Origin of the sequence: Streptomyces sp. ITFR-21 (assembly GCF_031844685.1) — a bacterium.
GTDB lineage: Bacteria > Actinomycetota > Actinomycetes > Streptomycetales > Streptomycetaceae > Actinacidiphila.
On record NZ_CP134605.1, the window covers coordinates 461,374 to 515,992 of the forward strand.

At 73.7% G+C, this 54,619-nt stretch carries 56 protein-coding genes and 2 pseudogenes (2 of these 58 running past the window's edge); 25 read left to right on the plus strand and 33 right to left on the minus strand.

Features of this window, described 5'->3' with window-relative positions:
* The 9 genes from RLT57_RS02020 to RLT57_RS02060 all read left to right on the plus strand — a co-directional run.
* On the plus strand, positions 1-263 hold the 3' portion of the coding sequence (locus RLT57_RS02020) for a MarR family winged helix-turn-helix transcriptional regulator (RefSeq protein ID WP_311295631.1). Its footprint begins 202 nt before the window's first position; only the last 263 of its 465 coding nucleotides appear in the window; the start codon falls outside the window, past its left edge; its stop codon occupies positions 261-263.
* A 516-nt stretch (positions 264-779) separates the two neighbouring features.
* Positions 780-1,541, plus strand: coding sequence for a DeoR/GlpR family DNA-binding transcription regulator (locus RLT57_RS02025; RefSeq protein ID WP_311300535.1), 762 nt, complete (start codon positions 780-782; stop codon positions 1,539-1,541).
* Positions 1,542-1,770: 229 nt separating this feature from the next.
* On the plus strand, positions 1,771-3,135 hold the full coding sequence (locus RLT57_RS02030; RefSeq protein ID WP_311295632.1) for an ABC transporter substrate-binding protein: 1,365 nt from the start codon (positions 1,771-1,773) through the stop codon (positions 3,133-3,135).
* 5 nt (positions 3,136-3,140) lie between these two features.
* A complete protein-coding gene (locus RLT57_RS02035) occupies positions 3,141-4,112 on the plus strand; it encodes a carbohydrate ABC transporter permease (protein WP_399127864.1) in 972 nt (323 codons plus the stop codon).
* Positions 4,112-4,993, plus strand: coding sequence for a carbohydrate ABC transporter permease (locus tag RLT57_RS02040; RefSeq protein WP_311295633.1), 882 nt, complete (start codon positions 4,112-4,114; stop codon positions 4,991-4,993). Before RLT57_RS02035 ends, RLT57_RS02040 begins: the two co-directional genes overlap by 1 nt.
* Positions 4,990-5,979 carry a zinc-dependent alcohol dehydrogenase family protein gene (locus tag RLT57_RS02045; RefSeq protein ID WP_311295634.1) on the plus strand — a complete coding sequence of 330 codons (990 nt, stop codon included), beginning with the start codon at positions 4,990-4,992 and terminating at the stop codon, positions 5,977-5,979. The genes RLT57_RS02040 and RLT57_RS02045 overlap by 4 nt, the downstream gene beginning before the upstream one ends.
* 187 nt (positions 5,980-6,166) lie before the next feature.
* Positions 6,167-6,910: an HAD family hydrolase gene (locus tag RLT57_RS02050; protein ID WP_311295635.1), complete on the plus strand. Its 744-nt coding sequence runs from the start codon at positions 6,167-6,169 to the stop codon at positions 6,908-6,910.
* Positions 6,907-9,267, plus strand: coding sequence for a glycoside hydrolase family 65 protein (locus tag RLT57_RS02055; RefSeq protein ID WP_311295636.1), 2,361 nt, complete (start codon positions 6,907-6,909; stop codon positions 9,265-9,267). Before RLT57_RS02050 ends, RLT57_RS02055 begins: the two co-directional genes overlap by 4 nt.
* Before the next feature lie 242 nt (positions 9,268-9,509).
* Positions 9,510-9,872, plus strand: coding sequence for a hypothetical protein (locus RLT57_RS02060; RefSeq protein WP_311295637.1), 363 nt, complete (start codon positions 9,510-9,512; stop codon positions 9,870-9,872).
* A 51-nt stretch (positions 9,873-9,923) separates the two neighbouring features.
* Here RLT57_RS02060 and corA read toward each other — a convergent pair whose 3' ends face one another.
* Positions 9,924-10,913, minus strand: a complete 990-nt coding sequence (gene corA / locus RLT57_RS02065) for a magnesium/cobalt transporter CorA (protein WP_311295638.1) — start codon at positions 10,911-10,913, stop codon at positions 9,924-9,926.
* A gap of 110 nt (positions 10,914-11,023) precedes the next feature.
* On the minus strand, positions 11,024-12,025 hold the full coding sequence (locus RLT57_RS02070; RefSeq protein WP_311295639.1) for a YihY/virulence factor BrkB family protein: 1,002 nt from the start codon (positions 12,023-12,025) through the stop codon (positions 11,024-11,026).
* 162 nt (positions 12,026-12,187) lie between these two features.
* Between RLT57_RS02070 and RLT57_RS02075 the strand changes: the two genes are divergently transcribed.
* Both RLT57_RS02075 and sthA read left to right on the plus strand, forming a co-directional pair.
* Positions 12,188-12,391: a hypothetical protein gene (locus tag RLT57_RS02075; protein ID WP_311295640.1), complete on the plus strand. Its 204-nt coding sequence runs from the start codon at positions 12,188-12,190 to the stop codon at positions 12,389-12,391.
* Between the two features lie 127 nt (positions 12,392-12,518).
* Entirely contained in the window at positions 12,519-13,922 is a 1,404-nt protein-coding gene (gene sthA / locus RLT57_RS02080; RefSeq protein WP_311295641.1) for a Si-specific NAD(P)(+) transhydrogenase, read from the plus strand.
* Positions 13,923-14,018: 96 nt separating this feature from the next.
* Here the strand turns inward: sthA and RLT57_RS02085 are convergent, their stop codons facing one another.
* Positions 14,019-14,189 (minus strand): hydrophobic protein, encoded by a 171-nt coding sequence (locus RLT57_RS02085; protein ID WP_311295642.1) that lies wholly within the window; start codon positions 14,187-14,189, stop codon positions 14,019-14,021.
* 124 nt (positions 14,190-14,313) lie between these two features.
* On the opposite strand from RLT57_RS02085, the gene RLT57_RS02090 reads away from it, so the two are divergent.
* Positions 14,314-14,493, plus strand: coding sequence for a hypothetical protein (locus tag RLT57_RS02090; RefSeq protein ID WP_311295643.1), 180 nt, complete (start codon positions 14,314-14,316; stop codon positions 14,491-14,493).
* A gap of 332 nt (positions 14,494-14,825) precedes the next feature.
* On the opposite strand, the gene RLT57_RS02095 is transcribed toward RLT57_RS02090, so the two are convergent.
* The 10 genes from RLT57_RS02095 to RLT57_RS02140 form a co-directional block, all read right to left on the minus strand.
* On the minus strand, positions 14,826-15,659 hold the full coding sequence (locus tag RLT57_RS02095; RefSeq protein WP_311295644.1) for a GH25 family lysozyme: 834 nt from the start codon (positions 15,657-15,659) through the stop codon (positions 14,826-14,828).
* Between the two features lie 46 nt (positions 15,660-15,705).
* A complete protein-coding gene (locus RLT57_RS02100; protein ID WP_311295645.1) occupies positions 15,706-16,314 on the minus strand; it encodes a DUF4232 domain-containing protein in 609 nt (202 codons plus the stop codon).
* A 324-nt stretch (positions 16,315-16,638) separates the two neighbouring features.
* On the minus strand, positions 16,639-17,310 hold the full coding sequence (locus RLT57_RS02105) for a DedA family protein (RefSeq protein WP_311295646.1): 672 nt from the start codon (positions 17,308-17,310) through the stop codon (positions 16,639-16,641).
* Positions 17,311-17,325: 15 nt separating this feature from the next.
* Positions 17,326-17,490, minus strand: coding sequence for a hypothetical protein (locus RLT57_RS02110; RefSeq protein WP_311295647.1), 165 nt, complete (start codon positions 17,488-17,490; stop codon positions 17,326-17,328).
* A 109-nt stretch (positions 17,491-17,599) separates the two neighbouring features.
* The gene (locus tag RLT57_RS02115; protein ID WP_311295648.1) at positions 17,600-17,956 is read right to left on the minus strand and encodes a PRC-barrel domain-containing protein; all 357 of its coding nucleotides are present in this window, start codon (positions 17,954-17,956) and stop codon (positions 17,600-17,602) included.
* A gap of 76 nt (positions 17,957-18,032) precedes the next feature.
* Positions 18,033-19,475, minus strand: coding sequence for an NADP-dependent phosphogluconate dehydrogenase (gene gndA, locus RLT57_RS02120; RefSeq protein ID WP_311295649.1), 1,443 nt, complete (start codon positions 19,473-19,475; stop codon positions 18,033-18,035).
* A gap of 113 nt (positions 19,476-19,588) precedes the next feature.
* Positions 19,589-19,864, minus strand: a complete 276-nt coding sequence (locus RLT57_RS02125; protein ID WP_311295650.1) for a GlsB/YeaQ/YmgE family stress response membrane protein — start codon at positions 19,862-19,864, stop codon at positions 19,589-19,591.
* A 138-nt stretch (positions 19,865-20,002) separates the two neighbouring features.
* Positions 20,003-20,866 (minus strand): DUF1206 domain-containing protein, encoded by an 864-nt coding sequence (locus tag RLT57_RS02130; RefSeq protein ID WP_311295651.1) that lies wholly within the window; start codon positions 20,864-20,866, stop codon positions 20,003-20,005.
* Between the two features lie 203 nt (positions 20,867-21,069).
* Positions 21,070-21,258 (minus strand): DUF4236 domain-containing protein, encoded by a 189-nt coding sequence (locus tag RLT57_RS02135; protein WP_311295652.1) that lies wholly within the window; start codon positions 21,256-21,258, stop codon positions 21,070-21,072.
* A gap of 193 nt (positions 21,259-21,451) precedes the next feature.
* Positions 21,452-22,423, minus strand: a complete 972-nt coding sequence (locus RLT57_RS02140) for an aldo/keto reductase (protein ID WP_311295653.1) — start codon at positions 22,421-22,423, stop codon at positions 21,452-21,454.
* A gap of 131 nt (positions 22,424-22,554) precedes the next feature.
* On the opposite strand from RLT57_RS02140, the gene RLT57_RS02145 reads away from it, so the two are divergent.
* A complete protein-coding gene (locus tag RLT57_RS02145; RefSeq protein ID WP_311295654.1) occupies positions 22,555-23,421 on the plus strand; it encodes an aldo/keto reductase in 867 nt (288 codons plus the stop codon).
* A gap of 167 nt (positions 23,422-23,588) precedes the next feature.
* On the opposite strand, the gene RLT57_RS02150 is transcribed toward RLT57_RS02145, so the two are convergent.
* The 4 genes from RLT57_RS02150 to RLT57_RS02165 all read right to left on the minus strand — a co-directional run bounded on the left by RLT57_RS02150 (position 23,589) and on the right by RLT57_RS02165 (position 25,913).
* Complete coding sequence (locus RLT57_RS02150; protein ID WP_311295655.1) at positions 23,589-23,999, minus strand: ATP-binding protein; 411 nt, start codon at positions 23,997-23,999, stop codon at positions 23,589-23,591.
* Between the two features lie 534 nt (positions 24,000-24,533).
* A complete protein-coding gene (locus RLT57_RS02155) occupies positions 24,534-24,944 on the minus strand; it encodes an ATP-binding protein (RefSeq protein ID WP_311295656.1) in 411 nt (136 codons plus the stop codon).
* 36 nt (positions 24,945-24,980) lie between these two features.
* Positions 24,981-25,139 carry a hypothetical protein gene (locus RLT57_RS02160; protein ID WP_311295657.1) on the minus strand — a complete coding sequence of 53 codons (159 nt, stop codon included), beginning with the start codon at positions 25,137-25,139 and terminating at the stop codon, positions 24,981-24,983.
* 309 nt (positions 25,140-25,448) lie between these two features.
* Complete coding sequence (locus RLT57_RS02165) at positions 25,449-25,913, minus strand: ATP-binding protein (protein ID WP_311295658.1); 465 nt, start codon at positions 25,911-25,913, stop codon at positions 25,449-25,451.
* 129 nt (positions 25,914-26,042) lie between these two features.
* On the opposite strand from RLT57_RS02165, the gene RLT57_RS02170 reads away from it, so the two are divergent.
* On the plus strand, positions 26,043-26,393 hold the full coding sequence (locus RLT57_RS02170) for an STAS domain-containing protein (RefSeq protein ID WP_311295659.1): 351 nt from the start codon (positions 26,043-26,045) through the stop codon (positions 26,391-26,393).
* Positions 26,394-26,673: 280 nt separating this feature from the next.
* A complete protein-coding gene (locus RLT57_RS02175) occupies positions 26,674-26,940 on the plus strand; it encodes a GlsB/YeaQ/YmgE family stress response membrane protein (RefSeq protein ID WP_311295660.1) in 267 nt (88 codons plus the stop codon).
* Between the two features lie 61 nt (positions 26,941-27,001).
* On the opposite strand, the gene RLT57_RS02180 is transcribed toward RLT57_RS02175, so the two are convergent.
* Positions 27,002-27,277 carry a WhiB family transcriptional regulator gene (locus RLT57_RS02180; RefSeq protein WP_311295661.1) on the minus strand — a complete coding sequence of 92 codons (276 nt, stop codon included), beginning with the start codon at positions 27,275-27,277 and terminating at the stop codon, positions 27,002-27,004.
* A gap of 134 nt (positions 27,278-27,411) precedes the next feature.
* Here RLT57_RS02180 and RLT57_RS02185 point away from each other — a divergent pair, with 134 nt between their 5' ends.
* Together RLT57_RS02185 and RLT57_RS02190 are read left to right on the plus strand one after the other, a co-directional pair.
* Entirely contained in the window at positions 27,412-27,777 is a 366-nt protein-coding gene (locus RLT57_RS02185; RefSeq protein ID WP_311295662.1) for a YkvA family protein, read from the plus strand.
* Between the two features lie 9 nt (positions 27,778-27,786).
* A pseudogene (locus RLT57_RS02190) lies at positions 27,787-28,332 on the plus strand (glycogen debranching enzyme); the annotation flags it as partial.
* A 71-nt stretch (positions 28,333-28,403) separates the two neighbouring features.
* Here RLT57_RS02190 and RLT57_RS02195 read toward each other — a convergent pair.
* From RLT57_RS02195 to RLT57_RS02205, 3 genes are all read right to left on the minus strand, one after another.
* A complete protein-coding gene (locus RLT57_RS02195; protein ID WP_311295663.1) occupies positions 28,404-28,850 on the minus strand; it encodes a response regulator in 447 nt (148 codons plus the stop codon).
* A gap of 179 nt (positions 28,851-29,029) precedes the next feature.
* Positions 29,030-29,248 carry a hypothetical protein gene (locus RLT57_RS02200; RefSeq protein ID WP_311295664.1) on the minus strand — a complete coding sequence of 73 codons (219 nt, stop codon included), beginning with the start codon at positions 29,246-29,248 and terminating at the stop codon, positions 29,030-29,032.
* A 205-nt stretch (positions 29,249-29,453) separates the two neighbouring features.
* Complete coding sequence (locus tag RLT57_RS02205) at positions 29,454-30,770, minus strand: AI-2E family transporter (protein WP_311295665.1); 1,317 nt, start codon at positions 30,768-30,770, stop codon at positions 29,454-29,456.
* Between the two features lie 307 nt (positions 30,771-31,077).
* On the opposite strand from RLT57_RS02205, the gene RLT57_RS02210 reads away from it, so the two are divergent.
* The 3 genes from RLT57_RS02210 to RLT57_RS02220 all read left to right on the plus strand — a co-directional run bounded on the left by RLT57_RS02210 (position 31,078) and on the right by RLT57_RS02220 (position 36,025).
* Positions 31,078-32,250 carry a hypothetical protein gene (locus RLT57_RS02210; protein ID WP_311295666.1) on the plus strand — a complete coding sequence of 391 codons (1,173 nt, stop codon included), beginning with the start codon at positions 31,078-31,080 and terminating at the stop codon, positions 32,248-32,250.
* Between the two features lie 109 nt (positions 32,251-32,359).
* Positions 32,360-34,642: a protein kinase domain-containing protein gene (locus RLT57_RS02215; RefSeq protein WP_311295667.1), complete on the plus strand. Its 2,283-nt coding sequence runs from the start codon at positions 32,360-32,362 to the stop codon at positions 34,640-34,642.
* A 150-nt stretch (positions 34,643-34,792) separates the two neighbouring features.
* Entirely contained in the window at positions 34,793-36,025 is a 1,233-nt protein-coding gene (locus RLT57_RS02220) for a glycosyltransferase (RefSeq protein ID WP_311295668.1), read from the plus strand.
* A gap of 206 nt (positions 36,026-36,231) precedes the next feature.
* Here the strand turns inward: RLT57_RS02220 and RLT57_RS02225 are convergent, their stop codons facing one another.
* The 4 genes from RLT57_RS02225 to RLT57_RS02240 form a co-directional block, all read right to left on the minus strand.
* Positions 36,232-37,335 (minus strand): P1 family peptidase, encoded by a 1,104-nt coding sequence (locus tag RLT57_RS02225; protein WP_311295669.1) that lies wholly within the window; start codon positions 37,333-37,335, stop codon positions 36,232-36,234.
* Between the two features lie 135 nt (positions 37,336-37,470).
* Positions 37,471-37,638 (minus strand): hypothetical protein, encoded by a 168-nt coding sequence (locus RLT57_RS02230; RefSeq protein WP_311295670.1) that lies wholly within the window; start codon positions 37,636-37,638, stop codon positions 37,471-37,473.
* A gap of 425 nt (positions 37,639-38,063) precedes the next feature.
* Positions 38,064-39,698, minus strand: a complete 1,635-nt coding sequence (locus RLT57_RS02235) for a CocE/NonD family hydrolase (RefSeq protein WP_311295671.1) — start codon at positions 39,696-39,698, stop codon at positions 38,064-38,066.
* 87 nt (positions 39,699-39,785) lie between these two features.
* Entirely contained in the window at positions 39,786-40,625 is an 840-nt protein-coding gene (locus RLT57_RS02240) for a hypothetical protein (protein WP_311295672.1), read from the minus strand.
* A gap of 838 nt (positions 40,626-41,463) precedes the next feature.
* On the opposite strand from RLT57_RS02240, the gene RLT57_RS02245 reads away from it, so the two are divergent.
* On the plus strand, positions 41,464-42,480 hold the full coding sequence (locus tag RLT57_RS02245; RefSeq protein ID WP_311295673.1) for a LacI family DNA-binding transcriptional regulator: 1,017 nt from the start codon (positions 41,464-41,466) through the stop codon (positions 42,478-42,480).
* Positions 42,481-42,518: 38 nt separating this feature from the next.
* On the opposite strand, the gene RLT57_RS02250 is transcribed toward RLT57_RS02245, so the two are convergent.
* The 5 genes from RLT57_RS02250 to RLT57_RS02270 all read right to left on the minus strand — a co-directional run bounded on the left by RLT57_RS02250 (position 42,519) and on the right by RLT57_RS02270 (position 47,035).
* A complete protein-coding gene (locus RLT57_RS02250) occupies positions 42,519-43,085 on the minus strand; it encodes a sugar O-acetyltransferase (protein WP_311295674.1) in 567 nt (188 codons plus the stop codon).
* A 27-nt stretch (positions 43,086-43,112) separates the two neighbouring features.
* A complete protein-coding gene (locus tag RLT57_RS02255) occupies positions 43,113-43,490 on the minus strand; it encodes a DUF427 domain-containing protein (protein WP_311295675.1) in 378 nt (125 codons plus the stop codon).
* Between the two features lie 115 nt (positions 43,491-43,605).
* On the minus strand, positions 43,606-44,364 hold the full coding sequence (locus tag RLT57_RS02260) for a succinate dehydrogenase/fumarate reductase iron-sulfur subunit (RefSeq protein ID WP_311295676.1): 759 nt from the start codon (positions 44,362-44,364) through the stop codon (positions 43,606-43,608).
* Entirely contained in the window at positions 44,361-46,310 is a 1,950-nt protein-coding gene (locus RLT57_RS02265; protein WP_311300537.1) for a fumarate reductase/succinate dehydrogenase flavoprotein subunit, read from the minus strand. Before RLT57_RS02265 ends, RLT57_RS02260 begins: the two co-directional genes overlap by 4 nt.
* Positions 46,311-46,330: 20 nt before the next feature.
* A complete protein-coding gene (locus tag RLT57_RS02270; RefSeq protein WP_311295677.1) occupies positions 46,331-47,035 on the minus strand; it encodes a succinate dehydrogenase cytochrome b subunit in 705 nt (234 codons plus the stop codon).
* A 256-nt stretch (positions 47,036-47,291) separates the two neighbouring features.
* Between RLT57_RS02270 and RLT57_RS02275 the strand changes: the two genes are divergently transcribed.
* Positions 47,292-48,218, plus strand: a complete 927-nt coding sequence (locus tag RLT57_RS02275) for a LysR family transcriptional regulator (RefSeq protein ID WP_311295678.1) — start codon at positions 47,292-47,294, stop codon at positions 48,216-48,218.
* Here the strand turns inward: RLT57_RS02275 and RLT57_RS02280 are convergent.
* A pseudogene (locus RLT57_RS02280) lies at positions 48,198-48,954 on the minus strand (alkaline phosphatase family protein); the annotation flags it as partial. The gene RLT57_RS02275 and the pseudogene RLT57_RS02280 overlap by 21 nt on opposite strands.
* A 177-nt stretch (positions 48,955-49,131) precedes the next feature.
* On the opposite strand from RLT57_RS02280, the gene RLT57_RS02285 reads away from it, so the two are divergent.
* Positions 49,132-49,692: a hypothetical protein gene (locus RLT57_RS02285; protein ID WP_311300923.1), complete on the plus strand. Its 561-nt coding sequence runs from the start codon at positions 49,132-49,134 to the stop codon at positions 49,690-49,692.
* 99 nt (positions 49,693-49,791) lie between these two features.
* Here the strand turns inward: RLT57_RS02285 and RLT57_RS02290 are convergent, their stop codons facing one another.
* Together RLT57_RS02290 and RLT57_RS02295 are read right to left on the minus strand one after the other, a co-directional pair.
* Entirely contained in the window at positions 49,792-51,072 is a 1,281-nt protein-coding gene (locus RLT57_RS02290) for a cation:proton antiporter (protein ID WP_311295679.1), read from the minus strand.
* 504 nt (positions 51,073-51,576) lie between these two features.
* Positions 51,577-52,299, minus strand: coding sequence for a class I SAM-dependent methyltransferase (locus tag RLT57_RS02295; RefSeq protein WP_311295680.1), 723 nt, complete (start codon positions 52,297-52,299; stop codon positions 51,577-51,579).
* 285 nt (positions 52,300-52,584) lie between these two features.
* Between RLT57_RS02295 and RLT57_RS02300 the strand changes: the two genes are divergently transcribed.
* Together RLT57_RS02300 and RLT57_RS02305 are read left to right on the plus strand one after the other, a co-directional pair.
* Entirely contained in the window at positions 52,585-54,060 is a 1,476-nt protein-coding gene (locus tag RLT57_RS02300; RefSeq protein WP_311295681.1) for an MFS transporter, read from the plus strand.
* A gap of 54 nt (positions 54,061-54,114) precedes the next feature.
* Positions 54,115-54,619, plus strand: partial view of a TetR/AcrR family transcriptional regulator gene (locus RLT57_RS02305; protein WP_311295682.1) — the 5' portion only. The gene runs 140 nt beyond the window's last position; the window shows 505 of its 645 coding nt (coding positions 1-505); its start codon is at positions 54,115-54,117; the stop codon falls past the right edge of the window.

Here is a 54,619-nt window from a genome sequence, read left to right on the forward strand (position 1 = left end):
ACGCGGTGGTGCTCAGCCAGTCCGCCACCACCCGGTTGGTCACCCGGCTGGAGGAGCGCGCGCTGCTGTCGCGCTACCTGTGCCCCACCGACCGCCGCGGCATCTACACCGACGTGACCCCGGCCGGTCTGGAGCTGCTGGAGGCGGCCCGGCCCACCAACAGCGCGGCACTGCGTGAGGCACTGGACCAGGCGGCCCTCGACGCGCAGTTGGCACCGCTGGTCGCGGCCGTCGAGGAGATCCGCAGCCCGGCCGCACTGTGACCGGCCCCCGGCCAGCGGGTCCCACCGCCAGGTAGGGGTTGCCGCCAGGGGAGGACTGCCCGCGGGGGAGGGCCACCGGGAAGCGGCCCCGAGCCGGCGCCGGGTGCCGCCTTCGCCCGGACTCTGCCGGATAGGCGGCTCTGAGCCCGCGCCACCTCATCCACCGCCTTCGCCCGCCGGCGAAGGCGGTGTTCTGCCTGCCGCGCCGGAGCGCGGACCGCGCCGCGGCCGGTCCCGTGCTCCCCCGCCGCCTCAGCGGGCCGGGCGGGCGCCCGGAACCGGGCAGGGTCCGAACCGGGCGATCCCAACGCACCACTGGGTGACCGGTGTCACGCGCTCCCCGCACCATGCCCGTCCAGCTGCGGCCGTCCACTTCCGGTCCGGGCCGAACCGGGCCGTTTGTCATCCGTTACGGACCGCGGACAGGCCCTGGCCCGTTGGTATAAATCTTCTGCGGGCAATACCGGGCAGGAACTGCCCGGATCGGCGGACGAGCGGGAGAGCGAGGTGGCGGTCATGCGGGCCCAGGAGCGCCAGCACCGCATCCTCGCGCTGGCCCGCCATCGGGGCGAGGTCGAGGTCACCGCGATGGCCGCCGAGCTCGCGGTGGCGCCCGAGACCGTCCGGCGCGATCTCGGCGTGCTGGAGCGCAGGGGGCTGGTCCGCCGTACCTACGGCGGGGCCTACCCGGTCGAGGGAGCGGGTTTCGAGACCGACCTGGCCCAGCGGGTCACCCTGCACGTCGCCGACAAGCGCCGGATCGCCGCCGAGGCGGTCAAGCTGCTCGGCGAGGCGGAGACGGTGTTCGTCGACGAGGGCTACACCCCGCAGATCCTCGCCGCGCTGCTGCCGGGCGACCGGCCGCTGACCGTGGTCACCGCCTCGCTGTCGACGGCGGCGGCGATCGCCGACTCCCCCAACACCACGGTGCTGCTGCTCGGCGGCCGGGTCCGGGCCCGGACCCTGGCCACCGTCGGCTCCTGGGCCTGCGCGATGCTGTCCGGTTTCGTGATCGATCTGGCCTTCATGGGGTCCAACGGCATCTCCCGGGAACTGGGCCTGACCACACCCGATCCGGTCGTCGCCGACGTCAAGGCCAAAGCACTGGCGGTCTCGCGCCGGCGGGTGTTCATGGGCCACCACAGCAAGTTCGGCGCGAGCAGTTTCTGCCGCTTCGCCGAAGTGGCCGACTTCGAGGCCATCGTCACCGACAGCGGCCTGTCCGGCGCCGAGGCGCACCGCTACGCCCTGCTCGGCCCGCGCGTCTTCAGGGTCTGACCCGCGGGCCCGCCCCGCCCCCGACACACCGGGCCGCCGCCGAGCCCGGATCCCGACTCCCCCTACCGCTCCCGCACGCCCTTCCGGGCCACCCCCATGCCCGGCCGGCCCCGCCCTCCCCCGTCCCCACCCGTCCACCTCCGTCCCCATTCATCCCCATTCATCCGCCTCCCCCTTCGCACCGCGCCTCTCCCCCCACTCCCTCGCCCTGTCATGAAAGGGACGCGTCATGACACACACCACGGGAACCACCCGCCGGTTACTCCCCCCGCTCGCCCTGGCCGTCTGCGGCACCCTGCTGGCCGCGGCCTGTTCCGGGGCGGGCGGCTCCGGCGGCTCCGGCTCGCACTCCATCAACGTACTGATGGTGAACAACCCCCAGATGGTGGACCTGCAGAAGCTCACCGCCGCCGACTTCACCAAGACCACCGGGATCAGGGTGAACTTCACCGTGCTGCCCGAGGACGACGCCCGCGACAAGTTCACCCAGGACTTCTCCAGCCAGGCCGGGCAGTACGACATCGCCACCATCAGCAACTACGAGACGCCGTTCTACGCCAAGAACGGCTGGCTGTCGCCGCTCACCGACCGGGCCGGGGCCGACGCCTCCTTCGACCAGGGCGACATCCTGCCCGCCATGCAGGAGTCGCTGTCCGTCGGCGGCCGGATCTACGCCGAGCCGTTCTACGGCGAGTCGTCGTTCCTCATGTACCGCAAGGACGTGTTCGCGGCGAAGGGCCTGACCATGCCCGCCGCCCCGACCTGGACCCAGGTCGCCGACCTCGCCGCGAAGGCCGACGGCGCCGAGCCCGGTATGAAGGGCATCTGCCTGCGCGGCCAGCCCGGCTGGGGCGAGATGCTCGCGCCGCTGACCACGGTGGTGAACACCATGGGCGGCACCTGGTTCGACAAGGACTGGCAGGCCCGACTGGACAGCCCGGAGTTCACCAGGGCCACGCGGTTCTACGTGGACCTGGTCCGCCGGCACGGCGAGGCCGGGGCGCCGCAGTCCGGCTTCACCGAGTGCCTCAACGACCTGGAGCAGAGCAAGGTCGCCATGTGGTATGACGCCACCTCCGCGGCCGGCGCGCTGGAGGCGTCCGACTCCCCGGTCGCGGGAAAGCTCGGCTACGCGCCGGCGCCCGTCGAGCAGACCAAGAGCTCGGGCTGGCTCTACACCTGGGCCTGGGGCGTGCAGAAGGCGAGCAAGCACCAGGACGACGACTGGAAGTTCATCTCCTGGGCATCCGGCAAAGGTTACGAGCAGCTGGTCGGCGAGCGGCTCGGCTGGTCGCGGGTACCGGCCGGCAAGCGCACCTCCACCTACGCCGATCCGCGCTACGTCGCCGCCTCGGCCGCCTTCGCCGAGCCCACCCTGGCCGCGCTGGAGGCCGCCGACCCGGACGACCCGGGCGTGCAGCCGCGCCCCGCGCCCGGCATCCAGTTCGTCGGCATACCGGAGTTCACCGACCTGGGCACCCAGGTCTCCCAGCAGCTCAGCTCGGCGATCGCCGGCCGTACCAGCGTGCCGGACGCGCTGAAGGCGAGTCAGTCGCTGGCCGAGAAGGTGGCCGACAAGTACGCGGGGAAGTGACGGCCGTGAGCAGCCCTCAAGCCGTCCGGCGCCTGCCCGCGCCGCGGACCGCGACCGGGCGGGCGGCCACCTCCCCGCCGGCCGCCCGGCCGCGCGGCGGCTGGGCGCGGCGCGCCCCGCTGCTGCCGGCGCTGGTGTTCATGGTCGTGGTGACCCAGCTGCCGTTCGTCGGCACCCTGGTGATCTCCTTCATGCGCTGGAACTCCCTGGACCCCGGTGACCGGGGCTTCGCCGGGGTGCGCAACTACCGGGCGGAGTTCACCGATCCGCGGCTGCGCTCGGCACTGACCACCACCGTGGTGCTGACCGTGACCGTGGTGGCGGTCAGCCTGCTGCTCGGCCTCGGCCTGGCACTGCTGCTGGACCGGCGGTTCGCCGGCCGCGGCGTGGTGCGCACCCTGCTGATCACCCCGTTCCTGGTGGTGCCGGTGGCGTCCGCGCTGCTGTGGAAGCACGCGCTCTACAACGCCACCTACGGCCTGTTCAACGGGACGCTGACCTGGGTGTGGAGCCTGTTCGGCAGCGACTCGGCGCCGCAGCCGGACTGGCTGTCGGTGATGCCGCTGCTGTCGGTGGAGGCGTCGCTGGTGTGGCAGTGGACGCCGTTCATGATGCTGATCCTGCTGGCCGGGCTGCAGAGCCGCCCCGCCGACGTCACCGAGGCGGCCCGGGTGGACGGCGCCGGAACCTGGCACGTCTTCCGCTATCTGACCTTCCCGCACCTACGGCGCTACCTGGAGCTGGCGGCGCTGCTCGGCACGGTCTACGTGGTGCAGAACTTCGACGCGGTCTTCACCCTCACCTCAGGCGGCCTGGGCACCGCGAACCTGCCGTACACCGTCTACACCACCTTCTACCAGGCCCACGACTACGGCCAGGCGTCCGCCGAAGGGGTGATCGTGGTGGTGCTGTCGATCATCGTGGCGACCTTCGCGCTGCGGACCGTCTCGTCGCTGTTCCGGGAGGAGATCGGCTGATGGCCCCGACCGTAGTCACCGCCGTTGGGGCCGCCCGGCGGTCCGGCCCGGGTCCCCGGCCCCGGCGCGGCGGCGCGCTGCTGGGCCTTCTGGCCTGGGTGTGCGGGATCGTCTTCTTCCTGCCGTTCGCCTGGATGGTGCTCACCTCGCTGCACGGCGAGCAGGACGCGGCGACCAACCCGCCGAGGCTGGGCGCGCCGCTGACGCTGCACGGCTACCGGGAGTTCTTCGGCGCCGGCACCGGCGTCAGCCCGTGGCCGCCGCTGGTCAACTCGTTCACCGCAAGCCTGGCCTCCACCGTGCTGGTGCTGCTGCTGGCCACCCCGGCGGCGTACGCGCTGTCGGTCAAGCCGGTTCGCAAGTGGACCGACGTGATGTTCTTCTTCCTGTCCACGAAGATGCTGCCGGCGGTCGCCGGGCTGCTGCCGGTGTACCTGATCGCGAAGAACACCGGGCTGCTGGACGACATCTGGCTGCTGGTCGTCCTCTACACCTCGATGAACCTGCCGATCGCGGTGTGGATGATGCGGTCGTTCCTGGCCGACGTGCCGGTGGCGGTCATCGAGGCGGCGTCGATCGACGGCGCCGGCCTGCCGACGGTACTGGTGCGGATCGTCGCGCCCATCGTCTCACCGGGCATCGCGGCCACCGCGCTGATCTCGTTCATCTTCAGCTGGAACGAACTGCTCTTCGCCCGGGTGCTGACCGGTGTGGTGGCCGGTACCGCGCCGGTGTTCCTGACCGGCTTCGTCACCAGCCAGGGCCTGTTCCTGGCGAAGGTGTGCGCCGCCGCCGTGTGCATCTCCCTGCCGGTGCTCGCCGCCGGGTTCGCCGCCCAGGACAAGCTCGTCCAGGGCCTCTCCCTTGGAGCCGTCAAGTGAAGGCAGCCGTCATCAGCGCCCCCGGCGCGGTGAGCGTCGAGACCGTCGAGGACCCGGCGCCGGGCCCGTCCGACGTCGTGGTACGGGTCGCCGCGTGCGGCCTGTGCGGGACCGATCTGCACATCCTGCGGGGGGAGTTCGCGCCGACCCTGCCGATCGTGCCCGGTCATGAGTTCGCCGGGGAGATCGTCGCCGTCGGCGGCCTGGTGACCGGGCTGGCGGTCGGCGACCAGGTGGCGGTGGACCCGTCGCTGTACTGCCACCAGTGCCACTACTGCCGGCTCGGCCGGAACAACCTGTGCGAGCGGTGGGCGGCGATCGGGGTGACGGCGCCGGGCGGCGCCGCCGAGTACGCCGTCGCGCCCGCCGCCAACTGCGTGAAGCTGCCGCCGCACGTCCGCACGCGGGACGCGGCGCTGATCGAGCCGCTGTCCTGCGCGGTCCGCGGCTACGACGTGCTGCGCAGCAGCCTGGCCAGCCATGTGCTGATCTACGGGTCCGGCACGATGGGCCTGATGATGCTGGAGCTGGCCAAGCGCACCGGCGCCGCGACGGTGGACGTCGTGGACGTCAACGAGGAGCGGCTGGGCACCGCCAGGGCCCTCGGGTGCAGCGCGGCGGCGGTGAGCGCCGACGAGATCGAGCGGGCCCGCGGCTGGGACGTGGTGATCGACGCGACCGGCAACGCCGAGGCGATCCAGGACGCGCTCGGCCGGGTCGGCAGGGGCGGCACGTATCTGCAGTTCGGGGTCGCCGACTACGCCGCGCGCGCTGTCATCGAGCCGTACCGCGTCTACAACCAGGAGATCACCATCACCGGCTCCATGGCGGTGCTGCACAGCTACGAGCGGGCCGCCGAGCTGTTCGCCGCCGGGGTGCTCGACCCGGAGGTGTTCATCAGCGACCGGCTGCCGCTGGCCGACTACGCCGGCGCCCTGGAGCGGTTCCGGGCCGGCCGGGGCCGCAAGATCCAGGTCACCCCCTGACCGGCCGCGGAACGCGTGCCGTCGCGGGGAGGCGGCCCGCGTTCCGCCCGCTCGGGCGGCCCGCGCGGCGACCGGCCGGGGGCCTGGTGGCTGCGGCCCGGTGGCGGGGAAGTAACGATTCGGCGAGTCGGGGGGTCTTCGCCGCGGGCTCGCATGCGGGCCCGGCGAACGGGGCACAAGCAGGCTCATGACGAAGATCGGCCTGCCCCGCGGCGTCCGCGTGTGCCTTTTCGACCTCGACGGTGTGCTCACACCGACCGCGCTGATCCACGCCGCGGCCTGGAAGGAGATGTTCGACGGGTTCCTCCGGCAGCGCGACGGCGGGGATTTCCGGCCCTTCGACGCGACCGCGGACTACGACACCTACGTGGACGGCCGCCCGCGCGCCGAGGGGGTGCGCAGTTTCCTGGACTCCCGCGGCATCGAGCTGCCCGAGGGCGACGACGACGACCCGCCGGACCGGGCGACCGTGCACGGCCTGGGCAACCGCAAGAACGTGCTGGTGCTCCGGAAGATCCGCGAGGTCGGCGTGCGGCCCTACCCGGGCTCGGTGCGCTATGTGGAGGCGGTACGGTCGGCGGGTCTGCGGACCGCGGTGGTCTCCTCCAGCGCCAACTGCCGGGACGTGCTGGTCTCGGCCGGAATCGAGCATCTGATGGACGTACGGGTCGACGGGAACACCGCCATCGAGCTGGGCCTGCGCGGCAAGCCCAAACCGGACACCTTCCTGGAGGCGGCCCGCCGGCTCGGCGCCGAGGCGGACGAGGCGGCGGTCTTCGAGGACGCGCTGGTCGGCATGGACGCCGGCCGCGAGGGCCGGTTCGGGTACGTGGTGGGCGTGGACCGGGTGGGCCAGGCCGAGGAGCTGCGCCGGCACGGCGCGGACACGGTGGTCACCGATCTGGCCGAGCTGCTGGGGAGGACCGTGTGATCAGCCATCCCGCGTACGACGTGGCACCGTGGGCGCTGCGCGAGAGCGAGCTGAACTTCGACGTGCTGCCGCAGAGCGAGTCGGTGTTCGCGCTGTCCAACGGGCACATCGGCTGGCGCGGCAACCTCGACGAGGGCGAGCCGAACGGGCTGCCGGGCTCGTACCTCAACGGTCTGCACGAGCTGCACCCGCTGCCGTACGCCGAGGCCGGCTACGGCTATCCGGAGTCCGGGCAGACCGTCATCAACGTCACCAACGGCAAGCTGATCCGGCTGCTGGTGGACGACGAGCCGTTCGACCTGCGGTACGGCACGATCCGCTTGCACGAGCGGGAGCTGGACCTGCGGGCCGGGGTGCTGCGCCGGGTGTGCGAGTGGGTCTCGCCGGCCGGGCGCGCGGTGCGGGTGCGGTCCACCCGGATGATCTCCTTCCAGCAGCGCGCGGTGGCGGCGATCTCCTACGAGGTGGAGCCGCTGGAGGAGCAGGTGCGGGTGGTGGTCCAGTCGGAGCTGATCGCCAACGAGGAGATCCCGCGGGTGGCGGGCGATCCCCGGGTGGCCGCGGCGCTGGAGTCGCCGCTGCGCTCGGAGGAGCACTCCGCGGCCGGCACCCGGCTGCGGCTGGTGCACTCCACCGTCCGCAGCAGGCTGCGGGTGGCGGCGGCCGCCGACCACCGGGTGACCGGGCCCGAACCCACCACCAGGATCTCCGCGGAGTCCGGTGACGACGTGAGCCGGCTGACGGTGACCGCGGTACTGGACCCGGGCCAGAAGCTGACGATGGAGAAGTTCGTCGCCTACGGCTGGTCGGCGACCCGTTCGCTGCCCGCGCTGCGCGACCAGGCGGACGCCGCGCTGGTGGGCGCGCTCGACACCGGCTGGCAGGGGCTGCTGGACCAGCAGCGCGGGTACCTCGACGACTTCTGGGAACGCGCCGACGTCGAGGTGGACGGCGACACCGAGATCCAGCAGGCGGTCCGGTTCGCGCTGTTCCACGTGCTGCAGACCGGTGCACGGGCCGAGGAGCGGGCGATCCCGGCGAAGGGGCTGACCGGCTCCGGCTACGACGGCCACACCTTCTGGGACGCTGAGACGTTCGTCCTGCCGCTGCTGACCTTCACCTCACCGCGGGCCGCCTCGGAGGTGCTGCGCTGGCGGTACAACACCCTGCCGTCGGCGCGCGAGCGGGCCGCGCAGCTGGGGCTGTCCGGGGCGACGTTCCCGTGGCGGACGATCAACGGCGACGAGGCGTCCAGCTACTGGCCGGCCGGCACCGCGGCCTTCCACGTCAACGCCGACATCGCCGACGCGGTGGTCCGGTACGTGGCGGCGACCGGCGACGACGCCTTCGAGAAGGAGACCGGTCTGGAGATCCTGGTGGAGACCGCCCGGCTGTGGCGCTCGCTGGGCCACCACGACCACGCCGGGGCGTTCCACATCGACGGGGTGACCGGCCCCGACGAGTACAGCGCGGTCGCCGACGACAACGTGTACACGAACCTGATGGCGCAGGCCAACCTGGTGGCCGCCGCCGACGCGGCCGAGCGGCACCCGCGGCACGCGGCGGAACTCGGCGTGGCCGCCGAGGAGACGGCGGCCTGGCGGGACGCGGCGGCGGCGATGACCGTGCCGTACAACGCGGACCTCGGGGTGCACGAGCAGTCGGCGGGCTTCACCCGGCACCAGGTGTGGGACTTCGCCGGCACCGACGTCGACCACTACCCGCTGCTGCTGAACTACCCGTACTTCGACCTCTACCGCAAGCAGGTGGTCAAGCAGGCCGACCTGGTGCTGGCGATGTACCTGCGGGGCGACGCCTTCACCGACGCCGAGAAGGCCCGAAACTTCGCCTACTACGAGCCGCTGACGGTGCGGGACTCCTCGCTGTCGGCGTACTGCCAGTCGGTGATCGCCGCGGAGGTCGGCCATCTCCAGCTCGCCCACGACTACCTGGGCGAGTCGGCGATGATGGACCTGGAGGACCTGGAGAACAACGCCAGGGACGGGCTGCACATCGCGGCGCTGGCCGGCACCTGGACGGCGCTGGTGGCCGGGCTCGGCGGGATGCGGCTGTTCGACGGCCACTCGATCCGGTTCGCGCCCCGGCTGCCGGACGCGCTCAGCCGGATCGCCTTCCGGCTGCTGTTCCGGGGCCGGCGGCTGCGGGTGGAGTTCACCCGCTCGTCGGCGACGTACACCCTGGCGGAGGGCGAGCCACTGGAGGTGCTGCACTACGAGCAGCCCTTCACGCTGACCGCCGAGCGGCCGGTGGTCCGTGAGGTGCCGGCCTACGCGCACCGCCCGGAGCCGTCCCAGCCGGCCGGCCGGGCGCCGCGCCGCCGCCACCACCCGGCCTGACCGTCGGCGCCACCACCGCCCCGCGGGGCCCGGGACCGGTCCCGGGCCCCGCGTACCCCTGCCGCACCAGAAAACACAGCTCTTTGCGGTCCCCGCAACGTAAATTTCTTGCTTCTGCTCGCATTATTGCGGGCGTGTGTCGTCGACCCTACGATCGGTGCGCGCGGTGACCCCGCCACCCTGCCGTACGGCTGTTGCTCCCTCTCGTCACGAACCTCCTCCTCCCGAAGGGACAACGACCGGTGAGAAAGCTCCGCCTGATCGCCGCCCCGAGCGCCGCGGCCCTGGCCGCCCTCCTGGTCCCCGGTGCGACCTCCGCCGTCGCGAGCACCACGGACCTGCCCGGCGCCTGCCAGTACTACACCGACTACGACTTCGTCTACGGCCAGCTGAACCTGTACGCGAGCAAGACCTGCAACGGGGTCAGCCAGCCCGGGTACGCGGTGATCGAGAAGGTCGGCGCCGGCGGCAACATCACCGCGGTGGCCTACGGCTTCGGCATCGTGCACTACACCTGCCAGGGCACCGCGGTGAACACCTTCCGCTTCGACGGCGAGATCAACAAGCAGGTCATCCTCGATCCGGGCGCACTCCCCTGCGGCTGACCGGCGGCCGCCGCCGCGGGCCGCTGGCGCGCGGCGGCGGGCGGCGGCCGGTCAGAGCCAGCCGCGCCGTTTGAACTGGAAGTACAGGTAGGCCACGAGCGCCACCATCAGGGCCAGCACCGCCGGATAGCCCCAGATCTGGTGCAGTTCCGGCATGTGGTCGAAGTTCATGCCGTAGATCCCGGCGATCAGCGTCGGCACCGCGATCATGGCCGCCCACGCCGAGATCTTGCGCATGTCGTCGTTCTGCCGGACGCCGACCTGGGTGAGGTGCGCGGCGAGGATGTCGGACAGCAGCCGGTCCAGGCCCTCCCCCGCCTCGTTGGCGCGGGCCAGGTGGTCGGCCACGTCCCGGAAGAACGGCCGGGTCTCCCGGGGGACGTAGGGCGCGGTGCCGGACACCAGCCGGGCCATCGGCTCGCTCAGCGGCCCGGTGGCCCGGCGGAACTCCAGCACCTGGCGCTTGAAGGAGTAGATGACGCCGGCCACCCGGGTGGCCTCGCCGCCGCCGGACGGGGCGAAGACCTGCTCCTCCAGCTCCTCCAGGTCGACCTGGAGTTCGGCGGCGATGTCCAGGTAGTCGTCCACCACCGCGTCGCAGACCGCGTAGAGCACCGCGACCGGCCCGCGCCGCAGCACGTCGGGCTCCTTCTCCAGCCGGGCGCGCACCTGGGCGCCGGTGCGTGCCTCGCCGTGCCGGACCGTCACCACGAAGGACTCGCCGATGAAGACCATCAGCTCGCTGGAGTGCACCCGGGCCTGGCCGTCGTCGTAGGCCAGCGGCCGGACGACGGTGAACAGCGCCCCCTGGTAGCCCTCCATCTTGGGTCGCTGATGCGCCTTCAGGGCGTCCTCGACGGCCAGCGGGTGCAGCCCGAACTCCGACGCCAGCAGGTCGAACTCCTCGGCGTCCGGCTCGCTCATGCCGACCCAGATGAAGGAGTCGTCGCCGGAGGTGCGGCACTCCGCCAGCGCCTCGGAGAGGTCACCCGGGGTCTCCGCGCGCCGGCCGTCCCGGTAGATGGCGCAGTCCACGATCACGTGCACATCCTTTCCGCGTCGTCGTGCGGGCCTACCAGGTCGTACCAGGTCGTACCACCGCCGACCGGAGCCGGGCCGGAACCGGGCCGGTCACCGGGAGGTGCGGCCGGTCAGCCGCCCTGGACGTCGGCGGGGGCGGGTTCGGGCGCGGGCCTGGCCCTGGCGGCCAGCGCCCGGGAGTGCTCGACGTTGAAGTGGGCGCCGACCAGCAGGGCCAGGTTGGAGAACCACAGCCAGACCAGGAACACCACCGTCCCGGCCAGCGGCCCGTAGAGCCGGTTGTACGTGCCCAGGTGCGAGGTGTACGCGGCGAAGCCCGCGGAGGTGGCCAGCCACAGCCCCACCGCGAGGGCGCCGCCCGGCGCCAGCGCCCGCAGCGACCTGCTGCCGCGCGGCCCGGACCGGAACAGCACCAGGACCAGCGCCGAGGCCACCACCAGCAGCAGCGGCCAGCGCAGGCCGCGCCAGGCGGCGAGGGTGGCCCCGTTCATGTTCAGCAGTGTGCCGGTCCTGCGGGCCAGCACCCCGGTCACCACCAGGCACAGCGCGCTGCACACCAGCAGCACCAGCAGGGTCACCGAGGTGATGACGACCCGGGGCACGGTACGCCAGGCGGGGCGGCGGTCGGTAACTCCGTGCATGATGTGCAGCCCCCGCCGGAACACGCTGGCGTAGGCGCACGCCGACCATATGGCGCCCGCCCCGCCGATCACCGACAACGACAGGCTGGCCGACCTGTCGCGCGCCATGTCCAGCAGCGCCTGGGCCACCACCGGGCGCGACTCGGCGGGCAGCAGCGTGGTGACGCCCGCGGACAGGCTGCCGTCGTCCTCCCCGCCGGTCAGTCCGAGCAGCGAGACGGTCATCAGCAGCGCGGGGAATATCGCCAGCACGGCGTAGTACGTGAGGGCCGCGGCGCGCTCGGTGGCGTCCTTGTCCCAGGCGGCGGCCAGGGTGTGGAACAGGGTGCGCAGGAAACGGAGCAGGCCGGCGGCGGCGCGCACGGCCCGGCCACGCCGGTGTTCCGGCTTCCGTGCCGGGTCGCCCTGCGGCCGGCCGTCCGGCCGGTGTCCGCGCCCGGTCCGGGACACCGAGCTCTCCCCAGTAGCCACCCCTGCACCCTCCCACTGGTACGGCCACGGTTCCATGGCCCTGTCTCTACACGTCTATGCCCCGGACCGGCGGTTCCATGGCGGTGTCCGCCGACCGCCCGGCGCGCCGGGTGGGAAGGCGGACCGGCAGGACCGATCCGCCCCGGCCCAGGAGGATGCGCGATGTCCGAGACGACCGACCCTTCCCTGCCGACGCCCGAACCCCGGTGGAACCGGGCGTCGGGCCCCGGCTGGGGCCCCACGCCGCAGCCGGTGCAGCAGCCCGCGGCCGAGCCCGGGGGCGCGCGCACGGGGGCGCTGCTGATCCTCGGCGCGGTGGTGATCATAGCCGTCGTGCTGCTGGTCCACGCGCTGACGGCGAGTTGACCTCCGGCGGGTGAGCCGAACCGCCGCGGCCGGTCGCGGGCCGGACCGCGCGGGCCGGGCACCAAGCCCGTAACGGCTTCAAGCCCGCCCTTCCGGGCGGGTTCGGCCGGGTGCCACACTCATGGATGTGCCCGACTTCGACATGCTTGTCATCGGTTCAGGTCCCGGCGGCCAGAAGGCCGCCATCGCGGCGGCGAAACTCGGGCGGCGGTCGGCGGTCGTGGATGTGCCCGACCGGCTCGGCGGCGTCTCGCTGCACACCGGGACCATCCCCTCCAAGACGCTGCGCGAGGCGGTGCTCTACCTCACCGGGCTCAACCAGCGCGATCTGTACGGCCAGAGCTACCGGCTGAAGGAGGACATCACCATCGCCGACCTGACCGCGCGCACCCAGCACGTGGTCACCCGCGAGGTCGACGTGATCCGCAGTCAGCTCGCCAGGAACCAGGTGGCGATGCTGCCCGGCGTCGGGCGGTTCGTCGACGACCACACGGTCGCGGTGCGGGACGCCGCCGGGCGCGACCGGCTGGTGACGGCCGACCACATCGTGATCGCCACCGGCACCCGCCCGGCCCGGCCGGCCAGCGTGGAGTTCGACGACGTCACGGTGATGGACTCCGACAGCGTGCTGAACCTGGAACGGGTGCCGCGGTCGATGGTGATCGTGGGCGCCGGGGTGATCGGCATGGAGTACGCGTCGATGTTCGCGGCCCTGGGCAGCAAGGTCACGGTGGTCGAACAGCGCGACGGCATGCTGGACTTCTGCGACGGGGAGGTCGTGGAGGCGCTCAAGTACCATCTGCGGGACCTGGCGGTGACCTTCCGCTTCGGCGAGACCGTCGCCGCCGTCGAGCGGCACGCCAGGGGCACCCTCACCGTGCTGGCCAGCGGCAAGAAGATCGCCGCGGACGCGGTGATGTACTCCGCCGGGCGGCAGGGGCTCACCGAGGGTCTCGGCCTGGACCGGGCCGGTCTGAGCGCGGACAAGCGCGGCCGGATAGCGGTGGACGGCGAATACCGCACCGCGGTGCCGCACATCTACGCCGTCGGTGACGTCATAGGCTTCCCCGCGCTGGCCGCCACCTCCATGGAGCAGGGCCGCTGCGCGGCCTACCACGCCTTCGGCGAGCCGGTGCACGCGCTCCAGGACGTGCAGCCGATCGGCATCTACACCATCCCCGAGATCAGCTTCATCGGCCGCACCGAGGACCAGCTGACCGACGGCCTGATCCCCTTCGAGGTCGGTGTCTCCCGCTACCGCGAACTCGCCCGCGGCCAGATCATCGGCGACGCGCACGGCATGCTCAAACTGCTGGTCTCCCCCACCGACCGCAAGCTCCTCGGCGTCCACTGCTTCGGCACCGGCGCCACCGAGCTCATCCACATCGGCCACGCGGTCATGGGCTGCGGCGGCACCGTCGACTACCTCGTCGACGCCGTCTTCAACTACCCGACGCTCGCCGAGTCGTACAAGGTCGCCGCCCTGGACGTCACCAACAAGATCCGCCAGATCGACCGGATGGACGGCTGACGGCCGGCCGCCGGGCTGTACGGCCCGGCGGACAGGCCGCGGGCCCGGCCGGATGTCCGGTCGGGCCCGCGGCGGTCAAGGATGCCCGCAGGGGGGTTACCAGCGGTACCACCGACCGCGGGAGCCACCGGTGCCGGTGCCGCGGACGACGAAGCCGAGCAGCCAGACGACGAGGACGACGACCGCCACCCACCAGAGGACATTGAGGGCGAATCCGGCGCCGAAGAGAATCAGGGCGAGCAGTAGGACGAGAAGCAGGGGACCCATGGTTGTCAACCTCCTGAGCGCCGCTTGCCCCCTGGTGAAAGCAGCATGCACACGAACACGCGGACGATTGCCGTCATCTTCGCGCCGGTCCGGATGAATCCCGGCATGGGGGTAGGCGCACACCATGACCGACTACAGAGCCCTGCACCTGATACGCGATCTGCCGCCTCTCGTCGAGGCGCCGGGCCTGCCCGGCGAGGGCGGCCCGCACCGCGAGCAGCCCTCGGCCGGCGAGGACGGCGAGAGCCGTCCGGCGGTACGGACGGGGGCGCCGCGCTCCACGACGACCGCGCCCGAGGCCTGAGGCAGGGGCCGCCGCTGCCGCCTCACGGCCGGGCGGCGCCCGGCGGGTCCGGGCCGGGGCCCTGGTCCGCTCCGGCAGCCGGTCGGCGGTCCGGGAGGTGACGATCCGCCCCACCGGAAGGCCCGCCTCCTCGGCGCGGGCGCAGCCGTGGAGCTGCCGGTCGGGCCGGCCGGAGGGGTGCGCGTCGCGGTCAGCGTTGAGGGGCGCGCCGGCGTCCCGCCGAACAGTGCGCGGCGGGTCGAGGCGTTCGGGCCGGCCGTTGACCCCCAGTCCGGCGGCGGCGGCGCGGCGGCCCGGCCGGCGCAGCCGGTGCCGTCGGCGCCCGCGTCACGTCACGTGTTGGGCACCTTCAACGCGTCCCACGTCTCCTTCCCCGGCGGCCACTCCAGCGCCGCGCCGCTCCAGCCCTTGTGGTGGTCGGTGTTGTACTTGCGCTGCCACGCCTCGTACGAGGCCACGTCCCCGGACCCGATGACGTCCTTGTTCGCGCTGCTGGTGTAGTGGTCGCAGCCGACCGCGACCAGCCGGGCGTGCATGGCGGCGACCACCGGGGAGCGGCGGCCGGCGGTGAACCAGTCGGCGCCGGGGAACGGCTCGTAGGCCGGGGCGGGGCTGCCTTTGCGGGCCCACGCCTGGAGGGCCGCCTTGCTGGTGAAGTTCGCCACGTCGTGGTCGATGCCGCCGCTGTCGCTGTACTGGTGGATGGTCCAGGCGTGTTCGACCCGCGGCTGCCCGGCCGCGCCGCCGGGGTCGGCGATCCACAGGCCGTCGCCCGCGAACGAGGTGGTGTCGCGGTGCAGCCAGAAGTCGCGGTTGCAGTAGAGCAGGACCCGGTGGCCGGGGGCGGCGGCCTGGGCCTGCTTGATCCAGGCGTCCTTGTCGGCGGCCGACACGTCGGCGTCCTCCCAGTCCAGCGCCAGGAGGTCGCCGGCCTTCGGGGCGGCGTGCTTCAGGAAGTACGCGACCTGGGCGGCGACCGGGCCGGCCTTGGCGTAGTGGTAGTGGCCCACGACCAGGCCGTGGGAGCGGCCGGTGGCGATCTGGGCGGCGTGCTTGGCGTTGACGTAACCGGCGCCCTCGGTGGCCTTCACGATCACGAAGCTCAGTCCGGCGGTGGCGTAGGTCGTGTTCTGGTAGGAGGCGACGTCGATTCCGTTGACGGTCATGGGCAGTCCTTGGGTGCGGCGGGCGCGTGGCCGACCGGTGGGTGGTTCAGTGCACGGCGCTGACGTCGAAGGTGTCACCGCAGACGAGCGGACCACTGGTGGCCAATGTCAGGGACTCGGTGGACCCGGGCGGGTACACCTTGAGGAAAGCGGGTTTGGCCCAGCAACTGTCGCCCTTTATACCCCTGTTGAGGGTGTGCAGATCGGCCTCCACGGTCTGTCCGGCCGGGACGCGGACCGGTATGGCGGCGGCGCCCGACCGGTCGGCGGGCCTGCCTATGACGCTGCCGTCGCCCCGGATCAGGGACACGCCGGGGAAGCCGTTCAAGGTGCAGGACCGCTTGGTGGTGTTGGTGAAGTCCACCGGGTAGTAGATGTTGCCGGCGCCCGGGTCGCCGCGGCCGAGCCGCATCCGCAGGCCGGCGACGGTGCACCGGCTGCCGGCCGCCGCCCGGGGACCAGCGGAGGACGGTGCGCCGCTGGTGGCGGGGGTGGTGGCGGCGGCCGGCGGCGCGGAGGTGGCGCTCGGCGCCGGGCCGGCGGCGGCCGTCGTCGGCGCGGCCGTACTGACGGGCGCGGCGGGGGTGTTGGCGGAGGTGTCGCCGGCGGCGCCGGTGCCGCAGCCGACGGCGCCGAGGGCCAGTACGGTCAGCACGCCCGCGGCGAGCGGTATGAGGTGGCGGCGGCGTACCGGACCGAGAGGTCCGGGTGCCGGGGGTGTCGTTACCTGCTCTGGCGTAGGTCCCATACTGTTCGGGTGCTCCGCGGACGGGCGCCTCGAACCTTCGCGGTCGCGATTGTTGCCGTATCGGCGCAATCCGCCATGTGGGCGATAAACCGTCGTTCACTCCGACGGGGGAGTGTCAAACGGCTGTACCCGTCCCGCGCTACCCGTCCCGCGCTACCCGTCCCGCGGGCCCCGGCGCCTCGCGGGCGGCTCCGCCCGCGACGGCCCGCACGGCCTCCGCCCGGTCCGCGTTCAGCGGCGGGCCTTCTCCTCGCGGGACGGTCCGGCCTCGCCGTCCGGTCCGGTGTGCTCCTCCCCGCCGCGCTCGCGCCGCCTGCGCCGCAGGTGCCAGACGACGGCGGCGGCGACCACGGCCACCGCGACGACCACCGCCACCGCGGTGCCCGCGGTGCGCTCGACCTTCTGGTAGGCGGCGCCGGCGAAGTAGCCGACCAGGACGAAGCCGGTGCCCCAGACGAGGCCGCCGAGCGCGTTGAAGAGCAGGAAGACCCGGTACGGCATCCGGCTGATGCCGGCCAGCGCCGGCATCAGGGCGCGGAAGAAGGCGATGAAGCGGCCGAGGAAGACCGCGGCGGGGCCGCGTCTGCGGATCAGCTCCTGGGCGCGGTCGGTCCGGTCGCGGTGGCCGCGCAGCGCCTTGGTGTCCAGGATGCGGGTGCCGAAGCGGCGGCCGACCTCGTAGCCCACCGAGTCGCCGGTCACCGCCGCCAGCACCACCAGGACCGCCATCCACACGACGGAGACCTTGTGCTGCCCGGCCACCACCCCGCCGAGGACCGCGGCGGTCTCGCCGGGCAGCACGAAACCGAAGAAGAGCGCGTCCTCGCAGAAGACGAGCGCGAAGACGACGGCGTAGACCGCGGGTCCCGAGGCCCTCGACAGCCAGTCGGTGATGGAGTGCATGGGTGCCAGCGTGCCTCAGCGCACGACGCGCGGCCTGCGGCGCAGCCGGAAGAATCCGTAGACGAGGTCGGCGGCCAGGACGACGACGCCGATGACCAGCAGGTAGCCGAGACCGCCGGCGACCGCGCCGATCAGGCCGAGCACGATCGCGGCGAGGACGAGGAACAGGAACAGACTCATGGGGTGCGGTCTCCTTCCGGGGCCCGTGGCGGCTTCGCGGACCGGCGCGGTGGGGTGGTGTGGCGGGCGACCGCCGGGCGCCGCGGGGTCTCCCCCGCGGCGCGGCGGTTCAGCGGCGGGCGAGCCGGCGTGCCCCGTCCGCCCCGGGCTTGTACGGCAGGCCGTAGTGCTGGAAGATCGCCTCCTCGTCCTCGGCCGGGAGGACGTCGTCCGTTCCGATCGAGGGGGCCGACTTCACCAGCGCCCTGCCGTACGGGACCTTCAGATAGCCCGGTCCTGCGATCACGTCGGACACCGGTACGAACACCAGCCGGTGCCGCGTGGGCAGGCCGATGCGGACCGTCGCCATCGACGGCTCGTCCGTCACGGTGTCGACGTAGACCGCCTCCAGCACACCGATCTTGTGGCTTTCCTCGTCGACCACGTCGTGGTCGCGCCACTCGCGGAGATCCGCGGGTTCGATCATTGCCGGTCCTCCTGTGGTGGCTGGGTCGGTGTCCCTTCGTCAAGGCGTCTGCCCCGCCCGGGACGTGGCACGCAGGTCAACCCGCGGCGGTCTCGCCGCGGTCACCGCCCCACCGGGTGTGGAAGGCGCCGTCCCGGTCGGTGCGCCGGTAGGTGTGGGCGCCGAAGAAGTCCCGCTGGCCCTGGGTGAGGGCGGCGGGCAGCCGCTCGGCGCGCAGCGCGTCGTAGTAGGCGAGCGCGGCCGAGAAGCCGGGGACCGGGACGCCGTGGCGGACGGCCGCGGCGACCACCTCCCGCCAGTCGTCCTGGGCGGCGCCGATCTCGTCGGCGAACCGCTCGTCGGACAGCAGGCTGGGCAGGTCCGGGCGGCCGTCGTAGGCGGCGGTGATCCGGTCCAGGAACGCGGCCCGGATGATGCAGCCGCCGCGCCAGATGGACGCGACGGCGCCGAGGTCGATGTCCCAGCCGTACTCGTCGCTGCCGGCCTGGAGCTGGTGGAAGCCCTGGGTGTAGGAGACGATCTTGGACGCGTACAGCGCCTGCTCGACCTGGTCGGCGAAGACGCCGGCCGCCTTCTCGTCGAGCGCGGTGCCGCTGGGCCCGGTCAGGTGGCGGGAGGCGGCGCGCAGGTCGGCGTGGCCGGACAGCGCACGGGCGAAGACCGCCTCGGCGATGCCGGAGACCGGGACGCCGAGGTCGAGCGCGATCTGCACGGTCCAGCGCCCGGTGCCCTTCTGCTCGGCCTGGTCGGCGACGACGTCCACGAAGGGCCTGCCGGTGGCGGCGTCGGTGTGGGCGAGCACCTCGGCGGTGATCTCGATCAGGTACGACTCCAACCGGCCCTCGTTCCAGGTGCGGAAGGTGTCGGCGATCTGCCGGGGGGTGTAGCCGGCGACGGCCCGCAGCAGGTGGTACGCCTCGGCGATCAGCTGCATGTCGGCGTACTCGATGCCGTTGTGCACCATCTTGACGAAGTGGCCGGCGCCGTCGGGGCCGATGTGGGTGGTGCAGGGTCTGCCGTCCGCGGCCTTGGCGGCGATCCGCTCCAGCATCGGGCCGAGCGAGGCGTAGGACTCGGCGGAGCCGCCGGGCATGATGGACGGGCCGTTGAGCGCGCCCTCCTCGCCGCCGGAGACACCGGTGCCGACGAAGTGGATGCCCTGCTCGCGCAGCGCCCGCTCGCGGCGCCGGGTGTCCTCGAAGTGGGCGTTGCCGCCGTCGATGATGACGTCGCCGGGCTCCAGCAGCGGGGCGAACTCGGCGATCACCGCGTCGGTGGGCTCGCCGGCCTTCACCATGACCAGCAGCCGCCGGGGCCGTTCCAGGGCCGCGACGAACTCCTCCGCGGTGGCGGTGGGGACGAAGGCGCCCTCGTCGCCGTACTGCGCCACCAGGGCGTCCGTCCTGGCCTTGGTGCGGTTGTGCAGCGCCACGGTGAACCCGTGGCGGGCGAAGTTCCGGGCGAGGTTGCCGCCCATCACGGCCAGCCCGGTGACTCCGATGTCGGCCTTCTCACTCATCAGTCGCTCCTGGTCTCCCCGCGTCGTGTCCGGTGGACAGTCTGCCGCCGCCCGCCCGGTCCGGCCGCCGAAAGGCGGCCGATCGGGGGCGGCGGGGCGCGGCGCCCACCGGGTCAGCGGCGGGCGTCGCGTGAGTTGCCGAACAGCAGGCGGTAGAGGATCAGCAGCACCAGCGCGCCGCCGATGGCGGCCAGCCAGGTGGCGCCGTCGAAGAAGTCGTGCCGCACCGGGCGGTCGAGGAACTTGGCCGACAGCCACCCGCCGACGAACGCTCCCGCGACGCCGAAGACCAGGGTGCCGAGGGTGCCGCCGGGGTCACGGCCGGGCAGCAGTATCTTCGCGATGCCTCCGGCCAGCAGGCCGAGGATGATCCAGCTCACGATTCCCATGGCGGCTGTCTGCCCCGCACCCGGCCCGCTACGCGGCGGGCGGGCTCCGGCGGCCGGACTGTTACCGGTCCAGGACCGGGCCGTCACACTTCGACGGGCCGATAACGCCGTCCGCCGCCCCCGCGTCCGCCGGCCGCCTCACACCCGGCGCCAGCGGGCCGAGGCGAAGGAGAACAGGCCGAACAGCACCAGCCCGACCGCGACGGCGACCAGCAGCCAGGGTCCGGCCGCGGTGTGCGCGAAGCTGCGCAGGGTGTCGTCCACGCCCTTGGCCTGGTGCGGGTCGTAGCGGACCGCGGCCACCAGGGCGAAGGCGCCGGCGCCGGCGAACACCGTGCCGCGGGCGACGCCGCCGCCGACGCCGGAGACGGTCACCACCCGGCGGACCCGGCGGCCCGCCGACGCGGTGTCCAGCTTCTTGAGGAACCTGCGGCGGGCCGCCCGGTAGGCGATCAGCGCGCCGGCCACCGCCAGGCCGCAGCCGGCCAGCCCCACGAGCCAGCGCCCGCCCGGCAGGTCGAGCGCCGACCGGGTCCAGTCCTTCGACTTCCGGTCGCTGCTGCCGGAGCCGCCGGAGCCGGCCGCGAAGGAGGCGGTGCCCCAGCAGACGACGGCGTAGAACACCGAGCGGCCGGCGTTCATCAGCCGCTTGCCGGTGCCGCGTCCCGAGGACCCGGCGGCGCCGGCACCGCCGGGCTCGTCGCTGCCGACGACGGCCTGGGCGGCGCGCCACAGCGTCATGCAGGCGAAGCCCGCCGCCAGGATCCACAGCAGCGCGGTACCGAAGGGCCGGCCCGCGATGGACTCCAACGCGCCCTGCCGGTCGGCCTGCTGGGCGCCGTCCCCGAAGGCGATGCGCAGCGCGAGGACGCCGACCAGGACGTAGACCACGCCGCGGGCGACGAAACCCGCGCGTCCGGCGGAGGACAGCACCTCGCGCGGCGAACGGCGGGCCGCCGCTCCGGCGACCCGCCGTCCCTTGGACTGCACCTGTGACGACATGGCGTCCGGCCTCCCCTGTTCCCCCTTGAGCGCGGCGGGCGCTGCCGGCGCCCGGGAGGGGCGTGTGCCCTGCCGCCGGCGGTTCACGCCACCGCGGGCCGGCCGTTCGGCGCGCGGCGCGGCCCGCGTCCCGGTCACCGGGCCGGTCCTGGTGCCCGCGGGGGCGCGTCGGGCGGCCGGGAGCGGGCGGCGTCCCGGTCCGGTCAGTCGCGGCGGTCGGTGTGCCGGTAGCCGAAGGGGCCCGGCAGGTCGGCGGAGGTGGTGCGGCGGCCCGTGGTGGACCAGGTGCGGTGCGCCCCCTTGCGGCCGAGGGTCAGCGACAGCGACTTGCGGTTCACGTTGAGCCGCACGCCGGGCAGGATGTGGAAGGACTTCCGGAAGGTCATGGGCATGGTGTGCTCCTCTGGTCGGCTGCCATGCCGTCTGCCCCCGCGCCACGCCTTCATACGGGTACCGCGCGCACGGGACGGGAGGTCCGGCCGCCGGCTCCCGCCCCGGCAACTCCCGTTCCCCGTACGCCTGTCACCCCGCTGGTGCGCGCGTCCCGGCGGCGGCCACCGGGAGCGGCCCGCACCGCCGCCCCGGTCAGCGGAAGCCCGCGACCGAGTGCGGCAGGTACGCCTCCTCCAGACGCTCGACCTCCTTCTCGTCGAGCTCCAGGTCGAGCGCGGCCACCGCGTCCACCAGGTGCTCCGGCTTGGTGACGCCGACGATGGGGGCGGTCACCACCGGATTGCGGCTCACCCAGGCCAGGGCGACCTGGGCGGCCGGGACACCGCGGTTCGCGGCGATCTCGGCGACCCGCTCGACGACGATCCGGTCGTTGTCCTGGTACAGCGTCGCGCCGAACTCGTCGGTCTCGGCGCGGGCGGTCACCGCGTCCCACGGACGGGTCAGCCGGCCGCGGGCCAGCGGGCTCCACGGGATGACGCCGATGCCCTGGTCGGCGCACAGCGGCAGCATCTCGCGCTCCTCCTCGCGGTAGAGGAGGTTGTAGTGGTTCTGCATGGACACGAACCGGGTCCAGCCGTGCAGGTCCGCGGTGTACAGCGCCTGGGCGAACTGCCAGGAGTGCATCGAGGAGGCGCCGATGTAGCGGGCCTTGCCGGCCTTCACCACGTCGTGCAGCGCCTCCAGGGTCTCCTCCAGCGGGGTGTCCGGGTCCCAGCGGTGGATCTGGTAGAGGTCCACGTACTCCACGCCGAGCCGCCGCAGGCTGTGGTCGATCTCGCTCAGGATCGCCCGCCGGGACAGTCCGCCGCCGTTGGGCCCCGGACGCATCCGGCCATGCACCTTGGTGGCGATGACCACCTCGTCGCGTGCGGCGAAGTCCCGCAGCGCCCGGCCGGTGATCTCCTCGCTGCTGCCGTCGGAGTAGACGTTGGCGGTGTCGAAGAAGTTCACGCCGGCCTCCAGGGCCTGACGGATGACGGTGCGGCTGCTCTCCTCGTCCAGCGACCAGCGGTGGTTGCCGCGAGCGGACTCCCCGAAACTCATGCAGCCCAGGCTGAGGGCCGAAACCTCCAGGCCGGTCGATCCCAGACGCGTGTACCGCATGCGGTGCCTCCTCGAAGTGGACCAGGATCTCACCGTACGCACCGTGATCACCGGATGGGAATACGGGGCCGGGTCCGGCCGCTTTCCCCCACCGGCTGTCGCAGCCGCACACGTGACGAGGAGCATTGATCATGACCACGCACACCCAGCCGGCCAAGTCGTCCGGCACCTTCTCCATCGGCGGCGACCTGCCGGTGACCCGGCTCGGCTTCGGCTCGATGCAGCTCACGGGTCCCGGCGTCTGGGGCGACCCCAAGGACCCGCAGGAAGCGGTACGGGTACTGCGCCGGGCGGTCGAACTCGGCGTGGACTTCATCGACACCGCCGACTCCTACGGTCCGGTCGTCGCCGAGCAGCTGATCAAGAAGGCCCTGCACCCGTACGCCGACGGCCTGGTGATCGCCACCAAGGCGGGCCTGACCCGCTCCGGCCCCGGCGACTGGCGGCCGGTCGGCCGTCCGGAGTACCTGCGGCAGCAGGCCGAGATGAGCCTGCGGAACCTGGGCCTGGAGCGGATCGACCTGTTCCAGCTGCACCGGATCGACCCCAAGGTGCCGCTGGCCGAGCAGGTCGGCGAGCTGAAGCTGCTGCAGGAGGAGGGGAAGATCCGGCACATCGGCCTCTCCGAGGTGGACGTGGACCAGCTGGAGCAGGCCCGCGCCGTCGCGGAGATCGTCTCCGTGCAGAACCTCTACAACCTCGCCAACCGGTCGGCGGAGAAGCTGCTGGAGCACAGCGAGGCGCAGGGCATCGCCTTCATCCCGTGGTTCCCGCTGGCCACCGGTGAGCTGGCCAAGCCCGGCGGCCGGCTGGACACCCTGGCCGAGCGGCACGGCGCCACACCGTCCCAGCTGGCCCTGGCCTGGCTGCTGCGCCGTTCCCCGGTGATGCTGCCGATCCCCGGCACGTCGTCGGTGGGGCACCTGGACGACAACACCGCGGCGGCGGGACTGTCGCTGTCCGACGAGGAGTTCGAGGAGCTGACGGCCGCGGTCTGACCGGCCGGCGGGCGGGTCCGCCCGCGTCAGGCGCGTGGGCGTGGCCGGCCGCCCGCGGTCGGCGCGGGGGCGGGTCCGGCTTCCCTCGGCCTCGGGCGGATCGACGGCGGCCGCCGCGGTCCGCGCGGGGACGGGTCCTGCGCCACGGCCGCCGCGGCCGGCTCCGGTCAGTCGCGGCGGCCCGGCAGCTCGAAGGAGAAGGCCGCGGTCACCGTCTTGCCGTCCGGCCGCCGGCGGGCCTCCCAGTCGTCGGCGAGCGCATCGATCAGCGCCATACCGCGCCCGGAGGGCCGCTCGGGGTCGGGGAGCAGCGCGGCCGGCATCTCGGCCGAGGAGTCGCCGACGCTGACCCGCAGGTACCGGCCGTCCCAGACCAGCACCACGTGGGCGTCGCTGTGGGCGTGCACATGGGCGTTGGTGATCAGCTCGGAGACGGCCAGCAGGACGTCGTCGGCCGTCTCCGGGGCCCGCTCGCTCCAGCCGAGCACGGCGAGGTGTTCCCGGGCCCAGTCGCGGCCCGCCTTGACGCCCTGTGCGACAGGGAACGATCGCGCCCAGCCGACGGCTTTCACTGACATCCCGCTCCTCGTTCGCGGTTCACGGTACGCGTCTTCCGCGGGTGCGGACCCCGCGGCCGGGGCCCGGTGCGACCGGGCCTGCCGGCCGCCGGGCCGGTACGGGCGGTCATGCGCCCGGCCACCGTGCTGGGGGGCGAGTCGGTGGCCGGGCGCGGCCCGGAGGCGCCGGGGGGGGTGGAGCGCCGCCGGGCAACAGGTCCGGTCGATCGGCGTGACAGCCACCGGCCGGACCGGCTCCCCCGCGAGTCCCCTGCGGGGGATGACGAGCGCCTGCCCGGCGCCCCGGGCCTCATGCACCCGCCCCGGCGAATTCTCTCCGGGAGTTCCGCGCCGGCCGGGACAGGGCCGTCGCCCGGCGCGAACGGACCCCGCGGGGGCGGAAGTTCGCGGTCCGCCCGGACCGGGAACCCCCGGCCGAGCCCGGCCGCCCCGCCGCGACGTCCGCCGACCGGCGCGTGCCGTGCGCGTCGGCGCGGACCGCGCGTTGGGACGGACCGCGCGCCGGGACGGCCGGGCCGGACGGACCCCGCGGGATCAGGCGAGCCGCATCCGTACGCTGATGCTCTTGCCGCCGCCGGGGTGCGGGGTGACCGTGACCTCGTCGGCGACCAGGCAGACCAGCGGCCACCCGTAGCCGCCCGGCCGGCCGGGCTCGGCCGGGGACCGCGTCGGGCGGGCGCTGCTGGCGTCGCTGACGACCAGGCAGACGAAGCCGTCCTCGACGGTGGCGGCGAAGCCGGTGACGCCGCCGCCGTGCCGGATGGCGTTGGTGACCAGTTCCGAGGTCACCAGCAGGACGTCGGTCACCACCCGGTCCTCCAGCGGCAACCCGCCGTCCGGCGGCGCGCGGTGACCGGCCAGCAGGCCGCGTACCCGGATGCGGGCCGCCGCGGCGCTGTCCGGTCGGGCGCTGTCGGCGTCACACGGGGGCTCCACCGTCGTCATGGCCGCTCATCGAAGCGGCGGTCCTGGTTCATCCGGTCATGCCTCCAGCGCCTGGTCGAACGTCTCCGCCGCCGTGGGCGGTGCGGCGGTGCCGGCGGCGTCGGACAGCCGGCGCGCGACGCCGCCGGCCGCCGGGGCCACGACCGGTCCGCCGCCGGCCCCGGCACGTCCGCCGCCCGGGATCGCGGTGTCCACGGCCGCCGGTCGGCGGCCGCCCGTTCACAAACGGTACGAGGCGGCGTCGGGCTGTCGCGGGAACGAGGCTACCCGGCCCGGCGGGAGACCTCCGACAGGGCGTCCTGCGCCCGGCCGGCCGACGCGCCGCCGCACCGGGTGACGCGCCGGGTGCCGCACACGGCGACGGCCCGGCCGCGCCCGCGGTCCGCGGGGATCCGCGCCGACGCCGCAACCGCCACGGCGCGGGCGGGCGCGTCCCGGGTGTCACGGCGGGAGGGAGGGCCAGGGGCCGACCGCCCGGGGAGCGGTACCGCGGCGCCCGAGCCGTCAGACGTCGAACGGTCCGATGGGGCCGAGCGCGAGGGTCACCGTGATCCGCTTGCCGACCGGTTCGCGGCGGACGTCGAAGCCGTCGGCGACCGCGAAGACGATCTCCAGTCCGTGCTGTCCGATCCGGCCCGGCTCGGCGGCCCTGGCCATCGGCAGGGCGGTGTTGGTGTCCCAGAGGGTGATCTCCAGGAGCGGGCCGCGGATCTCCAGGTCGAGCGCGCACGGGCCGGGCGCGTACTTGAAGGCGTTGGTCACCAGCTCGCTCACCACCAGCTGGGCGTCGGCGTCGGCCTGCTCGGGGACCTCGACACCGTGTTCGGTACGGGCCCGCTCCAGGAAGCCGGCCATGAAACTGCGCGCCTCGGCGATGGCCCCGGGCCGCCGGTCGTACGCCGCCCCGGCCCAGATGCCCTGCCCTGCCGGCCCCCGCCGGTTCCGGCCGGCCGCCGTCCCTGTGTCCATCTCCGCGCCCCTGTCCGGTCGCCGTGCACGACCGATCGGGCGTCTACCCGGTCGCGCGCTTCCCACACTCCCCGATCCATGATTCACCACCCGCTCCGGCCGAACCGAACACTCGTGCATACTTCCGCCATGTCCACGCATGGTGATTCCTCTCAGAGCCGCCCGGCCACCGGTTCGGTGCCGGTGGTGGCGGCGCACGGCGATCTCGACATCGAGAACCTCGCGCCGCTGCGGCAGGCGTTGGAGACCGCGGCCGAGCAGCCCGTGGTCGTGCTCGACGCCGGGGGCGTCACCTTCGCCGACTCCAGTTTCCTGTCGGTCCTGCTGGCGGTGCGGCAGCGCACCGACCTGCGGGTCGCGGCGGCCCCGGCGCAGATGCTGCGGCTGCTGGGGATCACGGGCGCGGACCGGATCATCCCGCTGTACCCGACGGTGGCCGAGGCGGCGAAGACCGAACGGGTGGACGACTGCACCGGGTGACCGGACGCCGCCGGGTGAGCCCGCCGCGCGGGATCCGGTGGGCCGAGGGCGCCGGTGTCGGGCGACCGGCGCGCAGGATCACGCCGGGCGTCGGGGAGAAGGAGTGCTTCCCGCCCGACCCGGACACCGGGCCGCCCGCGCCCCCGGCGGCGCTTGTTCACGCCCGCCGCGGGCAGATACCCGCTGAGGGATCCCGAGGCGTTCGTGCGCTCCGCCACGCCGCGCTGTCCGGGAGGCTCACGGCAAGTCCCGACCGGGGACGGAGAAGAGAGAGGACGTCATGGAGATCTCGGGAGTCATCAGCGCCATCGTCATCGGCATCGTGATCGGGGTGCTGGGACGCCTTGTGGTGCCGGGCCGTCAGCACGTCGGCGTGTTCTGGACGATCCTGGTGGGCATCGTGGCCGCGTTCATCGGCTCCGCCATAGCCGCCGGGTTCGACGTCCAGAGCACCAAGGGCGTCGACTGGATCGAGTGGCTGATCCAGATCGGCCTGGCCGCCGTCGGAATCGCCGCCCTGGACCGCCGGCGCCCGCGCCGCCGGTGACCGCGGTGCGGGCACCGTACGGCCCGGGTGCGCGACGCGGGCCGTACGGCCGGCCGCCGGGTCATCTTCCGTCGCGCCCGCCCGGCCGGCCGGCGGCGGACCGCCGGCGGCCGTCGCGGCGCCTGATGGCCCGCCGCTCGTCCTCCGTCGTACCGCCCCACACGCCGCTGGTGTCGCCCGCGGCGAGGGCGTCGTTCAGGCACGACTCCTTGACCGGGCACTGCGCGCAGACCCTCCTGGCCTGCTCTGCCTGTAGCTTGGCCGTACCCGACTGGCCGACGGGAAAGAAGAGTTCAGGGTCTTCGGTTCTGCAGGCAGCCTGTTGTTGCCAGCTCACAGGGGCACCGCCTTTCGTCGTTGGTCCCGGGGGAACACGGCGCGGTCCACAGCGCCGTACCGTGGCGCCTGCCCGCTCAGGCGCCCGGTCAACGTGAGGATTCCGGTGGGGAACGGCGAAGGATGGTGGGGACCGTGCGGAAGTCACAGGACATCAAGGTCGGCGGGGTGCCCGACCGGCTGCGGACGGGCCGCTCGGCGTGGGGCCTGTACCGCGAGACGCGGCGGCCGGGCGCGCCCGGACTGCTGCGCCGGCTGCTGGCCGCCCCGCGACTGGTCGGCTCGGTACTGCGGCGTGACTACCCGGGGCTGTCCCGCGGCAAGCTGCTGGGCTTCGCCGCGCTGGCGCTCATCTACCTAGTGTCCCCGGTGGACGCGATTCCCGACTTCATCCCGGTACTCGGCTGGACGGACGACGGAGCGGTCGCGCTGTGGTTCGTCAGCGGAGTGGTCCGCGAGTCGGGCCGGTATGTGGAATGGGAATCCGGCCTCCGCCGCTAGGGTCGCAGGATGCAGAAATGGACCGGCCATCCGTTTCCCCTCGGCGCCACCTGTGATGGGGTGGGTACGAATTTCGCGTTGTTTTCGGAGGTGGCTGAGAGGGTCGAGTTGGCTTTGGTCGATGGTGCGGGTCGTGAGGAGCGTGTCGAGTTCACCGAGGTGGACGGTTTTATCTGGCATGCGTTTTTGCCGGGGGTGGGTCCGGGGCAGCGGTACGGGTTCCGGGTGCACGGTCCGTATGATCCGGGGCGGGGGCACCGGTGCAATCCGGCGAAGTTGCTGCTGGACCCGTATGCCAAGGCGGTCGACGGTCAGACGGACGGGGATGAGTCGCTCTTCGGTTATCCGTTCGGTGATCCGCGGGGTGTCAGTACGGTGGACAATCTCGGTCACGCGATGCTCTCGGTCGTGGTGGATCAGTCTTTCGACTGGGGGGACGACCGTTCGCCCGGTCACTCGTACCATGACTCGGTCATTTATGAGGGGAGCGCTGGCAGGCCGTCGTGGACACCGCCGGCGCCCTCGGCCCGGCCGCCGCGTTCGCCGCGGGGGACACCGTCACGATGACGGCGCGGGCCGCCGCGGTGCTGATTTGGGAGGCGGCCGGCGGCTGACCCCGGCGGGGGTCAGCGACGGGGGTCGCGGGGCAGCGGCGCGGAGGTGTCGAGGAAGAAGGCGTCGATACGCTGCACGGCCCGCAGGAAGTCGTCCAGGTTGACCGGCTTGGTGACGTAGGCGTTGGCGTGCTTCTGGTACGCGTCGGTGATGTCGTCCGGCGCCGCGGACGTGGTCAGCACGACCAGCGGAATGGAGCCGAGTTCGTCGTCGTCCCGCAGCACCGCGAGCAGTTCCCGGCCGTTCATCCGCGGCATGTTGAGGTCCAGCACGATCAGGTCGGGCCGCTCCTTGGCGGTGTCCCGCAGGTGCGCGAGCGCCTCCAGTCCGTCCCCCACGTGGGTGAGGGAGCGGGCCAGGCCGCCCTCACTGAGCGCGTCCTCGACCAGGAGCGCGTCGGCGGGGTCGTCCTCCACCAGCAGGACGCTGTACGTACGGGCCTGGTTGAGGGCGTTCATCGGGTGGCTCCTGGTCTCCGGTACACAAGTCCCCGGGACGCCTTCGCCACGCGGCCCGGAGTGCGGCATGCACCGAATCCTAGGGATGCCCCCGGCCACGCGACAACAGCCGTTGTCGGCCGCGCCCGCCCGCGGACCGCACCCCTCGTACGGGGGGGCGGCGCACGCCCGGCGCGAGGTCAGAACGCGTCGATCGCCAGCAGGACGCCGCACACGGTCAGGCCGGCGCCGATGACGACGTTGAAGGCGGTCGTCATCCGGTGCGGCCCGGCGCCGCCGCCCGGGGCCTCGGTCGCCGCGAGCCGGCCACGCGGGTACTGGCCCTTGGCCACGCGTCCGCTGAACAGTACGAAGAACGCGCCCCACAACGCGAGCACCACACCCATGATCATCCGCATCGGTCCTCCTCCGGGTCAAGGCGCCCGCCCCCGCCCGGAGTAGGCCGGGTACGGGCGGGCCGCACCGGTTCGCCTTGCCCGCCGGGCCGCCGGCAAACCGGCGGTGCGCGGCCCCGGCTCCCCGCGGCTCCGGGGGCGGAAAACCCGGTGTCCCGCGGGTCGGCCACGGCGGCCGGCCGCGGCCGCCGGGTCAGGAGGCGTCGGGTCAGGAGGCGTCGGTCCGCGGGAAGACGTACTCGTCCAGGACGATGCCGAGCGCGACGGCGGCCGGGATCGCCACCAGGCCGCCGATGATGCCGAGGAGCGATCCGCCCGCCAGGACCGCGACCACCGTCACCACCGGGTGCACGTTGACCGCGAACTTCATGGCGCGCGGCATGATCAGGTAGTCCTCGGCGATCCGGAAGCCGATGTAGAACGCCGCGGTGGCGATCGCCACCGGCAGCGACGCGGCCAGCGCCACCAGGCTGACCACCACTCCCCCGACGGTCGAGCCGACCACCGGCACCATGTCCATCAGCGCCACGAAGAACCCCAGCGCGGCCGGGTAGGGCACGCCGATCACCTCGCACCACACGAAGGTGGCCACGCCCGCGATCACCGAGGTCGCGATGTTGCCGAGCATGTACCGGCCGACCCGGCTGAGGATCTCCTCGGCGATGTGCTCCACCCTGGGTCTGCGGGTGCCGGGCACGAAGCGGTAGCCGAACTGCTTGATCGCCGGCAGCGCCGCCATCACGTACAGGGTGACGGTGACGACGATGACGGTCGAGGTGACCGCGCTGATCACCAGCTGGCCGGTGGTCAGCACCCCGCCGGCCACCGCGGAGGCGCCGCTGGAGCCGAGCTGGGCCTGTGCCTTCTCGATGACGTGGTAGTGGTCCTCCAGCCGGCCGAGGGTGGAGTGGTGGTCGTGCAGCTGCTCGCGCCAGCGCGGCACCGCGTCGGTGAGCGCGCTGACGGCGGCGGTGACCGGCGGGATCACCAGTGCGAGGAACGCGGCGAGCAGCCCGGCGAAGGCGACCAGCACCACGCCGACCGACCAGGCCCGGCGCAGCCCGAGCCGGCACAGCCAGGCGACGACGGGCTCCAGGCTGACCGCGATGAAGACGGCGAGCAGCAGCAGGGTCAAAAGTTCGCTGATCTGCAGCACCGTCTGGACCAGCAGCCAGGCCAGAATCGCGCCGAGCCCGAGGCCGAAGCCGACCCGGAACCAGGAGGCGCGGCGGGACGGCAGCGCGAGCGGTCGCCGGACCGGGCGCCGTTCAGCCCGCCGCGCGGCGTCCGGGCCGGAGGCGGCCGGGTTGGCGGCCGCGTCGTCCGGCGCCTCCGCGGCCGTCGCGGGTCCGGTGGACGCAGGGCCGGCGGACGCAGCTCCGGCCGATCCGGCACCGGTGGGCGGCCGTTCGACCGGCCGCCGGGTGTCGGCGGCGGCCTCCCCGTCCGGGCCCCCGGTCCCGCCGCCGCCCGCGCTGTCGGCCGGGGCCGGCGGTGGTGCCGTGTCGGCCGGTGTCTCGGGCATGGCGGTGTCTCCCTCGTGGCAGTGGACCCCGCGGGCCGGTTCGCGATGCGGCGCCGGAAGGATCCGCGCCCGCCGGCTCGGCGTCGCATCGACGTCTACCCGCACGGGCGGTGAAGATTCGGGTCGTGTCACCGAGTACCGCCGGTCGGCCGATACCCTCTGTGTGTACCCCCGTGATCGTCGTCGGCCAGGTCCGGCAGGTCGTGTCGGGCGGCGGTTCATGTCCGGATCATCCGGATTTCTCTTTCCCGTGCACAACCTTGACGAGTGATCGGCGGTCCAACGGATGTCAGGGGGAGGGGGACCGGTGTCACCCATCGCTTCGGCCGCGGCCCGGACCGGGCCGGGCCGGCGCACGGCGGCGACCGCCGCGTCGGCGCTGCTGGTGCTGTCCGTGCTGCTCGGGGACCTGCTGAGCGCTTCGTCGGCCCGCGCCGAGCCGCTCGGACACCGCGCCTGGATCTACGAGTTCACCGACTTCACCGCGCTGCCCGCCGCGACGGACTACGACCACCGCACGGTGACGCTGACCGGTCTGCTGACGCGCCGCCACCGCCAGGACGGCCCGGCGCAGCCCGCGCCCGCGCAGACGGTGGACCTCGTCCAGTCGCCCGACGGGTCCGCGGCCGGCACCGCCGCGGACCCGTCGGGCGGCTCGGGCACCCCCGGCGGCGGCTCCGTACTGGGCAGGGTGACCACCGACACGCAGGGCCGCTTCCTGCTGGAGGACGTCGAAATCGGCCTGCGGCCAGGCGGAACCGGCGCCGCGGCACCCGGTCCGCATACGGTCGTGGTCCGCGCGGTCCACCCGGCCGTCGACACCGTCGGCGCCGACGAGGCGGCCGAGGCCCGGGTGGAGGTGACGGCCACCGCGAGCACGGCCCGGCTGGCGGTGGACTACCGCCTGGGCGCCGTCACGGCCGCCGGGCGGACGGTGACCGCCACCGGGTCGTACGCGCGGGACTCCGCGGCGGGCCCGCAGCCGCTCACGGGCGTACCGGTCCGGGTGCAGTACCGGCCCGTCGACGGAACACCGCTGGTCAGGGAGACCCTCACCGGGTACGACGGGAACTTCTCCGTGGTGTTCACGGCCACCTCCAACGGCGTGGTGAGCGCGGCCCCCGACGGCCCGCCGGACCCGTACCTGGTCCCCGCCGGGCCGGACGGGACCGAACTGCCGGTCCCGGTGCCGCCGCCGTCCGCCTCCCCGAGCCCGACCCCGGTCGCCACCGAGGTGCGCCTGGCGACGGTGCCCGCGCGGCAGATGATCACGACCACCCGGCCGACCCGGTCCCCCGCACCGCGCACCGCGTCCCCGGCGGCTGCGCCGAAGGCCGTGCAACCGGCCGACACGCCCCCTAGGCTGGCCGCGACAGGCGACGGAACACCCCGCATCGCCTTCCTGACCGGCGGCAGTACCCTGCTCGCAGCGGGGCTGCTGCTGATGGTCGTACGGCGGCGGATCAGGGCCGCGGGGTGAGATGGTCGCGGGCGCGTGACGCCGGTCCGTACGGACCGGCCGCATCCCGCTCGGCGGTCCGGCGGCAGGGGCCGCCGTCAATCGGGCGCGGGGACGGATGGGGGACGGGATGATACCGCTGGAGGCGGGCGACCCGACGTCGGTCGGGGAGGGCCGCTACCGCCTGGTCGGGCGGCTCGGCCAGGGCGGCATGGGCGTGGTGTACTTCGGTCGTTCGCGGTCGGGGCGGGCGGTCGCGGTCAAGGTGGTGCGGCCGGAACTGAGCACCGAGCCGGGCTTCCGGCGCCGTTTCGCCGACGAGGTCGCCGCCGCCCGCAGGGTCGGCGGCTTCCATACGGCGCCGGTGGTGGACGCCGACCCCGACGGGCAGCCCGCATGGCTGGTCACCGCCTTCGTACCCGGGCCGACGCTGCAGTCGGTGCTGCTCAACGTCGGAACGCTGCCGGTCGGTTCGGTCACCGTGCTGGCGGCCGGGCTCGCCGAGGCGCTGGAGGCGATCCACCGGGTCGGCGTGATGCACCGCGACCTGAAGCCCGCCAACATCATCATCGCCGAGGACGGGCCGCGGGTCATCGACTTCGGTATCGCCCGTGCCATGGACGGCACCGCGCTGACCCAGACCGGTCTGCAGATCGGCACCCCCGGGTATCTCGCGCCCGAGCAGCTCACCGGCGGCGCAGTGACGCCCGCGGTGGACATGTTCGCGCTGGGCGTGGTGCTCAGCCAGGCCCTGGGGGCCTTCCCGTTCGGGGACGGGCCGTCGGCGGCCCGGCACTACCGGGTCGTCCACCAGGCGCCCGATCTGAACGGCATCCCGCCCGAGCTGCGGCCGCTGATCGCCGCGTGCCTGTCCAAGGACCCGGCCGAGCGGCCGACCCCGGCGCAGTTCCTGAGCGGGCTGACCGTGCAGCCCCTGCCGTCCGGTGACTGGCTGCCGGCCGAGGCGACGGCCATGCTGCAGCGGATCGACACGATGCCGGCGAACACCTCCGAGGCGTACGGGGCGGCCGCCGCGGAGGCGGGGCCGTCCGCCCGGAGCGGCCGGGACGACCTGCCGCCCGCGGGCGCCCCGGGCCATCCGGACACCGTCAAGGCGGAGTCCTTCCCCGCTTCGGCGTACCCGCAGCGGCCGGAGGGCGCGCCGCCGGCCCCCGGCACGCCGCCTCCGCCGCCGGGCGCGCCGGGTGCCGGGCCGGCCGCGAACTCGTACCAGGAGACGGTCAGGGCGGTGCCGCCGGCGGGCGCGCCCGGGGGGCTCGGCGCGTTCGGACCGCCCGCGGGGCCGTACGAACCCGGCGGCGCCCCGGCGCAGCCGCCGGTGCGGCCGACCCTCGTCGAGCCGCCGCAGGCCGAGCGGCGCCGCCGCCCTGTGCTGCTCGCGATCGCCGCGCTGGTGGTCGCCGGCACGGTCGCCGGCCTGGCGGTGGCGCAGCCGTGGTCGAGCGACGGTTCGGGCCGTCACGGGACCGCGGGTGGGGCGTCCAAGGCGTCCGGCGGGGCGGGCACCTCCCCCTCCGCCGTCAGTGCTCCGGCCGGTTCCCTCCAGGCGCAGCCGCCGCTGCTGGTCCGCCAGGACACCGCGCCCGGCTGGCCGAGCCTCTGCCATGGCGTGATCGCGATCAGGGACGCGGCCAAGGACGACCCGCGCCGGCTCGTCACCGGCGGCACCTGCGACATCCTGCCCGTGTGGGCCCCGGGCCGCCTGACCTTCGCGTTCACCCGCCGCGCGCAAGCCGGTTCGGAGGTGTGGGTGGCGAACGCCGACGGCTCCGGTGCGCACAGGGTCGCGGCGATCGCCGGCGGGAAGGTGTCCTGGTCGCCGGACGGCACCCGGCTCGCGGCGACCCGCGTCAAGGACGGCGTCCAGCAGGTCTACACGGTGAACGTCGCCGACGGCACCGCGCAGCAGGTCACCACCGGCAGCAGGCAGGTCGAGGATCCGGCCTGGTCGCCGGACGGCACCCATCTCGCGGTGTGCATCCAGGAGAAGGAGAAGCTGGGCCTGTGGCAGGTCAACCTGATCGACCTCGCCGATCCCGCCGCCACGCCCCGGCAGCTCACCCACGGCTCGCAGCGGGCCCTGGACCCGGTGTGGTCGCCTGACGGCACCCATCTCGCCTACATCTACGGCAAGCCCGGCAAACCCGGCGAGCCCGCGGCCGACACCCAGGGCGACATCCACGTGGTGGGCGCCAACGGCATGGGCGACCACCCGCTGGTGGCCACCCCGGACCAGGACATGGACCCCACCTGGTCACCGGACGGCAAGTGGGTGGCGTACGTGAGCGGCCCGATCGAGACCCCGGCGGTCTGGGCGGTCCGGGCCGACGGTACCGGCATGGTACGGCTCACCACCGGGAGCCTCCCCGAGGGCCATCCGTCCTGGAGTTAAGAATACAAACGGGCGCGTAACGCTTTGCGCCTCTGCCGGAAATACGGAATTCACATGCCGTCGAGTTTCGAATGCTCCTATCGCGGCTAATCCGCTGGTCAAGGGGGAACGGAATTTCCCGCCAGCGCGGGACGGCGATTGGTGCGCTTTATGAGCGAACTGCGTGTGCTGTCGGTCTACGAAGGCTTCTTTTCCGGTGGAGCCCGCATTTTGCACAGCGATGTGATCCTCGGCCTGCACGGGGCGGCCCAGGAGCACGCGGTGCTGAGCATCCAGGGCGAAATGCACCGCGAGGCGACCCGGCAGCGATTGGAGGACGACGCCTGTTATCGCGCCCTGACCGGCGCGGGCGTCCCGGTCTCGGCACTGCGCCGCGGCGAGACCGGTCCCCCGCCGCCGGACCCGGCGGGCTTCGGCGGACCGGAACCGGAGGACTTCAGCGCCGAGGAGCTGGCGGCGGTGGCACGGGCGACGGCCGCCGCGGACGTGGTGCTGTCGCTCAAGGAGCAGCCGCTGGCGCTGCTGAACCAGGCGGGCCTGCCGCTGCGGCCGGTCGTGGTGTGCCTGCACCGGTCCGACCCGGAGAACCAGGGCGCCGCGCTGGACGCGCTGCTGGCCGCGGTCGAGGCGGGCCGGGTGCGCGCCGGGGTGTGCTGCGCGGAGTCCACCCGGGCGGCGTACGCGGCGGCCGGCGTCCCGGCCGAGCTGCTGCGGGTGATCCCCAACGGGGTGGACCTGCTGCGGTTCCGCCCGGACCCGGTCCAGCGGGCCCGTTGGCGCGCGGCGCTGGGGGTCGACGCCGGGGCGCCGGTGGTGGTCTTCGCCGCCCGGTACGCCGGGATGAAGAACGTACCGCTGTTCCTGCGGGCGGCCCGCCGGTTCCTGCGGCAGGAGCCGCGCGGGCACGTGCTGATGTGCGGTGCCGGGATGACCGCCGACAACGCGGACCTGCGCGCCGACATCGGCGCGGCGCTCGGCAGCGAGCCGTGGCTGGCCCAGCGGATGTCGCTGCTCGGGGTCCGCTGCGACATGGAGGCGGTGTACGCCGCCGCCGACGTGGTGTCGCTGACCTCCTCCTCGGGCGAGGCCGCGCCGCTGTGCCTGATCGAGGGCATGATGTGCGGCGCGGTGCCGGTGGCCACCGATGTGGGCGACTGCGCGGCGCTGGTGGCCGGGCACGGGCTGCTCGCCCCGCCGGACCCGGCGGTGGTCGCGGCGGCCTGGAGCGAGGCGGCGGCACGTGGCACGGAGTTCGCCCCGGCCCTGGAGCTGAACCGGGAGCGCTTCAGCCGTACCCGGATGATCGCCGCCTACGGCACGCTGATCGAGCAGGTGCACCACGGCCTGGTGCCCTCGCCGGCCCCGCTGCCGGAGCCGTTCTAGGGCCTGCCGTAGGGATCCGCGCGAGTGGCGGAGCGGGGGCCGGTGGGTCGCGGCCGTACGGCGCGGGAGGGAGGCGGCGTGGTGTGCCGTCGACCGGCGGGAACGCGGCGGATGGGCGTACCGGGGCCCGCGGCGCCGCGCGGGTCCGCCCGGCAGGTGCTGGGCCGCGGAGCGCCGGGAGGCGCGGGAGGGGGCGTCCGGCGGCTTCAGCCGGGCGCCTCCGGCAGGTCGTACAGCTCCCGGTAGGCGGGGAAGTCGCCGCCGGGGCCGGTGACGCCGTCGGCCGTCAGGACGGCGTGCAGCACGGCGCGGGTGAGGGTGTCGGCGCCCGCCGCCAGGACCTCGTTGAGCGCGCCCGCCTCGATGTGGACGCCGAACGCCGGGTCGCCGGCCGGGCGGCCGGCGGGCAGCAGCGGGCGGCGGCCGGTCGCCATGGAGAAGACGGTGTCGCCGTCGGAGAGCAGGTGCACCGGGCGTACCGCGCGGGCCAGGCCGTCGTGCGCGGCGCCGGCCAGCTTCTGCGCCTGGGCGCGGGTCAGTTCGGCGTCGGTGGCGACGACGGCGAGCGTGGTGTTGAACGGCGGCGGCCGCAGAGCGGCCAGCCGGTCCCGGGCGCGGGCCGCCGCGGCGGCGGGCGGCGGGGCTCCGTCGAGCCCGAACTCGGCGTTCCAGGCGGCCCTGGCGCCCCACAGGACCCCGGTGTCGGGGTCGGCGACGGAACCGGCCGCGTTGACGACCGCCAGCGCGGCCACCGTCGTCCCGGACGGCAGTACGAGGCTGGCGGTGCCCACACCGCCCTTGAGGCCGCCGGCGACCGCGCCCGTACCGGCGCCGACGCAGCCCTGCGGCACCGGGGCGCCCTCCTCGGTGGCCGCCGCGGCCTCGACGGCGGCGCGGCCGAGGCCGGGGCCCGGCCGGGCGTCCCAACTGCCGCCGCGGCCGAGGTCGAAGAGCGCGGCGGCGGGCACCACCGGGACCACCTGGCCGGGGCCGCCGACCCGGAAGCCGCGGCCGTGCCGCTCCAGCCAGCCGACCACGCCGGAGGCCGCGTCCAGGCCGAAGGCGCTGCCGCCGGTGAGGACGACCGCCTCGATCCGCTGGACGAGGTTGCGCGGGTCGAGCGCGTCGGTCTCCCGGGTGCCGGGGCCGCCGCCGCGCACGTCGACGGCGGTGACGGCGCCGCCCTCGGGGGCCAGCACCACGGTGACCCCGGTCAGCCAGCCGCCGCCGCGGCGGCCGGCGTGGCCGACCCGCAGCCCGCCGACGTCGGTGAGCGCGTTGCGCGCGCCCGGCCGTCCCGATCCGCTCATCTGCCGCCCCGTCCCGGTGCCGCCTCGGCCCGTCGCCCGTTTCCGTACCGCTGCGCGCGGCCCCGGCGGCGCCGGGGCCGGCTCCAGCTTCACACCCGCCGTGCCGGCCGGCACGGCGGGGCCGCCCCGCGGGGGTCAGGGCCGGAGCAGCGAGCGGGCGGCGTTCGCCCGGGACGTGGCCGGCCAGCCCGGCGCGCGCTGGGTGATCTTCTCCGACGGCCCGATCAACGACCTCGGCTCGGGCAATCGCCGACCGGCGCCCAGCTGATCAGTGCGCTCCAGCAGCTGGTCACGCGGGCGCACCAGGCCGGGCTGTCCTTCCTGCGCCCGACGCTCACCCCGTTCCAGGGATCGGGCGGCTGGACACAGGCGGGTGAGACCGCCCGGGGGCAGGTCAACGTTTTCGTCCGGGGCGCGGGCAGCGGCTGCGACGGCGTCGTGGGCCAGGACACCGCCACCCACGACCCGGCCAACCCGACCCGCTATCTGCAGGCGTACGACGCCGGCGACCGTCTGCACCCGGACGAGGCCGGGTCGCAGGCCATCGCCAACGCGGTGAACCTCGGTGCGTTCGGCGACCCCACCCAGCCCACGGGCGGTTTCGACGCCCTGCGCGCACACGCCGACGGCAAGTACGTGACCGCACCGAACGCGGGCGCCGCCGCGCTGATCGCCAACCGCGACGCGATCGGCCCCTGGGCGGAGTTCGACCTCGTCACGTCCCGACGTCACCCGGCGTGTCCGCCTCGCCGGTCCGTCACCGGCAGGACGAGCCGCGAGGGGCGGTCCGGATCGTGGAAGACGGTACGGACCGCCGCCGGTGAGGCGCACTCCCACCGGGGGTGGCCGGCCGCCGCGACCTGGAGCCGCACCCGGTGCCCCGGCAGGAACACGTGCGCGGTGGACCACAGGTCGACGGTCACCTCGGCGGGTCCCCCCGCGCCGGTACGGACGATGCCGTCGGTGAGGTTGACGGAGGTCCCGTCGGGGGCCACGTCGCACAGCCGGGCCACCCAGTCGGCGGGCCCGGCGCTGGCCGCCGCGACCAGCAAGACCCGGACCCGGCCGATCACCTCCAGCGGCTCGGCCAGCGGTTCGCCGGTGAACACCAGCACGTCGGGGCGGGCCTCCACCGGTCCCTGGTCCGACGGCCCGGCCGGGTACGCGGCGGTAAGCAGCAGCGCGCCGCCGCGTACCGGCGCCGGGTCCGCCGGGTCGTGGTCGAAGGTGTCGGGCGCCTCGTCCGGCTCCGGCGGCCGAGCGGACAGGACGCCGCCGGAGCGCAGGAACCAGTCGGTGTCGACCGCGTCGGGCGGCCACCGGTCCAGGCGGCGCCAGGTGTTGGCGCCCATCACGAAGACGAGCACGGTGTCGGCCGGCTCCGCGGCCCGCCCGCGTCCCAGCACCCCGTCGAGCCAGTCGAGTTCGCGGTCGAGCAGGGCGGGCCCGCCGTCGATGGCGTGCTGGCCCGCGTTCGGGCCGAAGTCGGCGGCGCCGGTCCGGCCGGTCTGGTCCTCGTGGGTCCAGGGGCCGACGATCAGCGCCGCGGGGTGGCCACCGGCCCTGGCCAGTACGTGGTGGTCGAGGCCGCCCTGGAGGAAGGCGTCGTACCAGCCGGCGATCGTCAAGGTGGGCAGGCACGGCGGTGCGGACCCGTCGAGGGCCGGGCGCGGCGCGGGGCCGCCGGAGCGGCCGGGACCGGGCAGCGTGTCCAGGATCGGCGGCGCCCAGTCCTCGGCCGTGGTGCCGCCCCGGCGGTGGAGCGCGGCGAAGGCGTCCGCCCACTCCCGCAGGGCGCGCCGGCGCTCCTGCGGGGCGTCGGCGTGGCGGCGCTTGAGGAGGTCGAAGCCGAGGCCGAGGGTCCACTGGGCCACCAGGCCGCGCTCCGGGGCCCCGCCGCGGGAGACCAGGCCGTCGGCGGGGTCGGACCAGGTGAACTCGGGCAGGACGGCGGCCAGTTCGGGCGGCCCGGCGGCGGCTGCGGCCCACTGGACGAAACCGAGGTAGCTGGGCCCGTACATCGCGACGCGCCCGTCCGCGGCCGGCAGCCGCGCCGCCCAGCGGACCGTGTCGTAGCCGTCGGCGTACTCGTTGACCAGCGGTTCCCACTCGCCGCCGGAGGTGAAGCGGCCGCGGGTGTCCTGGATGACGACGAGGTAGCCGCGGCGGGCGGCGGCAGCGGGGCCGAGCCGGGCCAGCATGCCGGGGTCGCGCTTGCCGTACGGGCAGCGGGCCAGCAGGACCGGCCACGGGCCGCGGCCGGTGGGCGGCCGGTGGATGTCGGCGCGCAGCACCGTGCCGTCGCGCATCACGGCCTCCACGTCGGACTCCACCGTCACGTCCGCCCGCACGTCCGCTTCCACCTGGGCACCTTCCCTCCGCCGGGCAAGCCCCCGCCGCGGACAAGACGGCGGGGCGGCCGATACGGCGACACGTCGACTGCCGCCCGGTCAGCCTATGGTGCGGTCGTCGACATAGCCCCGGTAACCTCCCGTTCCGCCCGGGTGGTCGTAGCCGACGAGGATGCGGGCGATCTGCTTGCCGGCGTTGTCCGCGGCGAGGGCGACGGTCACGTGGTTCCATGTGCCGAGCGTCACGTGGCCGCACCAATGGGCCGGACGGGCCTGGTCGCCGTTTCGGTCGACGGTCCCGGAGTCCCGCAGCGTGCTGTTGTCGGTGAAGATCAGGTCCACCGCGACGCACGTGCTCTCGGTGAAACCGGCCGGCACCCACGGGGTGGTGGCGGCGGACTGCGGGTAGATCCGGTAGCCCAGCGTCTGCGCGGTGTTGACGGCGAGCGGCGCGCCGCTGAGGTCGTACACCTTGAGGTATGCGTGGGCGTTGCCGCCGGCGGCGGACCCGGAGTACATCAGCGAACTGCCGCCGGTGCGGGCCGTCTCACCGGTGCGCGGACTGGCCTGCGGGCCCGGGGTGCCGGAGTTGACACCGGTGACGCCGACGTCGTTGCCGCCCCGCGGTGTCCACGGTGTCGGTCCAGGTCGGCGCCGGGTCGCCGGGCTCGAACCCGGAGGAGAAGGCACCGCCGGTGCCGTGGTGAGCGGCTGGGCGAGCCGCGTCTGCACGGTGGCGTGCGACGGCCCGGACGGGGCCGGGGTGACGGTCTCGCCGACCGACGTGGCCAGGGTGATCCTGGTGCCGGACACAGTGCCGGACACAGTGCCGGACACAGTGCCGGACACGATGCCGGACACGATGCCGTTCCGGCACAGCTGCGGGCTCCGCCCCGGCCAGGGATTGGTGAGGACCAGGCTGCCGCCCTTCTGCGCCACCGCGCGCACGTACTGCGCGGAGTTGCCCGAAATGCCGCTGGAGATCAGGAAGTCGCCCGCCGCCGTCAGGTCGCCGAACCTGGCGTTGAAGTCGGCCGACCAGTCCGCGAAGACCCTGACGTCCTTCTGGAAGGGCTGGAGCAGCGTCTCGTCCAGGCCGGAGGTGACGACGTTGCGGTTCTCGATGCCGCCGCCGTTGTGGTGGATGCCGAGGTCGTCGTGGCTGTTGCCGACCGCCTCGGTGTGCAGGCGCTGGTCGCCGCCGACCTGGCGGAGGACCTCCCGCCGGCGCTCCGGGCCGAGGCGTGATCGCCGGGCTGTTCGGCGTGGAGCCGGAGCTCGGCGCGGCGGCCGTGGCCGAGCCGGCGCGGCGCACGTCCTACGGGCGGCTCAGCGGCATCCGCGCCGCGGGCTACGGCCTGCCGCCCTCGGTCCTTCCCGGCGGGGTGAGCCCAAGGGGCGCCGGTGACCGGCCGGCGGCCTGCGGGCGAGGGGTTGCCGTGGGCCCGGAGCGGGGAGGACCGGGGCCCAGGGCCGTCGTGGGGTCAGCGGCGGAGCCGAGGGGCGGCCGGGCTCCACCGGGTGGGTGCCGCCGCGGCTGCGGCCGGGACCGCGCCGTACCCGAGCGGTCTCCTCATCGCTGTCGCCCTCCTCGGCTCGCCTGCTCTCCCGTGCGGTCCCGCTGTCATCGAAACATCCTGAAACATTTTCAGGAACCCGAGTACGAGAGCCAGGTAAGCCGCCGACCCGTCGGCGTGTCAATATCGGGGACTACTCCCGTTGTTGACGGCCGGACGCTGCCGTTAAGCTGCACACATGAAACGAAACCGTGTAACACGTGGTTAGGCAGCCGGGATCACGCGCCACGGTCCGTGCCATCGCCGCCGAGGCGGGTGTGTCGATCGCCACCGTGTCCCGGGTGATGAACGGGCACGCCCATGTCGCCCCGGAGACGCAGGAGCTGGTACGCCGGGCGGTGGCCCGGCTGGGCGCGCCGGCCCCGGCCAGACGCGGCACCGCGAACGGGGCGATCTGTCTGCGATGTCCGTACGTGCTCACCGACTACTTCGGGGTGATCGTCTCCTCGATCGCCGAGACGCTCGACCTGCACGGGCGCCGGGTGGTACTGAGCGCGGGCGACGCGGCCCGCGAGACGTCGGTGCTGCCGGGGCTGCCGAACGACCCGGGGATCGCGGGCGCGGTGCTGGTCGTACCGCCGGAGCCGGAGAAGGAGCTGGAGGCGCTGCGGGCGCAGGACTTCCCGTTCGTGGTGGTCGACCCGCGCACCCCGCTGCCCCCCGACATCGCCTCGGTGTCCGCCGCCCACCTCACCGCGGCGCGCAGCGTCAGCGCGCACCTGGTCACCCTCGGGCACCGCAGGATCGGCGTGATCGGCGGCCCCGGCGACTGGCTGGCCGGGCAGTCCCGGCTGGCGGGCCACACCTCCGCGCTGGCCGACGCCGGAGTGCTGCCCTCCCCGGAGCTGCTGCGCAGCATCGAGCCGACCTCCGAGTGGGGGTACGTCGCCGCGTGCGAGCTCCTCGACCTGCCGGACCGCCCCACCGCCCTGGTCGCCTTCAACGACAAGGCCGCGGTCGGCGCGCTGCGGTCGGCCTACGAGCGCGGGCTGCGGATCCCGGAGGACCTGTCGATCACCGGCTTCGACGACACCTATCTCAGCCGCAGCACGGTGCCCCGGCTGACGACGGTGCGGCAGCCGCTGGAGGAGATGGGACGGATGGCCGTCTCGCTGCTGATGCGGCTGCTGGACCGGCACACGGTGGACACGCTGCACGTGGAGCTGGCCACGCAGCTGGTGCTGCGGGAGTCGACCGGGCCGGCTCCGCAGCGCTGACCCGGCAGGCTCCCGCGAGGGTGAGCGCCGGACGCCGCTCAGGTGCCGCCGGGCGGCCGCAGGATCCTGATCACCCGGGCCGGGTTGCCGACGGCCAGCACCCCGGCGGGCAGGTCCTTGGTGACGACCGAGCCGGCGCCGACCACGGTGTCGGCGCCGATCGTCACGCCGGGGCAGACGATCACCCCGCCGCCGAGCCAGACGTTGTCGCCGATCGTGACCGGTTCCGCCCGCTCCCAGCCGGCGCGGCGCCGCTCAGTGTCCAACTCGTGCGTGGGTGTGAGCAGCTGTACGTTCGGCCCGATCTGCACATCGGCGCCGACCGTGATCGGCGCGGCATCGAGGAAGACCGCGCCGAAGTTCACGAAGGTGCGGGCACCCACGCTGATGTACCGGCCGTAGTCGCACTGGAACGGCGACCTGATGCGTACGCCTTCGCCGACCGAGCCCAGCAGCTCCGCCAGCAGCAGCCGCCGTTCGGCGTGGTCGACGCTGGCGTTGAAGTCGCGGCACAGTTCGGCCCGGCGCATGCTGTCGGCACCCAGTTCCCCGTCGTCGGGCAGGTACCAGTCGCCGGCCAGCATCCGTTCCTTGTTCTCACCCATCGGATCGGTGTGCCCGGGAGGCGGCCCTCAGGACTCGCCGCCCACCTTCATCTCCACGTGCTGCGGGTAGAAGGCGACGTGGCCGGCGATCTCGCCGACCGACTCGTAGGGCTTCTCGTAGGTCCACACCGCGTCGGTGATCTCGTTGTCGCCGCTGGTCAGCGAGTAGTACGACGCGTCGCCCTTGTACGGGCAGTAGCTCTCGCTGTCGGTGGAGCGCAGCGCGCCGTCAACGATGTCCTCCAGCGGGATGTACTGTACCGGCGGATACGTCGACTCACGCAGGGTGAGCGCGCGGGTGGTGTCGGCGATCACCCGGCCGCCGGCGCGGACCACGACGCGCTCCCCGGTCGGTTCGACGGTGATGGGGTGGTCGGGGCCCGGCTTCTTGACAGTGCGTTCCATGACACTCTCCGATTGAGTAGACCGGTCTGTTCGTCGACGCTTCCGACGATAGGCAGATCGCTCCCGCCGGGTCAAGCCGGGACCGGCCGGCGCGGCCCCGTACCGGCGCGGGTGTTCACCGGCCCCGGCCGCGGTCGACCGTGCGGTTGGCGCGCAGCCATTCCCTGTTCATCGCGGTGATCGAGGTGAGCGGGATGCCCTTGGGGCAGGCGGTGGCGCACTCGCCGGCCAGTGTGCAGCCGCCGAAGCCCTCGGCGTCCATTCGGGCGACCATGTCCAGCACCCGGGTCTCGCGCTCCGGGCCGCTTTGCGGGAGCGCGCCGAGGTGGTTGACCTTCGCCGCGGTGAAGAGCGTGGCCGAGCCGTTCGGGCAGGCGGCCACGCACGCCCCGCAGCCGATGCACTCGGCGTGCTCGAAGGCCCGGTCGGCGGCGGCCTTGGGCACGGGCGTGGCGTGCGCCTCGGGGGCGGAGCCGGTCGGGACGCTGACGTAGCCGCCGGCCTGGATGATCCGGTCGAAGGCACCGCGGTCCACCACCAGGTCGCGGACCACCGGGAAGGCGGCGGCACGCCAGGGCTCGACGTCGATGGTGTCGCCGTCGGCGAAGGACCGCATGTGCAGCTGGCAGCTGGTGGTGCGTTCCGGCCCGTGCGCCTGGCCGTTGATGACGAGGCCGCACGCGCCGCAGATGCCCTCGCGGCAGTCGTGGTCGAAGGCGACCGGCTGCCCGCCCTCCAGGGTGAGCCGCTCGTTGAGGGTGTCCAGCACCTCCAGGAAGGACATGTCCGGGGAGACGTCCTCGACCCGGTATTCGGTCATCGCGCCGGGGGCGTCGGCGTGCCGCTGCCGCCAGACGCGGAGGGTGAGCCTCATGCGTAGCTCCGCTCGGTGGGGTGGACGTACTCGAAAACCAGGTCCTCCTTGTGCAGGACGGGCGCCCGCCCGGTGCCGGTGAACTCCCACGCTGCGGCGTACGAGAACTCCTCGTCGCGGCGGGCGGCCTCGCCGCCGGCCGTCCGGTACTCCTCGCGGAAGTGGCCGCCGCAGGACTCGGCGCGGTGCAGCGCGTCCAGGCACATCAGCTCGGCGAGTTCGAGGTAGTCCACGACCCGGTTGGCGCGTTCCAGCGACTGGTTGAACTCGGTTTCGGTGCCGGGCACCTTGATCCGGCGCCAGAACTCCGCGCGGATCCGCGGGAGGCGCTCCAGCGCCTCGCGCAGTCCCCGTTCGGTCCGGGCCATGCCGCACAGCTCCCACATCAGCTCGCCGATCTCGCGGTGGAAGGAGCCGGCGGTGCGGTCCCCGTCGACCGCGACCAGCGCCCGCAGCCGGTCGCGGGTGGCGGCGACCGCCTCGGCGACCGCCGGGTGGGAGGGGTCGGGCGTGTCGTGCCCCGGGTGCCGGGCGAGGTGGTCGCCCACGGCGGCGGGCAGCACGAAGTAGCCGTCGGCCAGGCCCTGCATGAGCGCCGAGGCGCCGAGCCGGTTGGCGCCGTGGTCGGAGAAGTTGGCCTCGCCGATCGCGAACAGGCCCGGCACGGTGGTCTGCAGGTCGTAGTCCACCCACAGCCCGCCCATGGTGTAGTGCACGGCCGGGTAGATCCGCATCGGGACCTCGTACGGGTTCTCCGCGGTGATCCGCTCGTACATCTCGAAGAGGTTGCCGTACTTCTCGGCGACGGCCCGGCGGCCCAGCCGGGCGATGGCGTCGGCGAAGTCCAGGTAGACGCCCTGGCCGCCGGGTCCGACGCCGCGGCCCTCGTCGCAGACGTTCTTGGCGGCGCGCGAGGCGATGTCGCGCGGGACGAGGTTGCCGAAGGCCGGGTAGATCCGCTCCAGGTAGTAGTCGCGCTCGGCCTCGGGAACGGCGGCGGGCTCGCGGCGGTCGCCCGTGGCCGCGGGCACCCAGATCCGGCCGTCGTTGCGCAGCGACTCGCTCATCAGGGTGAGCTTGGACTGGTGCTCGCCGGTGCGCGGGATGCAGGTCGGGTGGATCTGGGTGAAGCAGGGGTTGGCGAAGTACGCGCCGCGCCGGTGGGCCCGCCAGATCGCGGTGGCGTTGGAGTTCATCGCGTTGGTGGACAGGTGGAAGACGTTGCCGTAGCCGCCGCTCGCCAGTACCACCGCGTCGGCGAAGTAGCCGCCGATCTCGCCGCTGACCAGGTCGCGGGCGACGATGCCGCGGGCCCGGCCGTCGATGACGATCAGGTCGAGCATCTCGGTACGCGGGTGCAACTCGACGGTGCCGGCCGCGATCTGCCGGGACAGCGCCTGGTAGGCGCCGAGCAGCAGCTGCTGGCCGGTCTGGCCACGGGCGTAGAAGGTGCGGGAGACCTGGACGCCACCGAAGGAGCGGGTGTCGAGCAGGCCGCCGTACTCGCGGGCGAAGGGCACGCCCTGGGCGACGCACTGGTCGATGATCTCCACCGAGAGCTGCGCCAGCCGGTGGACGTTGGACTCGCGGGCCCGGAAGTCGCCGCCCTTGACGGTGTCGTAGAACAGGCGGTGCACCGAGTCGCCGTCGTTGCGGTAGTTCTTGGCGGCGTTGATCCCGCCCTGGGCGGCGATGGAGTGGGCCCGGCGCGGGGAGTCCTGGTAGCAGAACTGGACGACGCGGTAGCCCTGTTCTGCCAGGGTGGCGCCCGCGGAGGCGCCGGCGAGCCCCGTGCCGACGACGATCACGGTGTGCTTGCGGCGGTTGGCGGGGTTGACCAGCCCGGCGGTGAAGCGGCGGGTGTCCCAGCGTTCGGCGATGGGCCCGCCGGGGGCGGCGGTGTCGGCGATCGGATCGCCGGTGGTGTAGTGCGCGTAGTCGCCCATGGTGGGTGTCCTCCGCCTGCTCAGTGGACGATTCCGGTCATGACCCCGACGGGCACGGCGATGAAGCCGGCCGTCAGCACCGCGGCCAGGACGTCGCCGGTGGCCTTCAGCGCCCGGTCGCGGGTGGCGCTGCCGGCGCCGAGGGTCTGCGCGGCGCTCCAGAAGCCGTGCCGGATGTGCAGGCCGAGAGCGAGCATGGCGACGATGTAGACGACGTCGCCGTACCAGGTGTGGAAGGTGGCCTCGACGTTCTGGTAGGGGTGGCCGGGCTCGGCGTTGCGGTTGACGGTGAGCGTGGTGAGGTCCAGCAGGTGCCAGACGACGAACAGCGCGAGGATCACCCCGCCCCAGCGCATGGTGCGGGTGGCGTAGCCGGTGCGGGCCCTGCGGTGGACGTAGCCGACCGGGCGGGCGGCGAGGTCGCGCCGGCTGAGCTGGTACGCGCACACGCCGTGCGCGACCACCGAGGCGGCCAGCACGACGCGGATGATCCACAGCGCCCATGCCTGGTGCAGGACGGGTTCGCCGAGGGTGCGCAGCCAGTGCGCGTAGCCGTTGAAGGTGTCGGGACCGAAGAAGATCTTCAGGTTGCCGAACATGTGGGCGTAGAGGTAGAGCAGCATGACCAGGCCGCTCACGGCCATGATCGTCTTCTTGCCGACGGTGGTGTCCCAGAGGGTCCGCGCCATCGACGGCCGCCGGTCCGGCCGCGTTGCCAGTGCCATGGCGACGACGGTAGGCCGCGGGTGAGCAGTGGTCCAAGACATGATCGGGCTCGTCTCCATAGATGGTGCCTATGAACGGGGCCAGGGTCCGCCGGGCGGATCCGCGCGGGCTGCGGAGCGGGGCCGGGTGCGTCGCGGCTGCGCGGCGCGCAAGGAAGGCAAGGCGGTGTGCCGCCGGCCGGCGGGAACGCGGCAGGAGCGCGTGCCGGGGCCGCGACGCCGCGGAGATCCCCGCGGCAGGCCCTAGCCTGGGAGTGTGCAGTTCCAGCAGCTCGCGTACTTCGTGGCCGTCGCCGACAGCCGGCACTTCACCCGTGCCGCCGAGGCGGTGCACGTCTCCCAGCCGTCGCTGTCGCAGCAGATCCTGGCCCTGGAGAAGGAACTGGGCGCGGCCCTGTTCAGCCGGGCCCGCGGCAACATCACGCTGACCGACGCGGGCCGGGCGCTGCTGCCGCTGGCCCGGCGGATCCTCGCCGACGCCGACACCGCCCGGCACGAGGTGCTGGAGCTGGCGCAGCTGCGCCGGGGGCGGGTACGGCTCGGGGCGACGCCAAGCCTTTGCACCGGTCTGCTGCCGGACGTGCTGCGCGCCTTCCACGACCGGCACCCGGGCATCCAGCTGCTGGTCCGCGAGAGCGGCTCGCACGACCTGGTAAGGGAGCTGGCGCGCGGCGCGCTGGACCTGGCACTGGTGGTGCTGCCGCTGCCCGGCCCGTCGCCCGCGCTGACCACGGTGGAGCTGTTCCAGGAGGACCTGGTGGTGGTCTCCTCCGCCGAGGCGCCGCCGCTGCGCCCGCCGGCGCGGATCACCGACCTGGAGGGGCGGCCGATGGTGATGTTCCGGCACGGCTACGACCTGCGGGACCTGACGCTGGCCGCCTGCCGGGCGGCGGGCTTCGAGCCGTACCTCGCCGTCGAGGGCGGCGAGATGGACGCGGTGCTCGGCTTCGTGCGGGCCGGTCTGGGGGTCGGCGTCGTTCCCGCCATGGCCGCCGACCGGGCCGGGCCCGGGCTGCGGGTCACCCCGCTGGCCCGACCGGGTCTGCGCCGTACCGTCGCGCTGGCGCACCGCGGCGACGTGGCCCCGCCGCGGGCCGCCCGCGCCTTCCAGGACGTCCTGCTGACCTCCGCCCGGCTGGCGATGGCCCGCGACGGGCTGCGGCCGGCGGGAGCGGCGGAGTGAGGGGGCGGGCGGCAGCGGCACGTAGCTTGTCGTGCCGGTCCTTGTCGGTGGGCCGGTAGGCGTCGGTGTCGGGCAGCCGGGCCGGCCGGTCGTTCTTGAGGCGGAAGTCGAAGGCCGAGGTGAGGTCGCCGCAGACGGCCCGGCGCCAGGGCGGGATGTCGGGCTCGCGCGCCCCGAAGCGGCGCTCCACGAAGCGCGGGCTCGAGGTGTGCTCGAAGATCTCGGAGCAGACGTAGCCGCCGGTGCTCCAGGGGGACACCACCAGCATCGGCACCCGCTGGCCCAGGCCGTACGGTCCGGCGGCGTAGGTGCCGTCGCCGGCGAAGACCTCAAGGCCGGTGTCGGCGGTGGATGCGCCGCCGGGCAGCACCGTCGGCGGCACCAGGTGGTCGAAGTGGCCGTCGTTCTCGCCGTAGGTGATGAACAGCGCGGTCCTGCTCCACACCTCGGGGTTGGAGGTGAGCGCGTCCAGTACCTGCGAGACGTACCAGGCACCGTAGTTGGCGGGCCGGTCGGGGTGCTCGGAGAACGCCTCGGGTGCGGCGATCCAGGAGATCCGCGGCAGCTTCCCGGCCTGCACGTCGGCCCGCAGCACGTCGAAGAAGCCGTCGCCGGCCGCCGCGTCGGTGCCGGTGCGGGCCTTGTCGTAGAAGGGGTCGCCGGGCTTGGCGTTCTGGTACTGGTCGACGTACAGCAGCGAGTTGTCGCCGTGGTTGCCCCGGTAGGCGTCGTTGAGTACGCGTTCACCGCCGGCTCGGTGCGGGTGATCGTGCTGCAGAACGACGACAACGCGCTGCAGGACGGTGGCGACCTCTACGTCAGCGGCTACTCCGGCGGCCGTCAGTTGGCCTTCCTGGAGCGGGAGTTGAAGGCGGCCAGGAAGGACCGCGACATCGACTGGATCGTCGTGGCCATGCGCCAAGTGATGATCAGCTCCTCCGACGCCAACGGCGCCGACCTCGGCCTGCGCGCCAAGTACGGCCCGCTGTTCGACCGTTACAGCGTGGACCTGGTGGTCTGCGGCCACGAGCACGACTACGAGCGGTCGCTGTCGGTCCGCGGCGTGGTCAGCGGCAGCGAGACGCTGACCCCGAACCCGTCCTCGACCCGTACCGACGACATCGACACCAGCCTCGGCACCGTCCACATGGTGCTCGGCGGCGGTGTCTCCGGCACCACCAACCAGTCCTTCTTCAAGGACGGCACCGCGAAGGTGATCACCGCGGTCGCCGACACCCGGCCCGCGGGCGGCAGGCGCGCGGCGACGTACGTCCGGGAGCAGGCGGTCTGGACCGGCGTGCGGGACATCGAACACCCCTACGGCTTCGCGGCGTTCACCGTCGACCCGGGCCGCTTCGCCGGTGACACCACGCAGCTGCACGTCACGTACTACAACGTGAACAAGCCGAACGGCGAGCTGTCGGTCTTCGAGAGCTTCACCCTCCACCGCAAACGGTCCGACGGCCACCGCTGACCTCGCCCCTCCCCCGGCGGGCGGGCGGCGCGGGCCCACCCGCCCCCGCCCCGCCCGCCGGACTGCGCGGGAACCGCGCCGCACCGAACCGCCGGAGTGCTACGGCTTCCCGATCTCCTCGGCCGCCGGTACCGCGCGGCGGCCCGGGGCCAGGTCGCCGGCCGTGGCCTTCACGGCGAGCCGGCGCGGATAGACGCCTTCGAGCAGCGGACTGGTTATCGCGGTGGTCACCACGGCCATCACCACCATCAGCGAGTACACCCGGGTGTCGAGGATGTGCAGTTGGAGGCCGACGTTGAGGACGATCAGCTCGGTCAGCCCCCGTGTGTTCATCAGCAGCGCCAGCGCCGCGGAGATCCGGCCGCCCAGCTTGTTGGCGCGCGCCGCCGTGTAGGCGCCGACGAACTTGCCGCCGACCGCGGCCAGCAGGATCAGCGCGAGGTCCAGCAGGTCGGACGGGCCGATGTGGGACAGGTCCACCTGGAGACCGGCGACCAGGAAGAACACCGGCAGCAGCAGGACGTTGTTGACCATCCCGATCCGCTCGTGCACCACCGCGCGCAGCGGGGCCGAGCCCGAGCGGGGGATGACCGCGCCGAACAGGAACGCGCCGAAGATGAAGTGCAGCCCCATCCACTCGGTGGCCGCGCCGGACAGCAGCAGTCCGGCGAACATCACCGCCAGCGGCAGCGTGCCGGGCACGGCGCTCTGCGACAGCCGTCTCATCGGCCGGGCCAGCAGCCGCCGGACCGGGAAGACCATCAGCAGCAGGTACGGCACGAACAGCAGCGTCCGCCAGAGGTGGCCCTCCGGTGAGACGATGGCGACGACCACCGCGAGCAGCGACCAGGCCAGCACGTCGCCGACCGCGGCGCAGCACAGGGCCAGCGCGCCCAGCGGCGTACGGTGCAGGTCGCGGTCGGTGAGGATGCGGGCCAGTACCGGGAACGCCGTGATGGACATCGCCACGCCCATGAAGAGCACGAAGCCCGGCCGGTTGTCGCTGGGGTGGTCGCGGAGCAGGTAGTAGCCCAGCGCGATGCCGAGGCCGCACGGCAGCAGGATGGCCGACAGTGAGACGGAGGCGGTGATCCTGCCGGTGCCGCGGATCAGGTCCCGGTCGATCTCCAGACCCACCAGGAACATGAAGACGGCCACGCCGACGTTGGCCAGGGCGGTCAGGAACGGGCGGATGTCGGTGGGCAGCAGGGCGTCGGAGACGGCGCCGCCGAAGAGGGTCGGGCCGAGGGCTATGCCGGCGAGGATCTCGCCGATGACGGCGGGCTGGCCGAATCGGCGGGCGAGCTGCCCGAGCAGGCCGGCGACGAGGATGATGGTGGCAAGGCCCGTCAGCAGGCTGCTCGCTTGGCTGGAGGTCATCGCGTGGCTCCCTTGACGAAGGGGCGGGGTAACGGCACGAGGCCGGCCCTCGCGAGGAGGACCGGCCGGTGGTGGAGGGCAGGTCGGCCGCGACTGCGGGCGTCGGGCCGCGGGGCGGGCACGGGAACGCACGCGGTGGGCGGACAGCACCGCAAGGCCGGCACACGCCGGTGCCGACGGGATCCCGCGGTTCGCCGAAGAGGTTCCATTGCGGCTCCTCGCGCGGCCGGGAGCGAACGGAGCGGGCGGCGGCTGGAGCCCCGCCACCGGCGGCGCGCACCCGCCGCTTCACACGGCCGGGCGTGCCCCCGAACGTCCTGCGGATGAGCCGCCGTTGGAGCTGGGCACCACGATTTTACCCCGCCAGGAGCGGCCGGCGACAGGGCCGGGCGGCAGCCCGGGGGCACGCCGGCGGGCGGTCCCCGGGCCCGCGCGCCGGACCGGCCCGCCCCCGGGGCCGGCCGCATCGGGCCGGGCCCCGGCGGCGCCGCCGGCCCGGCGCGGTCACGCCCTGCCGGCCAGGACCAGCCGGGCGCGCGGGCTGCCGTCGGGGCGCCGGCCGAACTCCGGCAGCGGGCGCAGCTCCACAGTGAACCCGGCGCGGATCAGGTCCTCCCGGACGGCCCGGAGCGGGAAGGTGCGGTAGTACATCACGAAGGGCGGTCGCCATACGGCGTTGCGCACCCGCATGGCCGCGTCGAAGCCGGCGAACGCCCAGTACCAGGGCGAGCTGAAAGGCGGCGGCGCGCCGATCGGGAACGCGAGGAGTCCGCCGGGCCGCAGCGCCCGGTGGATCCCGGCGAACAGCGCCGGCCGCTCGGCGGGCAGGAAGTGCCCGAAGGCGCCGAAGCTGACCGCCAGGTCGAAGCCGTCCCGGAAGGGCATCGCCCGCGCGTCGCAGCGCACCCACCGCGGACCCGGCCGCCGCGCCGAGCCGGCCCGCCGCGCCTCGGCCAGCATCCCGGCGCTGAAGTCGGCCCCGGTCACGCTGCCCCGGCACAGCGGCGCCAGGACCCGCAGCCCCGCCCCGGTCCCGCAGCAGAGGTCGAGGCCGTCCTCGAACGGCCCGAGTCCGGCCAGCCCCGCCCCCACCGCGTCGAGGAACCGGTCCGGGGTACGGAACGGCGTGTGGTCGAACCTGGGCGCCAGCAGGTCGTACCCGCGTTCGACGGAGCTGAGCGCCTGCTCGCCCAGCTCCCGCAGGCTGGGTCCCTCCGGAGAGAACATCCCCTCACCTTAGGGGGACCCCGGGCGGCCGGGCCGTACGGGTGTGATCTCGGTCGCTCCGGGGCCCCTCCGGGCGCCGGCCGGGAAGTTCGTGGGGCGTGCGGTGGTTGGCCGGGGGTGAAGGTGGCGTGGCACCGCGCGGGGGATGAGCCGACGTGCTTCAGCTGTGCGCAAGACCTCATGACCACGAAACGGAATCGCCATTCACGACGGGATATTCTGATCTCGTATTCGGAACCGTGATTCCGGTTCCCGAGTTGTCCAGACTTTCGCTGAAGGAGACCCATGGCGTCCGAGGCCCGGCGCACGCACCACCAGGTCACGTTCGCGGTCCTCGCCGCCAGCGTGACCGCGTACGCGCTGCTCCAGTCACTGGTCACCCCCGTCCTGCCGACGATCCAGGAGGACCTGCACACCAACCAGAACACCGTGACCTGGGTGCTGACCGCCTATCTGCTGTCGGCGTCCATATTCACCCCGATCATGGGCCGGATCGGCGACATACTCGGCAAGGAACGGGTCTTCGTGGCCACCCTCGGCGCGCTCGCCGCCGGCTCGCTGCTGGCCGCGCTCGCCACCAACGTCCAGGTGATGATCATCGCCCGGGTCATCCAGGGCATCGGCGGCGGCGTGCTGCCGCTGGCCTTCGGCATCATCCGCGACGAGTTCCCGCGCGAGAGGCTCAACGGCGCGGTGGGCGCCATCGCCTCACTGACCGCGGTCGGCGCGGGCCTGGGCATCGTGCTGGCCGGCCCGATCGTCAACGCGCTGGACTACCACTGGCTGTTCTGGCTGCCGATGATCCTCACCATCGCCGCCGCCATCGCCGCCGCGTACTTCATCCCCCGCTCGCCGGTCCGCACCCCGGGCCGGATCAGCTGGCTGCCCGCCGTCCTGCTGTCCACGTGGCTGATCGCCCTGCTGGTGGGCCTGAGCCAGGCGCCCGTCTGGGGCTGGGGCTCCAACAAGGTGATCGGCCTGTTCGTGGCGGCCGTGGTGCTCGCGGTGGGCTGGGTCGAGGTCGAGCGGCGCGCCGCCATGCCGCTGATCGACATGAAGATGATGCGACTGCCCGCGGTGTGGACCAACAACCTGGTCGCGCTGTTGTTCGGCGTCGGTATGTACGCGGTCTTCGCCTTCCTGCCGGAGTTCGTGCAGACCCCGAAGTCCACCGGATACGGCTTCGGCGCCAGCATCACCCAGTCCGGCCTGATCCTGCTGCCGATGAGCGTCACCATGTTCCTGGTGGGCCTGGGCGCCAGCGGCTTCGCGGCGCGGGTCGGCGGCAAGGCCGTGGTGCTGCTCGGCACCCTGATCGGCACCGGCTCGATGGCCCTGCTGGCCTTCGCGCACACCCAGACCTGGGAGCTGTACGTGGCCACGGCCGTCATGGGCGTCGGCTTCGGGCTGGCCTTCGCCGCCATGTCCAGCCTGATCGTCAGCGCTGTGCCACCGGAGCAGACCGGCGTCGCCAGCGGCATGAACGCCAACATCCGCACCATCGGCGGCTCCATCGGCGCCGCCCTGATGGCCAGTGTGGTCACTGCCTCCCCGGCCGCCGACGGCCTGCCGAAGGAGTCCGGCTACACCAACGGCTTCGCCATGCTCGGCGGCGCCCTGCTGATCGCCGCGTTCGCCGCCGTGCTGATCCCGGTGACCAGGCGCGGCACCCGGATCGCGCTTTTCACCTCAGACGAACCGGCACACGCCGAGCTCGCGCTGGTTCCGGGCGGTACGGTCGTGGGTGACACGTCGGAGTGACGTCCGGGGACGGGATCCCCGGACACCGGCCCGCCGCATCGACCGGGAGTGACGATGGCAGCGCACGACACGCAGGCCCGGCCGATGCGGCGGGACGCCGCCCGCAATCACCAGCTGGTGATGGAGGCGGCCCGTGCGGTGCTGGCCGAGTTCGGCACGGACGCCAGCATGGAGCTGATCGCCTCCCGTGCCGGCGTCGGCGTCGGCACCGTGTACCGGCGCTTCCCCAACAAGGAGGCGCTCGTCGACGAGATCGCCGGGCAGATCCTGGTGGGATTGGTCGAGCAGGCCCGCCGGGCGCTGGACCGCGCCGACGGCACCGGTCTTGAGACCCTGCTGCGGGTGATCGGCCGCTCGCTGAGCGAGCACCACGGCTACGCCGACAAGCTGGTAGGCCACACCAGGGCGACCCACGTCGAGCAGCTGCGCGACCTGATCGAGCAGCTCTTGGCGCAGGCGCACGAGTCCGGCCGGATCGGGGCGCATGTCACGCTCGGCGACATCATGACCCTGGTGTGGGGCCTGCGCGGCGTGGTGGAGACCGGCAGCAGCGTCGTAC

Excerpts from the sequence above, each read along its gene's own strand:
- RLT57_RS02025 (WP_311300535.1), top strand. The coding sequence starts at position 780 with ATGCGGGCCCAGGAGCGCCAGCACCGCATCCTCGCGCTGGCCCGCCAT.
- RLT57_RS02030 (WP_311295632.1), top strand. The coding sequence starts at position 1,771 with ATGACACACACCACGGGAACCACCCGCCGGTTACTCCCCCCGCTCGCC.
- RLT57_RS02040 (WP_311295633.1), top strand. The coding sequence starts at position 4,112 with ATGGCCCCGACCGTAGTCACCGCCGTTGGGGCCGCCCGGCGGTCCGGC.
- RLT57_RS02050 (WP_311295635.1), top strand. The coding sequence starts at position 6,167 with ATGACGAAGATCGGCCTGCCCCGCGGCGTCCGCGTGTGCCTTTTCGAC.
- RLT57_RS02075 (WP_311295640.1), top strand. The coding sequence starts at position 12,188 with ATGTCCGAGACGACCGACCCTTCCCTGCCGACGCCCGAACCCCGGTGG.
- RLT57_RS02085 (WP_311295642.1), bottom strand. The coding sequence starts at position 14,189 with ATGGGTCCCCTGCTTCTCGTCCTACTGCTCGCCCTGATTCTCTTCGGC.
- RLT57_RS02090 (WP_311295643.1), top strand. The coding sequence starts at position 14,314 with ATGACCGACTACAGAGCCCTGCACCTGATACGCGATCTGCCGCCTCTC.
- RLT57_RS02095 (WP_311295644.1), bottom strand. The coding sequence starts at position 15,659 with ATGACCGTCAACGGAATCGACGTCGCCTCCTACCAGAACACGACCTAC.
- RLT57_RS02105 (WP_311295646.1), bottom strand. The coding sequence starts at position 17,310 with ATGCACTCCATCACCGACTGGCTGTCGAGGGCCTCGGGACCCGCGGTC.
- RLT57_RS02110 (WP_311295647.1), bottom strand. The coding sequence starts at position 17,490 with ATGAGTCTGTTCCTGTTCCTCGTCCTCGCCGCGATCGTGCTCGGCCTG.
- RLT57_RS02115 (WP_311295648.1), bottom strand. The coding sequence starts at position 17,956 with ATGATCGAACCCGCGGATCTCCGCGAGTGGCGCGACCACGACGTGGTC.
- gndA (WP_311295649.1), bottom strand. The coding sequence starts at position 19,475 with ATGAGTGAGAAGGCCGACATCGGAGTCACCGGGCTGGCCGTGATGGGC.
- RLT57_RS02125 (WP_311295650.1), bottom strand. The coding sequence starts at position 19,864 with ATGGGAATCGTGAGCTGGATCATCCTCGGCCTGCTGGCCGGAGGCATC.
- RLT57_RS02130 (WP_311295651.1), bottom strand. The coding sequence starts at position 20,866 with ATGTCGTCACAGGTGCAGTCCAAGGGACGGCGGGTCGCCGGAGCGGCG.
- RLT57_RS02135 (WP_311295652.1), bottom strand. The coding sequence starts at position 21,258 with ATGCCCATGACCTTCCGGAAGTCCTTCCACATCCTGCCCGGCGTGCGG.
- RLT57_RS02140 (WP_311295653.1), bottom strand. The coding sequence starts at position 22,423 with ATGCGGTACACGCGTCTGGGATCGACCGGCCTGGAGGTTTCGGCCCTC.
- RLT57_RS02145 (WP_311295654.1), top strand. The coding sequence starts at position 22,555 with ATGACCACGCACACCCAGCCGGCCAAGTCGTCCGGCACCTTCTCCATC.
- RLT57_RS02150 (WP_311295655.1), bottom strand. The coding sequence starts at position 23,999 with ATGTCAGTGAAAGCCGTCGGCTGGGCGCGATCGTTCCCTGTCGCACAG.
- RLT57_RS02155 (WP_311295656.1), bottom strand. The coding sequence starts at position 24,944 with ATGACGACGGTGGAGCCCCCGTGTGACGCCGACAGCGCCCGACCGGAC.
- RLT57_RS02165 (WP_311295658.1), bottom strand. The coding sequence starts at position 25,913 with ATGGACACAGGGACGGCGGCCGGCCGGAACCGGCGGGGGCCGGCAGGG.
- RLT57_RS02170 (WP_311295659.1), top strand. The coding sequence starts at position 26,043 with ATGTCCACGCATGGTGATTCCTCTCAGAGCCGCCCGGCCACCGGTTCG.
- RLT57_RS02175 (WP_311295660.1), top strand. The coding sequence starts at position 26,674 with ATGGAGATCTCGGGAGTCATCAGCGCCATCGTCATCGGCATCGTGATC.
- RLT57_RS02195 (WP_311295663.1), bottom strand. The coding sequence starts at position 28,850 with ATGAACGCCCTCAACCAGGCCCGTACGTACAGCGTCCTGCTGGTGGAG.
- RLT57_RS02200 (WP_311295664.1), bottom strand. The coding sequence starts at position 29,248 with ATGCGGATGATCATGGGTGTGGTGCTCGCGTTGTGGGGCGCGTTCTTC.
- RLT57_RS02205 (WP_311295665.1), bottom strand. The coding sequence starts at position 30,770 with ATGCCCGAGACACCGGCCGACACGGCACCACCGCCGGCCCCGGCCGAC.
- RLT57_RS02215 (WP_311295667.1), top strand. The coding sequence starts at position 32,360 with ATGATACCGCTGGAGGCGGGCGACCCGACGTCGGTCGGGGAGGGCCGC.
- RLT57_RS02220 (WP_311295668.1), top strand. The coding sequence starts at position 34,793 with ATGAGCGAACTGCGTGTGCTGTCGGTCTACGAAGGCTTCTTTTCCGGT.
- RLT57_RS02225 (WP_311295669.1), bottom strand. The coding sequence starts at position 37,335 with ATGAGCGGATCGGGACGGCCGGGCGCGCGCAACGCGCTCACCGACGTC.
- RLT57_RS02250 (WP_311295674.1), bottom strand. The coding sequence starts at position 43,085 with ATGGGTGAGAACAAGGAACGGATGCTGGCCGGCGACTGGTACCTGCCC.
- RLT57_RS02255 (WP_311295675.1), bottom strand. The coding sequence starts at position 43,490 with ATGGAACGCACTGTCAAGAAGCCGGGCCCCGACCACCCCATCACCGTC.
- RLT57_RS02260 (WP_311295676.1), bottom strand. The coding sequence starts at position 44,364 with ATGAGGCTCACCCTCCGCGTCTGGCGGCAGCGGCACGCCGACGCCCCC.
- RLT57_RS02265 (WP_311300537.1), bottom strand. The coding sequence starts at position 46,310 with ATGGGCGACTACGCGCACTACACCACCGGCGATCCGATCGCCGACACC.
- RLT57_RS02270 (WP_311295677.1), bottom strand. The coding sequence starts at position 47,035 with ATGGCACTGGCAACGCGGCCGGACCGGCGGCCGTCGATGGCGCGGACC.
- RLT57_RS02285 (WP_311300923.1), top strand. The coding sequence starts at position 49,132 with ATGCGCCAAGTGATGATCAGCTCCTCCGACGCCAACGGCGCCGACCTC.
- RLT57_RS02290 (WP_311295679.1), bottom strand. The coding sequence starts at position 51,072 with ATGACCTCCAGCCAAGCGAGCAGCCTGCTGACGGGCCTTGCCACCATC.
- RLT57_RS02295 (WP_311295680.1), bottom strand. The coding sequence starts at position 52,299 with ATGTTCTCTCCGGAGGGACCCAGCCTGCGGGAGCTGGGCGAGCAGGCG.
- RLT57_RS02300 (WP_311295681.1), top strand. The coding sequence starts at position 52,585 with ATGGCGTCCGAGGCCCGGCGCACGCACCACCAGGTCACGTTCGCGGTC.